The organism is Marinagarivorans cellulosilyticus (assembly GCF_021655555.1).
GTDB classification, from domain to species: Bacteria; Pseudomonadota; Gammaproteobacteria; order Pseudomonadales; family Cellvibrionaceae; genus Marinagarivorans; species Marinagarivorans cellulosilyticus.
This window is the reverse complement of record NZ_AP023086.1, coordinates 2990586-3048256: the sequence shown is the minus strand read 5'-3', so window position 1 is coordinate 3048256 and position 57671 is coordinate 2990586. Positions and strand designations below refer to the sequence as shown.

Below are 57671 nucleotides of genomic sequence, written 5' to 3'. Positions count from 1 at the left end.
TGAAGTGCTAAAAAAAGAAATGGGTTTAATCAGTAACACCTATAAGCGCAATGCACTTTTTTTTGATAAAGAGCATGGCCATGGTAAACAGCAAAAGCTCTATGCCGGCTCAACTGAAGGCTTAACTATTTTTAACCCAAGTTCTTTAAAAATCCCCAATAGAACGCCAAAAGTCACCTTGACGGACCTGCAGATATTTAACAAATCAGTCACAACAAACACTCCAAAATCACCATTGAAAAAAAATATCAGTGAAGCAAAAACACTGGAATTCACCTATGATCAATCGCTAATTACCTTTGCCTTTTCCGCTTTCAATTACAGCTCAAATCAACATACCCAATACCATGTCATGCTCGAGGGTTATGATAAAAGCTGGCGACTAACTGATACCAGCAACAACGTGTCTTATACCCACTTGCCGCCTGGACGGTATCAGTTTAAAACGCGTGTATTAGACACCAACGGCAATACGAATACCGAAATCACCAGTATTGATATTGTAGTTAAATCGCACCCATTGCTAACAGCTTGGGCATATGCCGCTTACGCTCTTGTGCTACTGGGCATTGCACAATTAGCTTGGCGCTACAAAGTGAAACGCTTAGAGCTGAATAAACAGCGCACACTTAACGACCAGCTTATAAAGCTCGACAAAATGAAAGATGCATTTCTAGCCAATACATCGCACGAGCTACGCACCCCATTAAATGGCATTATCGGTCTCAGCGAAAACTTACAAGCTAGCCTGCTTCCGCACTTAAGCTCCAAACAAAGCACCACCTTCGACATGATTATTCAAAGTGGCAAGCGGCTTTCACATTTAATTAACGACATATTGGATATGTCAAAATTGGGCAACCAAGAAATTAAACTGAACCGCAGCCCCACCGATATTTTTCAACAAACCGAAACCGTTATTGCCTTACTCACGCCCCTACTCGACAAAAAACCAATCAGTATCAATAATCACATTCCCCCGTCGCTGCCCAAAGCCTACGCTGATAAAAATCGGCTACAGCAAATATTACTGAACTTAATTGGAAATGCTATCAAGTACAGCAACGAAGGTTACATTGACATCAACGCCCACGTTCATCGACGTACCTTAACGATTAGTATTACCGATATGGGTTTAGGTATTAGTGAAGAAGACTTGAAAACGATTTTTCAATCATTCACTCAAGTTCATCACACCGACTCACGTGAATACGAAGGTTCGGGATTGGGCCTTGCCATTACCAAACAACTCGTGGAATTACATGGTGGAAAGATTTACGCAAGCTCAACCTTTAATCAAGGCAGTAAATTTAGCTTCACATTACCGATAGCAGACAGCAAAAATATCAATGTACGCGCGGCGCCAAGGCACAAAGAAACAACCACAACAACGCGACTACCAGTTAGCGCTTCGGCCTTAAATTCTAAGGAGAATAGTGGATCGTCACCAACAATGGTAACAACACTCGCGCCAGCATATGCTAATAGCACAACCATTTTATGCGTAGACGATAACGCGGTTAATCGAATGGTTTTAGTCGGTATATTAAAATTGCATGGTTATCAAACTATAGAAGCCGAAAATGGCTATGACGCAATTGCGCGCGTGCAAAGTGGGGAGAAAATTGACCTTATTATTTTAGATGTCATGATGCCAAAAATCAGTGGCTACGAGGTTTGCCAAACACTGCGAAAAACCCACCCCATGTACAAATTACCGATAATCTTCTTAACGGCAAAAGAACTGGATAGCGAAAAAACACAGAGCTTTTTGGCTGGAGGCAACGATTTTGTCGCTAAACCTGTTGATAAAAATGAGTTATTAGCACGAGTTAAAGCCCTGTTGAATATGGTTTTTCAACAAAACAATTAACCTAGAAACCGCAGTTAATAACCAAAAAGATGCATATTCCCTTGGTGCGCATGGCGCACTGGAAAAATATGCAGCCACCTTAATTGGTGATAAATCATTTTTACCGCGCGCGAGATGCGCCAAAGGGATGCCTAGACTTTGATGGTTCATAACTATTCATCCATAAAAAATAGTGCTCACTCGGAGCGGTGATGGATTATTTTCTAGGCAAGATTAGACGCACAAAGTCGAGAAGCACAAAGCCGTAGATGGCTAAATAGCTACGATGGCTCTACTGCGGCTTTTAGGTTTAACGCTGCACTAGGCAGGCACAGCGATGTCTTGCGGACCTAGCGCTAGGCGCTGCGGCAACTCGCGCAAACGCTGATGAATATCCCAGCTCAATGGCGGTAACGCCGCGACAGCCACGTTGTGATGGAGTTGTTCATAAGAGCTTACACCCACAACGGCAGAACTTACTTCGCGGTGGTCCAACACCCAACGCAAAGCCAGTTGATACAACGCCAAGTGAGGAGCAAGATCCAATGCTTTTAACTGCTCAACAGCCTTTAAACCTTCAGGCAAGCTAAAACCGCCATACGGCAAGCCCAAAACAGCTCTGCTTTCGGCATTCGATGGGTTGCGATAATCGCGGGCATCAAACTGAGATAAAGCGGTTAACTTATCGGCCAACAAACCGCTGGCCAAGGGCTGGCACGCAATAATACCCACCCCAACCTTTGCGGCCGCAGGCAATAACGTTTCAGCCGCCTCTTGCCGAAACAAATTAAAAACAATTTCAATGGAAGTTAAGCCCGGTTTATCTAGGCAGAGCAAGCCTTGCTCTGGCGTTTGGACACTTACGCCATAATGGCGCAACAGACCTTCTGCGCGAAAATCTTCTAGCCAACGCCAAACTTGATCCCCTTGCAGCATTTTCGCATCCAGTTGATGTAAATGTACCAACTCAAGGCAATCCACATTCATCCGCTGTAAAGATCCCTCAAGACTGCGCCGCATACGGTCGTATTGGTGGCGCGCAGGGTATAGCTCATTATTGCGCCCAACCTTAGTCGCAATAACACGGTTAGCCGGATTAAATGCATTCCATGCCCCTGTTCGCGTTTCGCTAAGACCATCACCATAGACATCCGCCGTATTCCAAAAACTGACCCCCGAACGATCCGCTTCTGCCAAAACGGTAAAAGCCATCACATTGTCTAATGGCCCATACTCTCCACTCAACGACCGGCCATCAAGCCCAATTACCGAGGTGGCAATACCACTTTTGCCGAGTAACCGTTGTTCCATAATTGCTAACCTAAATCTACAGCTGATTAAATAAAAATGACAAAGCATTCAAAACTAGTGAACCAGCCTATGATCCTCGCTAACAACCATTAACAAAAGACGGACTCGGCGAGCCGCACAAGAAATGGGATAAATGACATAAGAAAATAAAAACCTATACGAATATGTAATACGCGTAAGTATTTAACAGGTAGCAATAGAAGACTACGGCTCGCTACATACAAAGCTGTGGCTACGGTAAATGAAGGAAACAAGCATACAAAATATATTATTTGGTTTTATTTTCACCATATAAATACACAACTTTAAAGATTCTGACGATAAAGATAAAAATACAAAAATAACAAACGAGTACTATACTTACGAAAAGAATGGTTTAAGCGTCAAAATTCGCCCTGAAGCGGCAAGATTCCAATTCAATTTAACGCGGAAAATTGGCTCGAGGGCACAACAATCGACGCCTCTGAAAGCCAAAAATCATCAGTTTATTTGGTGTATAGCCCACCTAAAAGCGAAAGCATTCACGCGCCAAAACAAGCAACCAATAGAAATTTTAACGTTAAATAGCGCAAACTTTTAAAAAAACTAGATCTTGTCATTTTAAGCTTTATAAAGGCTGATTTTATGCCCACTCACTTATACCTCACTCGATATGGCACTGGATCACGCTGCCCGCAACAAGAAGGCAGTACACTGCGCCTTCAGCGTGCGGTCAATTACTACTCGATGGCTATCTGCGTATTTCTGCAGATAAAAGCACGCGCCATACAGAACACGAGCCCCTTTTTAAAACCTGCAGCACTACACTGCAACCTGATACCAGTGAAGCCTAAATTGTGCAAAACCATTTAGACGCCCCAAACAAGCAAGCCGACACCTTACCCACACGGCGCGAAAGTGACGCTTTCATATGGCCGCTCAAACGCAATGCCACACGTATATTGCACGCCATCATTCGCTTAAACCTCAATCATTATTGGCTAGTACAGACTTCCGCCTGGCTTTGGTATTTTGCCTTTATACTTATCACCATTACGTTAACCTCTGGCCGCGCTGTAACTAATGGCACTATCCATGCAATACTGGAAACGCTAGCGGGCTTTGCGATAAGCCATTTTCTGGCCCTCACGTTTCAAAGTCTGCGCATCTACCCTGCCTACATTCAAGGGGTTGCTGTTATCGCATTTACCCTAGCCGGCTCAGCTTTATGGAATTTATTTAAGTGGGTAACTTTTAATGCGCTATTCAACAGTGGCTTTTCACTCCCGTCATTATCGCAGTTTGGTGATTGGTATTCGTTTTCACTCGCGATATTCATAGCATGGTGTTCTGCCTACTTTGCAATATTCCATTATTCGCTACTCACACGTGAACGTGAAAAAAGCTTACGCCTAGAGGCCGCCACCAAAGATGCGCAATTAAAAATGCTACGCTATCAGCTTAACCCTCACTTCATTAAGAACACGCTCAACGCCATTTCCACGTTAATACTTAAACAAGAGAACGATCAAGCTTACGCGACGTTAGAAAAATTAAGTAATTTCCTTAGCCATACCATTTATAACGACCCGCAAGAGCTAGTTACACTCGAACATGAAATCGAGGCCCTAAACGAATACATTGCCATTGAAAAAGTGCGTTTTTCCGACCAGCTATTTATATCCATTAATTTCGATGACGACGCTCGCTTTTGCTTGCTTCCCAACTTAATACTGCAACCACTGATAGAAAACGCAGTGAAATATGGTTCTCGCGGTGCTCAAAAAGTCACCCGCATTCACTTAAGTGCAGAAGTTATCGCTAAAGAATTAATTGTAGTAATTAGCGATAACGGCCCAGGGCTAGACCTACCACCAACGACCCACAAGCAGCGAAAAAGCTTAGGAATCACCCTAACTCTCGACCGCCTACAGGCACATTTTGGTGATAAAAGCAGCATTGAATTTGACAATTTACAGCCCGCCGGGCTAGCCGTTACATTAATTATGCCCGCACGTTTTGATTCGTACTAATGGTAAAGACTATGACACATTCCTCCCCCCTCCCCATTAGCGCCATTATTGTTGATGACGAACCGCTCGCGCGCGAAGGTCTAAAGTTACGCTTACAACAGCACCCTCAGGTGATTATTGTGGCCGAATGCCAGAACATGCTCGAAGCCGAAGCTGCAACCAAAGCGCATGCGCCGGATGTGATTTTTTTAGATATTGAAATGTCGCAAACAAACTCTTTGGATTACCTGCAAAGCAACAGCGCGCAAGACGGCACCTTTACACAAGAACGCCCATGGATTATTTTCGTTACCGGCTACCATAACTATGCCGTTGATGCTTTTAACGTAAATGCACTGGATTATTTAGTAAAACCCGTGGAACAGTCACGCCTAAAAAAAGCACTCATTAAAATCGAGGAGCGTTTAATTAGCTTACAAAGAAGCGGCGACTCAGAAGGCGCACCCTCGCCCTACGTTGATAAATTAATTATCAAGGAGCAAGGCAGCAGCGTAATTTTAGCTTGCAGTAAAATCGATTGGATTGAAGCGGCTGGCGACTATATGGGGGTACACGCAGAAGGTGCTGTTCACATTCTCCGCACCACAATGAAAGAGCTCGAACAAGACCTTGACCCCAAAATATTTAAGCGCATTCACAGGTCTATTATTGTAAACATTCGACAGATTTATAAAATTTCTCCACATACGAGTGGCGAAAGCTTTTTACACCTCAAATGCGGCGACAAACTAAAAGTCAGCCGTTCTTACAAAAACAAAATTAGAGACCTACTATAGGGCACCTTTAAAAATAATATCTTTTCGTAAACGCAAAGATATTCCTCTGGAAGGGAGAGTGAATTCAGGCGGTAGGGTAAACTCACCACGTAAGTTAGCGCGAATATCAGGTCACGCTCTTAGTCAGCATTACGCCTAAATGCGCGAAGGTTTATCAAGCAGTTTTGAAGGCCCTAAAAAACGCTTATTTCTTACGCCAAGTGTTACGCCCTGCAGCCTTGGCGTTATAAAGTGCAGCATCGGCACGGGCGAATGTTTGGTTAAGCGTTTCGCCTTTTCGAGCCGCTGTAGCGCCCATACTCATAGTAACATTTAGAACATCGCCTGCCGTCAAGTTAACGTCCGTCGCTTCGACAGCAATATTTAGGCGGTGCATTAACTGCACAAGAGCAACGCCTGTAGCCATGGTTAGCAATAAAAATTCTTCTCCACCCCAACGGCCAAAAATATCACCCGAGCGCAACTGTTGACTAATCGTTTTGCTAACGACTTGCAGCGCCTGGTCTCCTGCTGCATGGCCATAATTATCGTTAACTTTTTTAAAGTGATCTAAATCAATCACCACTAAAGTAAATTCTGCGTGTCCTTTCGCGGGAAATAATTTATTAAATAATGTTTCCAAGCCTGCACGGTTGTATATGCGAGTTAAAGCATCTGTTCTGGCGGTAAGACGCAAATGGCTGTTTTCATCTTTAAGCTCCAACAACGAATGTCGAAAACGCCTATTCGCTACATACAGTAAAAATATGCGGTAGCCGCCTTCAAACGCGAGCGAGGCCAACCATAAAGCGATAATAAATATATACAACGATGCATCGCTAACCCACTCGCCTACCGCCTCGATTCGCTTGACAGAAATAGTGTGTTTACCTAGTGGCGGCTGACCCGAAAAATCGATACCCAATTCAAAAACGCTATCGACAGCCACGCTGGCATCTTTGCGCTCGATACGGTACTGATCAACCCACCAATCAGCTACCTTCAAGTCGCTCAAGGGAATAGTAATTGGATTTGACAATTCTCGCTTAGCGAGATTTTGATATATGAATTTCTGCGCGTTGTGCTCGTTGGTATTGGACGGCTGCGAAAATGCATTGCGAATAAATAAACGCAAGCCACTTGCCTGCCCTTGGTAATCCAACTCAAGTACTAAAGCATCATAAGTCGACAAATCCACCGTATGCATCCATTGGTAATCGTAGTTTTCACTACGGGAAACCACGGTTTCGGCAGGCTCAAAGTCAAAGAACTTAATTGAGGCGCCACAATAGCGAAAATCAGCACCGGCCATAAAGTCGCACTGAAAAGTATGAGTGCTTTTATCCAACCACCTAGCCACACTATTGCCGCCGCTAAGGTTGTCGGCGTAGGCATCAATAGTAATGCGCTTAGAGGGGAACAATTGAATGCTTCGCTGCGGCATAAAATTAGCTAATAGCAAACAGCCAACCGTCAAAATGCCTACACCTAAACGAATTGCATAAAAACTGCGTATGGAGAATCGTCTTTTCACAAAGCACTCAAATTATAAAAAACGTAACTATTCAGGTGGGTGCGAAATAATGGTCACCCTACAAGGCGAATTGATTGTTTTCTGGGCATTCAAGCGCCTGGAGCGCTTGCATAGCGACCAGCCCCAGCAAGGATGCGTGAGGGTAGACTTTGCAGAACAAAGTCGTAGATGGCTTGAGCGGCCCAGAAAGTGATCAGTTTGCCGACCTATTTGAGCATGGCTGAATAGTTACTAAAAAACAGCATAAATAGGCTTAATCTCAAACAAGCGCCAGGAAATACCAACCACTTATTGATAGTAGTGAGCCATCGAAGTGTCGTCCAATTTCACATCGACTTATACGCCAAAACGCACCACCGTTACGATAAAATACCTCGTGCCCAGCGCCACTTAATCCGAATTTACGACAAAGAAGGATAACCAGTATGCGCGATAAATCACACTTACCCTGACTGTAACTGGCCGCGCCAAATGAAAGACTACACAATGCTGGCTATAAAATATTATTATGCGTTATTTATTTCCCAGAGGTATTTCGTGCGAAAACACTCCACTTTTGTTACCGCAGGCTACGCGCTGCTAGCCTTGAGCTTATCCGGTTGCGGCAGCCGCAGCATTGAAAACGACACCCCCACCACTACCGGCAACATTAATGATACCGGCATATTGTTATGCAGCCCCGCCGATACCACACAACCTGCCGGCCAATGTCCGCAGCAAGGAGCCCCCAACCAAGATGCCGAAAACGGCCGCGATGCGCTCTTTGCCGCAGGGCAGCTCAAAAAAATAGGCGCCGGTGCAGCCGGTTTTGATTTTACAAAACTTGACGCAACAGGCACAGCACTTAATATCCAAGATGTCGATTGGTCGGATCAAGACGGTACAGAAACAGCGGGTTCGCGCTGGTCTTGCGTACAAGACCACGTCACAGGGCTTATGTGGGAGGTAAAAGAAAGTCGCGATGATCATCCACGCTACGGCGGCCATACTTATACATGGTATGAAGAATCCCCTTTGTTAAACGGGGGTAATGCTGGCACTGAAAATAACGGCACTTGTACAACACAACAGTGCGATACTCAGGGCTACCGCACTTGGTTAAACCAACAGACGCTCTGCGGATTTAACGACTGGCGTATACCAACAGCGTCGGAACTGGTGTCAATTGCTCATACCACCCAAACAAGCACTGCGATCGATTCCCACTTTTTTCCCAATACGCTCAAGCCACGCTTTTACACCCGTAATTCGCATGCCAAAGATCCTAGCTTGGCTTGGTATGTTTACTTCAGTGACGCCAGCATGAGCTTCACCAATAAATTCGATCCATCACACCTGCGACTCGTTAGAGGGGGAAATTAAATGAAGCCGTTAATTTTTACACTAACCGCAGCTGCTTTATTAACAAGCCATAACTTGGTGAACGCCGAATGCAATGTCATGCTACAAATGCATGCCCCTGTGGCCAATCAAACCGTTGACGCCAAAACTAACACCGTAATTGATAACGGCGCCGCCTTAATGTGGATGCGTTGCCCACTAGGTTATTCACTGGAGAATAATAGTTGCTCAAATAACGCTGAGATGCCAAGTGCCTTTACTTGGGAGCAAGCGCTGGCGGCTGCCGATACCGCATCCCACGCTGGCTTTAACGATTGGCGCCTTCCCAACAGAAAAGAATTAGACACCATCGTTAATCGAAACTGCTTTGAACCGGCCAACAACGAATTGTTCTTCCCCGCTACAGCCACACAAAACTTTTGGACTAACTCACCCTACCCTTTCAACAGTCAATCGGCTTGGGGGGTAGAGTTTGAATTTGGTAGTCATAAGTCACTACCGAAATCGGGGGAATACGCCGCTAGGCTCGTTCGCGGACTTTAAATCTCAATTAATATCTTCTGCATTACACACATAAAAAAACCGCCAAAAGGCGGTTTTTTTATGTGTGTAATGCTCCCAAGTAATTACGTAAGCGCGCCGGGACCGTAATTATGGACCATCGTGCCATCGGGCTGAATGTCCAATAGCGTAAACACATCACTAAAGATTGCGTAGTGATCCATACCAATATTACGCGTTCCAGCCCCCCTAAAATTCGGCATTCCGGAAGCCAAAGTAATGGGACCGTTACCCGGGGTGTGGTTTTGACCATCGCCCATTTCACTAATGACACAAACCACGGTCCTGTCGTAAATCCCCTCTGCTTTCAGTCGAGTAATCAGGTGAGAAACGCCTTTATTCATATAGCCAATAATTTGTGGCAAGAATGCGTTATCGTTACTGTGGTTGCCACCGTGGTGGTCAGCACCACTGATGGGGACTGAATCCGCAGTACCATCATTAGGGCTCCACGACGCCTGCGTTTCGTTAAATTGAATCGAAGCGACGTTAGTCAAACCACAACTCAAAGCCTTTGCAGCAATTTCTGCTTGCGCCTTATATTCCTGCAATGGCGAGCCTAAAGACTGCACGCTCGGCGCAGAACATGAACCACCACCACTTGAACCACCGGAATCGCCACCAGACATCATCTGATCAAGGTAATCTTGCTGACTATTCATATCGATGCGTTGACGGTTCTCCACAGCCTCCCGGTGAGAAGCCAACTTGGCACGCTCATCACCATCCAATTTCGCCTCCAAAGCATCCAAAGCCCGTAGGTTAGCTTCGGCAATTTTGATGCGCTTGGCATATATGGATGGTCCGGTATCGCCACCCGTTCCAGGCATTGGCGCTGGTGGCGCACTGCTGAAAATGGACTGCAGTGCTATTCGCGAATTCCACTCACGCCCTACAGCTTGGCCGTTTAAGCGGTCAATACCTGCCGCCTGGTTGTTATCGGCGGAAGGCTCGGCACTGCCGCCAGGCCCCGAGTAAACACCCAACTGGATAGACCGGAAAGGCGTTAGGTTGCCCATCACCTTAGCCGCCTGCATGTTCACACTACTGCCGTTTGCCACGTTACCTTGGTACGACTCAGCACCGGCCGCTTGCTGCAAATTACCATGGTTACCCGGCTTAGAGATGGTCATCTCCAGTGCCGCAATACTAGAGGCGTGAGGCGCAAGAGGCGATAACGCCGGTGAACTAAAGCCACCGGTTAAGTAGCGTCCATCGGGCGAGCCGTTAGGCTGATATATCAAGACGAACTTGCGGTCGTCTTGCGCTTGCGCAAAACGCGAATACATCATGCCGGCTACCATGGGGGAGGCGCGTAACAATGAACCAGAGATGCCCCACTTGCCAAGTTTTTCGATGAACTGGCGACGATCTCTATTGATGTTTTTCATTCTTCTTTCAGTAATTTTATTCATAGCAATAATCCTGAGAGACCTTAGTTTTGTAGCTGTGAGTTGTCGATAGAGCGACGAAGACGAATGAGATCGAGGGTACCGATTTTGCGATACAACGCTTTCGGATCATCATTGGCTTCCAACTCAGACACTAACTGTTCTTTCACACACGAGTACGCGGACTCTTGCTCAGAGCTTAAAAGCACTGGCTCGCGAATTCGACCACTCTCATCTTTAGAATAAGCCGCTTTATCAAGAGGCAATCCCGTTGTCCAGCGGAAGCTGTTTACCGCCAAACAACTGCGAACGGCGGGAAGATCGGCCACTTGTTTTGCCAAATCTTTTGTGCCGTCGAAGGTAATTAAGTCTGAGTCACTGATAGAGCTTAACCCATACAAAGTACCGGTAGTATCGATAGGCAACCCTAGTTTACCTGCGTCACTAACGCCTTTTTGTGTCGTACGCGGCTTACCGTATGCATCAAAGTCTTCCATACCAAACAGTGGGTTAATCACCTTCTCGTGACAGCTATCGCAAAGCGGGCTATCGGTTTGACGCTCAAAGAACTCACGACTGGTCAGCTCACCCTGTAAGGATAACTCGGTTATCTCATTTAGGGCCGCAGTACGCGCATCTGCCAAAGCTTGCTGCTCTGCAGGGTCACCAGCAATGTTTACTGGCGGCGGTACGACGTGACACAACATCAATTCACGCAGCTTTACGGCCCGTAAAATTGGGCGCGTATAGGCATCAGAACCCGTGTTCACCATAAATGCACCGCTGGTTAAAATACCACCGCGCTCCACAGTGTTCGTAACACGCCAATCATTGTCACCGCTACTACCACTATTGACACCGTAGTACTGGGCTAGGCGTCGGTTCAGCACGGTAAAGTCACCGCCGTACAAATCGCCGAATGGAACATCTTCGTTGTAAAACACTTCACTAAAGAGCTCACGCACTTCACGGGCCATATCGGCTCTGATGTTATCGGTGAACTCTGCCTTCTGGCGTTTTGCGTCAAAAACACGATCAGCCAAGAACCAGTTGGCGCCAAAATTGGCAGTATGCTCGCGACCACGCGCTGTATCGATCAAGCGATCAATTTGGCTCGCGATTTGGGCTTCGGTGTTCAAACGATTATTAGCAGCTGCATTCATCAATGTTTCATCAGGCGTTGAGCCTGTGTACATATAAGCAAGGGCCGTTGCTGTCTCGTAGCTGTCAAGCACATAAGCATTACGATCGGCCGCGTTTAACTTGTTGCCACCAGACGATAACGAGCCTAAATCCATACCTCGCTGAATCGCTTCAGATACCGGAATACCCATTTCGGAGCGGTACAAGAACTGAGGCGCAGCAATCGCTGCCGCGAGCGCTACCTGCAAGCCGTCATCACCCATTTCGCTGAAGATACCAGAATAGGTAGACTTCTCTTCGTTGCTTAGAGGGCGGCGGAACATACGCTCTGCAATACCCATAAACGTCGCTTCGCAGTTATTGCCGCAGTTGTAGCGCTGCTTAACCTTGTCGGTAGCGATCAACGATAAATTCTCGGCAGCTGAAACAACTTTACGAAGCGTATCCTCTGTTACACGCTGATCGGTATTAACAGGGTAAAAGCTCTTACCGTGGCTACCGCCAACATAACTGTAGCTCTGCTCAAAATCACCCTCGTCAATCAAACCAATATCAACCAATGACTTTGACATCTCGTTGGAGGTCAACAAACGAACTGTACGCAGGCCATAGCTAATTTCGTTGTCAGAAGTACAGCTAGAAGCTTGTGGATCGCCGCCACCGCTGCCATCGGAAAACATCGCAACCATATAAGCCGCAGTGTTTACAGCGCAGTTATCGACTTCCGTACACTTATTTGCGCCGCCTTTAGGCATTGTTGCACTCACTACTTCCACCAACTGAGCGAAGCCCGATGGAGATAGCGCATAAGAGATATCGATTTGCCCACTCGGCGCACCCAGCGCCGTAAACACACCAGAACCTTCGCTCTGGTGGCAAAGGCCGCAGCTATGCTCGGCATACTGCCCAGCCGCGCGATCGTCCGCATCGCCAATAGAAACACCACCTGAAGGCGCTGAACTGCTGGCAACAGGCGCGCTGCTCGGCGGAGGAGCAACACTACTTGAGGATGCAACACTACTTGAGGATGCAACAACCGGCGCACTTGAAACTGGTGGCAAACCGCCACCGGTAGGAATAAGGTCAAAATAATTTAAGTTGGCTTCACCATCAGCAAAAGCTACTCGAACTACAGTATTGCTAGAGCGCAATGCAACATTGGTAATGGTGTTATCAACATAGCTTTCCCAGCCATTGCCAACAGTTTGCACAGTACCCACTAGATTTCCATCAACAGAAACCTGCAGACGACGACCCGCATTGGCCGCTGAGGTGCGCAAAGAAATAGTGTAAGTGCCCGGCACAACACCAGAAACGTCGTACTCTACCCACTCGCCTGAAGCGGTATAGCCCACAGCACAAGTGCCGCCATTATCAGTGATATCGACTAAGTCGACCATGCCCTGACTGCAACGCCCAGCAGTGGCACCTTGACGGCCATCAGACTCATTAAAGCGCGCATAATCTTGCGCTTGAAGTCGAATAGTCTGCGCTTGCGCAACTGACGAGCTGCTTACAACAGGCGCTTGGCTGGACGACTGAACAACAGGAGCAGAAGAACTAGAAATAACAGCAAGACTTGATGATTCTTGTCCAACACCTTGGTCTGGAACTGGGTCTGCAACGCAGGCCCCCAAAGTCGTGGCAGTAATCACCAAGCCCGCCAGTTTCGTTGCGCGAACGTAAACGGATAAAGATTGCTTGGGTAGCATATAAAAAGTACCTTTCATGGTGTAATTTTGAAGATTTAAGCACTAGTGATTTCGGCGCCTAATGCAGCGTTAAACAAGCCGCAACGCTAATTTTCTATGGTAAATCAACCTAAACCCGCCACGACTAACAAGCCAAGACGTAATTGGTTCAGGTGTTATTTATAGGCAGGATACACACGAACGTACTTGTTAGACTAGGCGCCAAATTGTGTTTTTGAGATGCACCGCTAAATTACAAAACAATAGGTTAAAAAAAGCATAAATATAGGATACCTTTAATCACCACAGAAGCGCAAGGCAAGCCGCCAACGTTAGTGCCACCTGCGATAGTGCTCAATTTTTAATCAACACCTAAGCATCAAATACTGAAAACTGTACCGCGATAATACTTAAGCTCTGCAATTGAGTCTTTAATATCATCTAGCGCCAAATGGCTGCCCTGCTTTTTCACGCCGTCCAACAGCTCGGGTTGCCAGCGGCGAGTAAGCTCCTTAATGGTCGAAACATCGATACTGCGATAGTGAAAATACGCCTCCAACTCTGGCATGTAACGCACCAAAAAACGACGATCCTGACCAATAGAGTTGCCACAAATCGGGCTCTTACCTTTGGGTACCCACTGCTCCAAAAAGGCAAGTGTCGCCTTTTCTGCATCGCGCATCGTGGTATTGCTTTCCAATACTCGATCAACCAAACCCGAGCCGCCATGCTGCGTCGTATTCCATTCGTCCATTGCATCCAAAACCGCTTTGGAGTGTTGAATAGCCATAACAGGCCCTTGCGCCAAAATATTCAACTGACTGTCGGTCACAATGGTGGCGATCTCAATAATGGTATCTTGCTCGGGCAGTAAGCCCGTCATTTCGAGGTCGATCCAAACTAGGTTGGTGTCATTTGCAGTGTTATTTTTTGTCATTCGAAAACTCAATTGGCCAGTTAAAGGGTTGGTGTGCAGTAATAGCGTCGTTTTGTCGTACAATGCAGCGATTATAGACCAGCAGATACCGATTATTGTGGCCAAACGTAGACTCAGCAAACAACAAAAAACGCGCATTGATGATAAACACGCCCAAATTAATCGCAATGCAAAAGCACCCGGCAAACCGATAGCACAACCGGATGATAACAACTTTGGCGAAGAACAAAATGGCTTAGTGATTAGCCATTACCGCGCACAAGCCGATGTTGAATGCGCTTTAAGTGGGGACGTTATCCGTTGCCACCTGCGCGCAAACCTTCCCCATATTGTCACTGGCGACCACGTAGTATGGCGCCGCGGCTTAGGCGAACAAGCCAATACAGGCATAGTTGAAGCCATTAACCAGCGCACTAGCGAGCTATGTCGACCAGATAGCTACGGCAAAATGAAGCTGGTCGGCGCCAACATCACCCGCGCCATTATTGTGATAGCCCCTGAACCAGAAGCGCACAGCAACCTTATCGACCGCTACATTGTGGTCGCCGAACACTTAGGTCTAGAGGTACTACTACTGGTCAATAAGTGTGACCTACTTGGCGATAACAACCCGACTCTCGACCTACTCAAAAAATACCAAGCATTAGGCTATCGCAGTTTAGCCATTTCCAGTAAAAACAACATTGGCATGGACACACTTAAACAACTGCTTAGCGACGGTTGCAGCATTTTTGTGGGGCAGTCTGGCGTGGGCAAATCTTCGATTATTCAAACACTATTGCCTGCCGAAGAAATCAAAATAGGCGAGCTATCGGATGTCGCGCGCAAAGGCCGTCACACAACCACCCACGCGCGTTTATATCACTTTCCAGACGGCGGTAATTGTATTGATTCACCCGGTATACGCGAATTTGGCCTTTGGCATTTAAGCCCCGATGATGTCTTGCACGGCTTTAGTGAATTCCGCCCCTTTATCGGCTTATGTAAATATCGCAATTGCACTCACATTAACGACGCCCACTGCGCCATCTCAAAAGCCGCAGCCGCCGGTGATATCACACCAGAGCGCTATAAAAGTTATACCTATATTGTGCAAAGTTTAGACGAGGTCACTATTCAGGGCGAGCGTCCACAGAAACAATAAATCGACTTACACCTTTAACATCACACACTACAGAGTTCAGCATTCGTATGAGCGATCAACTATTTATTGCCCTACAACGCCTTGCCCCGCAGCATCTTATTTCTCGCGGCGCAGGCCTATTGGCGAGCAGCACCAACCCTTTTATCAAAAATACCTTCATTAACTGGTTTGCCAACAAATACGACATCGACATGCGCGATGCCATCGAGCAAAACCCCGAAGCCTATGCCTGCTTCAACGACTTTTTTACCCGCGCCCTCAAGCCCGACGCCCGCCCCATCGATACAGGCCAATCTCTTGTCAGCCCCGCAGACGGAGCCATTAGCCAACTAGGAACCATCGAAGACGGGCGTATATTCCAAGCCAAAGGGCAAAGCTTTACATTGCTCGAGCTTGTTGGTGGCAAAAGCGAAGACGCCGAGCTCTACCAAGACGGCAACTTCGCCACCATTTACCTATCGCCTCGCGACTACCACCGCGTGCATATGCCACTGGCCGGCAAACTTACCCATATGACGCATATCCCCGGTGATTTATTTTCCGTGAATACGGTAACAGCGCAACACGTCCCCCGTTTATTTGCACGCAACGAACGCGTTGTCTGCCACTTTGAAACCGAGCGCGGGCCAATGGCTGTCGTTTTGGTGGGCGCAATGATTGTGGCCAGTATTTACACCCCTTGGGCCGGCATTGTTGCCCCCCAGAAAAAACAAGTTCGCCACTTTAATTACCAAGAATCGAAAACATTAACACTCGAAAAAGGCGATGAAATGGGGCGCTTTTTACTGGGGTCAACGGCCGTAGTACTCACCCCCAAGAACACCCTTCAATGGCATGAGCACCTCGGTGAAAATAGCCCCGTACGTATGGGCCAACCTATTGCCAGCCTCATTTAGCTAGCACAGTTCGTATTGCCTTTAAGGGCAATACGAACCCTCTCCTACCCTGTTATCCATAACGCAATAACCATTAGGCATATCAAAAAGTATAAGAACAGCCATAAGCTATAAAAGCACAGATTTAACGACACTCAGCTGTACTACAGTTAAAGGATAATAAACTGATACGGTTAATACACTGTGGCAAAGCGCAAAACGATTGGCGTGTATACACCCTACCTTCAAGGTTTTTACTTTGGAGAACTGGTTAGCCAACTACAACAATATGCTTTTTTAAAAGGCTACAACTTTACGGTTATCAAGACCGGAGGTTTCAATAGCTTTAAATCCACAATGCACAGCGCGCACATTGATTACGCCGTGATCTTGCGCAATGCCATACACAACGACCTTGCACAGCATTTACTTAGCCAAGGTACGCCCGTCGCCTCCATTGCCTATGACTACTTCCCACTGGCAATCCCAATGATAACCAGCGATAACGATCACGGCACAGAATTAGCTTTTAATCACCTGATTCAAAAAGGCCACCGGGAACTTGCCTTTGTTGGTGATCTGTCTCAATACGACATTCGCAAACGTTACGAAGCATTTTGCGATCAATGCGAAATCAACCAATTTGAGCTCGACGAAAAAAATATTTTTGTCGTCAACGACACGCTTTTCTCTGGTGGCTACCAAGCCGCTAGCGACTACGTGAAAAACGGCTGTACCGCTAAAGGCATTATTTGTGGCGCCAGCCTCACAAGCATTGGCTTTAGCCAGCAGCTTAGGCACTTATTAAGCGACACCGACTCACTCGACATTGTCGGCTTCGATGCAATTTCGCTGATCCCCATCACCGAACCCAACATGACAATGGTCGACCAAAATTTACATTTAATGGCCTATAAAACCATTAATATTCTCGAAAGCCTGCGCAATGAGGAGAGTTTAGAAAGACACCATCTTGTCGACCCAAAACTGATCACCGCCAGTAGCGATTTTATGCAGGCCGAAGATGCCTTCCTAGCTACAAGTACCGAAATTGCCGAGTTGCACAATGCAAACTACATGAAAAGCGTTATTAATAACCTTGAAGAATGGCCCAAAACCATTGTCGAAAGCAACCTCGACACCTTAATGACACTATCACCGTTATTTGAAAAATATATGCAGCGCGCGTGCTATGGACGCACCGCAATCAGTAAAAATGGGCGGGAATATATCAAGGTAACCAAACTGTTCTTACAAACCGATGTTAAACGCTTTGCCAAAAGCGATATGGGCACCCTTTCTGAATCATCCGCCTACCCTGCCGCCGCGGTCGACATTCAAAGCGACGCATTCGATACCAGTATTCACATGCCGATTTTTCAAAATAACCGTTTATGGTCGGTATTAAGCGTTTACGGCTCCAGCAAACAAGCCAGCAAACCCAGCAGCTTCTCAGCTTTTAGTGCGTATTTAGATAACATTGCCAACCATCTAAAAATAAAAGCTCAAGAAGGCCAGCAACCCGTGCAGGGCGAAAGCACGACCAAAGAGGAAGATAATGCTCCGGTTGCCGCCGGAACAGTAAAATGGTCACCGGCGGCGAATGACACCGAATGGGATAACGAATCTTTAAGCGCAATAGGCTTAGTGTCCGATCTAGAGCATAACATCTATCGACATATGGACCTTACCGACCGCATTCACCCCGACGACGACACCACCTTACGGAGCTGTTTACTCAGCGCTAAAGACCAGGAATTTAATATAAATGTTCGGCTAAAGCATAAAAATAAAAGCTACATGCCTTTTCAAATAGAACGTGGAAATATTGAAGATGATGGCACCGTGATTTTGCTGCTTACACTTGTAAATTCCGCAGGCTAACACTCATGTTCTTAAGCGAACACGCAGAACAACTTGTATATGGCCTGCTCTTGCTGCTTATTTTCAGCATCTTGACTAACCTGTATTTCATTAACTCTGGTTTGCAAAAGAAAATTAGCAAGCGCGCATTCGACAAAGAATTCCCTCAGCATCTCAAGAAGTTCTTACTAAGCCAAGCACAAAAAACCGAAGATGCTCGGCGCCATAACGAGCGAAAGCACCTGAGCAAAGGCGTTATTTCGTTGCGCAATGCCTACTTAAAAATTGAAGCTAAAGCCATTAATCAAACAATAGATTCCAAAGCCTACTGGAATTTAGTTAACAGTAATGTGCAAAAATTACTCGACATCCTTGTCGAACAAAAAAAATCAAGACCACTCTTAGCCATAGAAGAAAAAATCGCTAAAATACGCGAAAAAATAGCGCTGTCGCCACCCAGTAAAAGCACAAAAAATGTACTAGAAAGCTTAGAAAAATTCCACTCCGCATGCGTATCCAACAGCGACAACCCAGCTAAAATAGCGCATTACAGCGAAAAACTAGAGCAATTACTGAGCAAACTCGATAGTGCCGCCTATCGGAAACTTACCGAAAAAGCCCATATTCACGATACCTACAGCCAATCTAGCAACAAAACCATTGAAGACTTCAAAGGGCATATTGAGCAATCCAATACAAGTTTAAAGAACCTCAGTGATATCAACCCAGACGACTATGACTTTTCCTTGCAAGCGTTCAACAAAAACAATACCGATATTATCGAAAGCGTCGATAAATTTGAGCGCAATATAGAGCGTATTAACAACTCTAATCGCAATACGAAAACAGCGATAATCACCTCCTCGAATAACGACATCAAACACGCCAACTCAGAGCTTGATGAGCTTTCGGAGCAAATACAACAGGAAAACGAAGAAGAAATTGAACGCCTACGCCAAATTATCAAAGGCCAAAAGAACATTATCGTTGAACTCGAAGACAACATTTCAACCATTGAAGAAGCACAGCCAACAACGACCCCCTCCAATATTACCGAGGGACGTACCACGCCCCAGCAGGATAAAAACACCGATATTAGACAACTCAAACTCAGCCTTAGAGATGCCGAGTTTTGTATTGATACGCTAGAAAAAGAACTGGAAACGCTAAAAACAAACCATCAATACCACAAGGAGAACCCTAAAGACGAGCCCGTTACCGAGCCGCTATCCAATACACACTTGGCAAGTTTGGAAAACACGATCAGTCAACTCAAAGGGGAAATATCTGAAGCAAAAGACATCCATGACCTTAACACCTCCATTATGAATTTTATTTCAGAGTGCCTAGATGCTAGCTCTATTGAGGATATTTCTTTATCTATTTACCAAACGCTGGGCGACCTCGGTTGGTCCTCAGGGTTGTTTATTAAAGGGGGCACCAGAACCCTAGAAATTGACCCATCGGGGCTGTTAAAAGACCGAGAAAAAACGCTGATTAAAAACATGCAAATTGATGAAGTAGACTCACAAAATGCAGGCAAGACCATCCGCTTCCATTACATGCACATCTCGGGAAAGCTAGTCACTGTCGACCCCCAATCAAGTACAAATGAAAAACATAGCGCCATACTCAATCTATTAAAAACGACTGATAAAATCATAGGCAGGATGAAGTCAGATCAAAATTACAAAAAACAGCGAAAAGTCATCCAGGAAAGCTCTAACAATATTAAAAAAATAGCTCACGAAGTCGACCAAACCATCGATACAATCAACAAGCGTACGAAAGATAGCGTAAGTAATGGTTTTGGCCAAATACAGGATATCGCACGCTCCAAGGGGCTTAAAGCCAGTCAGATCGCAAGCTTTAAAAACCTAGAACAACAAACACTGAACGAAATAGCAGCAGATAACAGCCTGCGCCTTAAAGTGAAAAAACAATTCCTGCTTATCCTCAAAAATTTAGAAGACGGCGAATAGCCTTTCTATAGCTCACCACGTACAATTTCAATACGCTTCCCCCTTATCGAGCACAACCATTAGTCGGTACAGTGGCGCCACCATAGTTTGCAGCAGATGGAATTTTTATGAAACAAGGCTTATCGCACGCAGCCGTCGCCCGAATATCCCAGGGTTTGGCATCCATTATTAAAGATTTTGACCAAAAAAGTTTTACTATGGAGGCATTAAAGGGGCTAGAAGACCTAGAGCTGAAAGCTCGAGTGCATCATATTATCGCCGCCATGGGATTGTCCTTGCCCGCATTTAGCAAAGTAGCGCCAGCACTGTGTCGCTTGCCAGCGCATTGGGACAAAGGCGACCCTAAAGATCCACTAAGGGGCTTTGCCGCTTGGCCAATAATCGATTATGTTGCACGTTACGGCATAGACCAGCCCGCACTAGCCTTTAAAGCGCTCGAAAAACTAACGCCACTATTTAGCGCTGAATTTGCGATACGCCCCTTTATAGAAAGGTATCCACACGAAGCCTTTCAACAATTGAACCTTTGGGCGCAACACCCAAATGATCATGTCCGCCGCTTAGCCAGCGAAGGCTGCCGACCAAAACTCCCTTGGGGCATGCAGCTTAAAACCTTAGTCGCAGCACCAGCGCCCATTTTGCCTATACTCGAAACACTCAAAAACGACCCCAGTTTATATGTCCGAAAATCGGTAGCCAATAACCTTAACGACATCAGCAAAGACCACCCCAATACGGTTTTAAACACGCTAGAGACATGGCGAACAACTACTGCAAGCAAAGAAACCTTGTGGATTATCCAGCACGCCAGCAGAACCTTAATTAAACAGGGCAATGCTCGAGCACTAGCGCTTATGGGGGCTAAAAAAGCACACATTAAGAGCAGCCAGCTGGTATGCCCAAGCTCGGTATTAAGCGGCGGCCTATTAAATTTTTCACTCAGTTTCACAAGTAAGCAACAACAAAAGCTGGTGATTGACTACGCCATTGATTTTTTGCGCAACAATCAACAGCACAATAGCAAGGTGTTTAAATTGAAAACACTAGAAGCCCAAAAAGGCGAAGAGATTTGTATCGATAAAAGTTATTCATTTAAAGCCATTAGCACTCGCCGGTATTATCCCGGCGAGCACCAGCTGCATATACAAATTAACGGTGAAGTTATTGCGAGCGCCAACTTCGAGCTTAAAAAGGCTAAAAACGACTAGAAAGGCCTGACCACAACCAAAATAACAATCGCGACCAAAAAGAAAACAGGCACTTCATTAAACCAACGAAAGAAGACATGGCTAGGAGGTTGAAAATCGTCGCGGGCAAACTTCTTAATATAAGCACCGCACATATGATGATAACCCGTAAGCAAGAAAACCAGCGTTAGCTTAGCGTGAAACCAGCCTTGTGTTTTTAAATAATCCCACTGAAAACTCACAAGCCAGCCGCCCAATAACCACACAGCAAGAATCGATGGCGTGCCTATACCCCGGTAAAGCTTACGCTCCATAATTTTAAAGCGCTCTTTGCCTGCAGCATCTTCACAAGCGGCGTGGTAAACAAACAAACGCGGCAAATAAAATAATACGGCAAACCACGTAACTACCGACATAATGTGAAAGGCTTTAACCCACAACATACATACTCCTAAGACTTAAAAAGCGCAGGTTTTCCGCGCTATGAATGATAATAATTATCGAGGTGTTCTGCCGTCACAATTCCCTGCATTACATTGAGCACCGACTGCTGCTGCGTTGCCACATAAACCGCGTCGCTGTGACCTTGGGTAATGGCCTGTTCTGCCTCCCACAACGTAGCATCCTCGTGAATCGCCGCCAGTATAAGCCTCTGAGCAGGAATCGCAAAAAGGTCAATTTCCTTCTCTAAGGCAAGCACCTCTACCGGCGCGCTTTCGAGCCATGCCGCCAAATTGGCGGCTTTTAAAGCGGTGTATTTTGGCGCTTCATCAACCACCAACCAATTAGGCCGCTTAGCCAAAATTTGCTTAGCCTGCTCATAGTCCATTTCTCGATGCACGATGGTCAATGCAGTATCCATCACACTGCGAACCCCCGCGCGGCGAAGCGCCTGCTGCGCAGGCTTTAAATTTAATGGCCGGCCACTGTGCTTTAGCTGCTCATTAAAAATGCCACCAAAATTAAAAAAGTAACGGGTGGTCACACAAGCCACCACAATCACTAGCATCGCCGGGAAGATAATATGTGGGTTATAACTTAATTCCAAAACTGCAACCAAAGCTGCTAAAGGAGCATTCACCACAGCGGCCATCATGCCAGCCATGCCAATCAACACATAAAAAGCAGGCTCGACAACAATATCGGGGTAAATTGCATGCACCAATAAACCTAACGCGCCGCCAAGGCACGCACCGCTCACCAAGGCAGGGCCAATTACCCCCCCAGGCAAACCTAAACCCACCGTTAATGCACTCACCACAATTTTGGCAAAACAAATCACCATCAAAGCCGTAAAAACAAGCTCCCCGCCCATCGCTTGCCCTAGGGTGTCATAACCTAGCCCCATAATGGCGGGCTGCCACCAAGCTACTGCCGCTGTAATTACCGCCGCTAACGTCAGCCTTTGCCATAGCGCCCAATGCCGAAAGCGCATCGCCGTAATATTCAACCAAATAAAAAGCGCCGAGCTTAACGCAATCACCAAACCACAGCCCACCATAAACGGCAGCTCGATTAAACTTTCCATATCGTTGCGCACAAGCACCAGTTCGCTAGCACCCGCAAAAACAGCCTGGCTTAGCGCCGCGCCCATCACCGATGCCATAATGACAGGGACAAAACCAATAATCGTATATTCCATTACGATGACTTCCATGGCGAAAATAACACCTGCCATGGGCGTATCAAAAGACGCCGATATTGCCGCCGCAACACCACAACCGACCAATGTATGGCGGCTATTATTGGGCAGTTTTAACCAGTTACCCACTTGGCTGGCACAACCGGCCCCCAAATGCACCGCAGGGCCTTCGCGCCCAACGGAAAAACCACTTAACAAACAAATAACCCCACCCACAAATTGGGTAAACCAACTACGCTTTGGTAAACGGCCTTGGAAATTGTGCAACCGGTGCAACACATGCCCCACCCCCACCTGTGAAGCCTCTGGCCCCATAGTCCGTAAAAACACCCACAAAATAAACGCACCGCCAAAGATCATTGCCGTGCGGGTATTGGCCGATAACTGCTCAAAACTCTCGGCGCCATTGGGCATAAACTGCCCTAATGGCCACTCAATACACAACCGGAAGCACACGATAATCAAGCCGGTAAACAAACCAATTACCAAGCCCAATAGCGTTAACTGGGGCAGCGCATCGATGTAAGAAAGGGAGTGACGAAAATGAACAACTGCGCTATTTGCGCGCTTTAGCCATTTAGCAATGGTATCGGGCATGGTGATATAGCTTTAGTTTTAAGTGAAAGGTCATTACCATACGCAGCGGCGCGCGTATCAACGCGAGAGTTTACGCGCAATGCTACAAACAAACAGGCTTAGCGCATAGATTGCAATGTACAAAGCCCAGCCTTGCACAATTATATGTAGGCTAGTTTAGCGGAATACGACGCACAATGATGCGAAATTCGCGCTCAATCAACACACGAGGTGAACCGTGATTAAAGTAGGTATTGTCGGTGGTACAGGCTACACCGGCGTAGAATTGCTCCGATTGTTAACCAACCACCCCAAAGCACAAGTGAGCGTAATCACTTCGCGCGCTGAAAGTGGTCGCGCAGTACCCGAGCTATTCCCCAACCTTCGCGGTCATTACGACAACCTGTATTTCAGTGCGCCCGATAACAACGCCCTACTTGCGTGTGATGTCATCTTTTTTGCCACGCCGCACGGGGTTGCCCAGGCCTCCGCCGGAGAACTATTAGAAGGTGGCGCCAAGATTATTGACTTATCTGCCGACTTTCGAATTCGCGATGTTGCACTGTGGGAAAAATGGTACAACCAAGAGCACGGCGCCAAAAAGTGGGTTAGCGAAGCCGTATACGGCCTACCAGAGTATAATCGCGAAGCCATTAAAAACGCCCGTTTAATTGCGTGCCCCGGCTGCTACCCCACCGCTATTTTGCTAGGTTTTAAACCATTAATTGAACAAAAACTGGTCGATACGCAACACCTTATTGCCAGTGCCGCCAGCGGTGCTAGCGGCGCCGGCCGTGGCGCAAAAGTGGCCATGTTGCACACCGAGCTGTGCGAAAGCTTTAAAGCTTACGGAGTGGATGGCCATCGCCACCTTCCCGAAATTGAGCAATTGCTAACCGACTTTAGTGGTAGCAAAGATGCGATGACACTCACATTTGTACCGCACCTGATTCCCATGAGCCGCGGTATCCATGCCACACTCTTTGCTACATTGAAGGACAAAAGCACTAATTTGCAGCAAGTTTTTGAGCAAGCTTATGAAAATGAGCCCTTTGTTGATGTTCTACCAGCAGGCAGCACGGCAGAAACCCGCACAGTAAAAGGCACCAACCTTTGCCGCATTGCCGTGCATCAGCCCCAAGGCCGGGATACTGCCGTGATCACTGTGGTAGAGGATAACCTCACCAAAGGCTCTTCTGGCCAAGCCATTCAAAATATGAATATCATGTTTGGGCTTGATGAGAGCTGCGGCTTACATTTTGCTTCACTACTGCCATAAAGCGAACAGTTTATGGCCAGTGTAAAAGAAAGTCGGCAACATCGAATGGTGGTCGTGCGCCACCGCCCAATATTGAAGTGGTCTATCCGGGCGCTTACCGTTTTAGCATTAGGCACTACGGCGGCTGGCGCCTACCACTATGGGTACCAACAAGGCGCTGGTCAGCTCGCGCTACTCGAAAAAATGTTGGCTGATAATATTGCCAAGGTAACAACATTAGAAGCCAGTAATAGCGAATATGCACAACAGCTTATTAATACCAAAACAGGCGCAGAAGTTGATAGAAAATCCAGCGAAGCTGTACGCCAAGAAGTACTAGAATTGAAAACAGCCCTGCAAAAAATTCAAGAAGAAAACAATTTTTATCGCAACATCATGAGCCCCGAAAAAGGCGGTAAAGGCCCAGCAATTGGCGAATGGGAGCTTACAAAAGCCGATGAGGCTGGCCACTACCATTTTAAACTGGTTGTAAAGCAGCTCGCCAAACACACCAATTGGGTTAAAGGCCATGTCAGCATCACAATTGAAGGCCAACAAAATAACAACAGCAAAAGTTACAACTATAGTGAAATAGCAATCATTGATAACACCGATAACGACAAGGCAAAAAACGATGCTACTAAGCTCAAAGTGAAGTTTCGGTATTTTCAAACGCTGGCGGGAAAACTTGCCCTACCAAAAAACTTTGCACCGGAGAAGGTCATTGTCGAGCTCAACATGACCGACCCAAAGAACACAACTATCACACAAAATTACGACTGGTTAGCACATTAGGGGGAATTATGTTCGGATCAAAAAAAGAAGTAGACCACGGCAGCAACCACACACTGATATCGCGCGGCACTAAAGTTGTAGGCGACATTCACTTTGTCGGCGAGCTGCAAATAGAAGGTCAAGTTGTTGGTAATGTTATTGCCGAAGGTGGCAAAGATGCGCGCTTAGTGATTCACGATAAAGGCAGCGTTGAAGGCGAAGTCCGCGTTTCGGCCGCCGTTATTAATGGCAAAGTCTGTGGCGACGTTCGCTCAACAGCCCACATCGAGCTTGCATCTAAGGCCATTATTCAAGGCAATGTTTATTACAACATTATCGAAATGGTGAAAGGCTCACAGGTCAACGGTAGCTTGGTACACTTCGACGAAAAAGCCGATAACGCCAAAAAGGTCGAGAATATCGCCGCCGCCAAAGCAAAACCGGCACAGTAAACCTATCTACACCACTTAGAGCTGGCCAGCATGGCCAGCTCTATGCTTTACCCGCAAAGCCTTGCCATAAGAATACTTGACTAAAACACTCAACTTAACAATAATCGGCAACCATCTAATGTTGAGGCCAATATGAGTTCAGCGCAAAGCTACACCCCGACTCCCATTCAAGTCACCCAAAATGCCATCGCCAAAGTTCGCAGCTTGGTAGAGGAAGAAGAAAATCCCAACCTAGTATTGCGCGTATATGTCACAGGCGGCGGATGCTCGGGCTTTCAATACGGCTTCAGTTTTGATGAAGAGCTGGACGAAGAAGATACCTTAATAGAAAAAGAAGGCGTGCGCGTCGTAGTAGACCCAATGAGCTACCCCTACCTTGTAGGTGCGCGGGTCGATTACCAAGAAAGCCTTCAGGGCTCGCGCTTCACTGTAGAAAACCCCAACGCCAGCTCCACCTGTGGCTGCGGCGCATCTTTCTCAGTATAAAACTTACCAACTCTACCTACACCCAACTAGCGGCAGGCGTATTAACGCACTTCAAAGTTAGCCGCCGCTAGCATTTCGCCAGCCGCCGTTTTTGCCACCACGCGCCACTGCCCTAGCATATTGCCATCAATATACTTGCTCGAAAAATTACCTGTTGTATCAAACCGTGGGCGGATTTTTACTCGCGCCACGCGCTTATCGTTGCGAAACCAATCGTAATGCACAGTCTGCTTACGAAGCCCCTTGAGTTCCGTAAAAAAGTACACGGTTAGCAACTCACCCTCGGGCACATGCAATATAGCTGCGGCATTATTGGCAGGCTCGCGCGCCTTCATTTGGGTTGCCAATGCGGCCCGCAGCAAATGCTCAGAGCTTGAGCTCACATCTGCAGGCTTAAAGGTCTTAGTGACAGGCACTGTTACAGCAGCATCAACTGGGGCAACCGCAACAGGCTCAACCACTGTTTCTGCCGCCTGCTCCTTGCTAGCCGCATTCGGTTGCGCCGGCGCTACGGCAACATTCACAGGAGCATCAACTTGGCTCAAGGGCGCTTTCGCTTCAGTTAAAGGCTCGACTACAGCCTGAGGCATCACCTTGGCAGCGCTTGCTACAGGACTTGGCGCCTCCACTGTGGCGGCTTCTAGCGGCGCAGCAGGCACAACATCAACAACAGTTTGTGCAGCCGGCGTAGTTTCTCTACCCGCCATGTTTAACAACAAAGCTACTAGTAAGGCCACAACCAGCAAAAGCGAGCCAGCCGCCGCCCAAATACGCCCCCAAAGTATCACCACCTCTTCTTTAACTACGTACTCTTTTTCTTCTGGAATATTGACCCGAATTGATAAGTTCGTCAGTGGTTTTGCCATGGAGGGTGACCTGTTTAATATTCAATTAAATCTAAAAACACCACCAAGAGAACAAGCCATACAGGCTTTTAACGCTTTGCTGTGCTTCAGATTGAAAGGCTGCGTATTGATTAGCAGACGGATATTACACCGAAAGCACCCAACCATCACCCCTCGCGTTAAACATGCCAACAAAGCATCTTCAATAATCGCTAGGCAAACGCGCTTGAAAAGTCTCGCTGCTAGTCTTCAAAGGCAATAAAAACTAAAACCACAAAGCGAGAAGAACGAGAACAAAAGCGCTACAGCATTTCGGTATAGTGCTTAACATCCCTAAGATCTTGCAGCAACGCTTTTTTCATAGACTTGCTTATCACCCCCGACAAGCAAAAAGACATTACTTTGGACAGCCATGTTTGCGCTTCACCACTAAACGACATCGAAAGACAAGTCCCCTTGCCCGTATCTGTTAGCGCTAGCGTTGTGGTATAGACGCAACCGTGACTTTGCGCCCGCGTGGAATAGAACTCCAACTCTTTTGCCTGCGTTATCCACATAACTTCCGTGGCCGACTTACCATACATAACCCGTGTTTCTTGCCACTTTAGCCCCTCCAAACCAGAGCTAGGCTTTTCCAACACTTTTATGTTTTCTATATTAGAAATAACACCCGCGCAATTTTCAATATCAGTAATAACAGACCACACCGTGGTCTTGGGCTTCATTATTGTAATATCAACAGAAATATTCATAATTCCCCTTAACATAAAAAGCGTTAACGCAGCATTCACGCAAACGCACCTGCGGCATATCTTCGCGATTATAATTGCGTATAAAACACCTAGCAATCCAGCAATAACCAAGCTACACATGCGGGCTAGTATTTCTACGGTTTTATGTAAGACTGCAGCTAATTAGATCAATCAAAGGGAATAAAGAAGCGGTATTAAAACGTAGGGGTGAGCACAGAAGAAGTGCCCTTACGGCCCTCCTACTATTGAAGAAGGCTTAAGGATTTCACCTCAAAACCCAAGTCACCAACAGAAAAGCCAAATGGGCTATCAAGGTAATAAGCATTAAGGTGGCCATCAGGGTGATAACTCACGGTAAATTTAGAATCTAAGGTATCTGCCGCTGCAATAGCCTTATCGTACAAATCGACCATACTAACAGGGAAGTAATCGAGCGAGATATTTACAGGAGGCGTTTCGTAATAACCTTTTGAAACACATTCACTATCAACCACCTCCGAATAAAATTGGCTCGTAGCTTCGCAAAAATCACGACAATGTAAAGCCAACACCATAGAGTAGTTGGCACTTCCCTTTTCGATCCACTCTCTTTTTTTGCGTCCCAGCTTAGCAACAACGGCTTGCGGGTAATAAAAATCCTCGACATGAATGCTTACTAGCCCCCCTTCGCTATCGAAGTACTGAAAATCTTGCGGATAACCCAGCTCGTGAAAATTAACCTGCCCTACTATTCGCTCGCTAATAAATGCATCCTCAACCATCATAAAAAGCTCTTCAACTGTCATCGCTGTGCTAGCGTTTGGCATTTGCGGCTCGTACTCAAAAAAAGACGCACCCGATAGTTGGTAGCTTTCAACAATTTTCTGATTATTCACTAACACCAATGAGTTTTCAGAATAAACATTCCCTACCGTATTATCATAAGCACCTGAAGCTTCTACGGTATCACGAAAAACATGCATCCTATAACGAGAGATATTACTATCGAGCCAAGCCGCTTTTGCTAAATCTATATTACTTATAGCCTCGCCGTTAGGCTTCAGCTTACCTTGCTCGGCATAATCCGCGCCATCGCAAGACCACAACATCAGGCAAGATAGTATCAGTAAATAATATTTCACAGTTCCTCCCAAAAAATTATGGCGCACAAATGCAATACAGCTTATGCCGACTTTTTATAATTTCGTGAATCAAAAATATGTTGTGACGACTTTGGAAGCGGCATCTCGGGTGCCGCAGCAACATCTAACTCACCCAACATGCGATCAACTTGAGCATCATTGAGCAGCAATTCACGATCCAACGCTTCAGAAATAATTAGTGCATCATTTAAAGCACGGTGCGTTTTAATATTGGCCTCTCTGGCGTAATTTTTCTTCCTTTGCGACCATCTTTGCATTTGCAGCTCAGAAAGTAAGTGCTCAATAGGGCTTAAACGAAAACTGCAATGCACGCCAGCAGCCGTATAAAGCTTGCTTAACCAATGGTAATCGTGTGCCCAACAGTCGGTATACAGTATTTGGCCATCACACAACGTGTTTAAATCTTGGCAAATATCAGCAATGGCTTTACCGTTGTCTTTTAGCTCGTTCAAGCTAATGCCATGAACTTTTTCAGCGCCCCTATCCCAATGCCCCCAACTAGCATGCGGCTTAACTAATGCACAATAAGTAGCCCATTCGCCAAAACCAACCCTATTTCTATTGGGTAACTAGACAAACCAAAACCAGAAGCTTCTATATCAACTACTGGTGTTGAAAGCGGCATATTCATTTTAAAACGATAACCTCAAATCAATTTTTACTTTTATATTATCAATCGAATTTAAAAAGGCTTATTGTAATAATTAACAATAAGCCTTTTTTGATACAACATTTAAGGTGAACGCCCACCAACGGCCCTAGCAATGGCCATAACAACCAACAATACTAGAAATACAACAAAAAAAATTTGCGCAATACCTGAAGCTGCACCGGCAATACCGCCAAAGCCTAGAACACCCGCGGCTATTGCAATAAGAAAAAAAACAATTGCCCAACCTAACATAATCATTCTCCTGACCATTATGAGTCGAATCAGATATTCATCGCTAAAACCCTGAACATCTGCCCTACACACTAACTATTACAGAATGCGTGCCAACATTTTCACAGACCACAAACAATGCCATAAAATTATACCGCCAAAACCTGTAGCCCTTGCAGCACAAGGGCTACAACACCACTGCAGCCTTAGCTCGGGGGTAATAAAAAACATACATAAATAGAAAAGGTAAAAGATATAACGCGTTTTTCAGCCTTTTTAACGGCCGTACAGTTATAACAATGACAGCACCCAAAGTAAGAATTACAATCATGCCCTAGTTATTCAAATAACAGCACGCGGATATAAGAAGGTAAGCAATATGATGACATTCAACTACAGCAACCCAACCAACATCATTTTTGGTCAGGGGCAAATAACCGCCATCCAACACAAAATACCTGCGAGCGCAAAAGTACTTTTGCTTTACGGCGGCGGCTCGATTAAAGATAACGGCATTTACCAACAGGTAACCCAAGCGCTGAGCGAAAACAGCGTGTTGGAGTTTTCAGGCATTACACCCAACCCCACCGTTGAGCATCTCGATAAGGCTGTCGCCCTAGCTAAGGCACAGAGCATTACATTTATTTTAGCTGTAGGCGGCGGATCTGTGATTGATGGCGCCAAATACGTGGCCGCCGCCGCATGCTACAACGGCACCGGCTGGGATATTTTAGAAGGCAAACATACCGTCGATAAAGCACTGCCCATTGGTTGTATTTTAACCCTACCGGCAACAGGCTCAGAATCAAATACAGCCTCAGTTGTCAGCAAAGCAGCAACCCAAGATAAACTGGCTTTTTTATCGCCAACGGTACAACCACAATTTGCCGTACTAGATCCAGATGCCATGAAAACCCTGCCAGCTAGGCAGCTCGCTAACGGCATTGCCGATGCATGGGTGCACACATGCGAGCAATACCTTACCGTTCAAGAAGGCGCTTGGGTCCAAGATGGGTACGCAGAAGCTCTACTCAAAACCTTATTGCGCTTAGCGAATACCTTTGAACAACAAGATGATCAATGGCGCGCTAACCTAATGTGGTCGGCCAACCAAGCCTTAAATGGATTAATCGGCGCAGGCGTAACACAAGATTGGGCCACCCACATGATTGGCCACGAGCTTACCGCGCTTTACGGCGTAGACCACGCACGCTCGCTGGCCATTATTCAACCCTCACTGCTGCGCAACCAGCTACACCTCAAACAAGGCAAGCTGGAGCAAATGGGGGAAGCCGTATTTGGTCTAGACGCAGGCAAAGACTTGGCCGAGCGCACAATTGACGCCATCGAAGCCTTTTACCACAAACTGGATATTGCCACGCGACTGACAGATTATGGCAACAACAAGCAAGCAGCCGTTGAAGCCGTACTTGCTAAAATGGAAGCCCACGGTTTACTGGCGATTGGCGAACACCAAAGTATTACTTTGGAAGAAAGCCGCACAATTTTACAAACCGCTATTGCCTAGAACTTATCGTTTAGAATGTACCCTGTAGCACGCGCCCTGCATAAGAATCGACCTTACGCAGGGTGCACTAAGCCCCTAAAAAGCAGCGCTAAAAAACAGTTGTCTGTCAAGCAAGCACGTCAGCTTAGAGTTTAGTCGCCATTTAATGCAACGACATATTCGTGATAATTTTCGTGCATGCCTTTTGCAAACAAATAGCTTTGCTCAATACTGCCATAGCCCATTGCGCAAATTAGCTCAAAAATAGAATGCCGAGGATGTAATTCTCCATCAACCCCTTTTATTAATTCCACATCATCTTCTGTTAACAAATTGCAACGGCTCAATATATGCCGCCTATCGTCACCAACATATTGCAATAAATGCATGTGCGTATTGGCATGAATATGGGGTTTAATAAACGCCATAATATCGGTAATAGTTTCGCTACTGTAACGGGCCAATACATCCCACCCCAAAATCACATCAAACTTCCAATGCTGGCTTAACAATAAGCCTTCCAACACTGGGGCAGCCTCCAACAAAGTGCTATACCTAGCAGACCTTGCCGCCATAAGAGCGGGCAAATTAGCAAAATGGATGTGCGGCGTATAATGCCGGTAAGTGCTTTCGTTCGCTTTATTGTAGCTTCCCAAATCCAGCACTCTTGCATTTTTATGCAAGCGTAAAGACAGCAACCCTTCTAACGCTGGGCTTTTATGGTAGCCATAAAGCTCATCTTTCCCTACAGTTGCAGGCTGTAGACTACGCGCCCTAGCATGGCTTTTATTTCTGGCAACAGCGCTCTTTTTATAGCCGGCATAATCAATCGAAGAGACCGCAACATTCGCTTTAGTTGGCGCACTACTATCACACGGTTTTGACTTTGATGAATCTCGCAGGCACACAAAAACAGCATCCATAATGGCCGAATGCATATTCGCTTCGTTAACATGAAACTCAGACAAACTAAAATCGGCCATTAACGTTTGCAAAGTTTTGATTGCAGGCAATTTTTGCAGGTGGCGTTTTTCACTGCTCTCAAAGGTATTCACAACATAACAATCATCGACCATATAGTAATCACAAGGTGCGCAAGGATAAACATTGCCCCAATAGCGCACCATATGTAACTTTGCCCCAGCGCTTGCATGGCGAGCCAAGCGCCGGCTTAAATAATCAATACTCGCAGGGTCCAGATAACAAAAAATGTCCCATGCCAAAATCACATCAAATTGGTCATCGCCATTTAACAACAATAAATACCTATCGAGGGCATGCATAAAATCTGCACTGTTCCAGGTTAATTTATCGGCGATGGCCTTAGTTAAAAACTCGTTTAAGTTTTCAAAACGAATATGGCAATTTTGATCTTTAAAATACTGAAAACTCGCCGCAGATGGCGCGCCCAAGTCAAGCACTCTCGCTCTGGGAATCGCTTGAATAGCGGCGCTAACACTTGCCAACCCCGGGTGATAAAACCCTTGATTAACAGTACGCGGTAAACCTTGTTCACGATAAATTTGCACGGCACATATCTCTGTAGGATGTTAAACCTGTGGAGCCACGCTTTTGTATTTTTATACTGGACTCTTAAAAGTATTGCTATAGCCTTTTATTCACCATCTTTGCTGTCAATTTTGGCCGCTAGAGGCTTTAAGGGCTCCTTCGGGCCAGCATCGGTATCCATATCGATCGAGCCGCGGAATTTAGCGCCATCTTCCAGGGTAACTCGCTCGGCTATAATATTCCCCTTAACAATACTCGACGCATTAATGGCTATGTGCTCATCGGCCAGAATATCGCCCTCGACCGTACCATCTATAATGATATTTTTAGCCTGCAGATTTGCCTTCACATAGCCCAACTTGCCAACTGTCAATTTATGCCCTTTCAGGGTGACTGTTCCTTCAACTTTCCCTTGAATTAATAAATCCTCATCACCACTGAGTTCACCTTTAAAATTAATCTTAGAGCCAATAACGGCACTGGGGCTAAGTTCGTCAGAAAGAGAGACATCATGTGGAGGCTCGCCATCGACATTCGAAGGCGCTGCAGAAGAGGTTGTTCGTGATTTCATCTCTGGTGTCCTATTAATTACTGCACTCGATTGATCACCCTGAAAAGTTTCTTCAGAGGCATTGGAAGGCGGTTTGCCTTTTATTGTTGTAGCCGGGGCAGCGTTGGCTTTCTTGTCGCCGAACAGTCCCATGCTAGTCAGTATTCCGTCCATACGCAGTTGTTACCTTTATTAAATGGTGTAGCCGTGCAATGCATAAAATGGCTTTGAATAGCCGCATTATTAAATCCAATAGCCGGCCCGTGGTCCCCCCGCCCCAAACAGTGACGAAAGCTACCACACTAGCGAGCAGCTACTCCATTTAAAGCTGCCCACATCACTAATGCCACATAGGCAATTTGAGTGCCATTAAGTGTAACTGTTAATTATTACGATTTTGGGTCGTTTTTTATGCTTATGAATCAGCCACCTAGACAAAGTAAGGGTCGCCCCTAAGGGATAAGGGCACATAAACCATAAATTTTACGCTGCACTTAAGCGGTTAGAACGCCGCCGTAATGCACCAAGGGCGAACAAGTTAGTGCCACCGCCCCCTAAATTGACTAAGACACCAAAATAGGCACTAAAAATCGATGCCATCACAGCCATGCCAGATAGACTAAACTCATAAAGACAGCAACATTTGCAGCATAACTTTGCATAAGGGGTTAAAAATGAACGATCTACAAGGCTGCGATAAGCCTAACTTTCGCAGTGTAAAATCGTCACAAGTTGTTTTAAAAGAGCTGATGATTCCCTCTTACGCCAACTTTGGCGGCAAAGTGCATGGCGGTATCATTTTGTCGCTAATGGATAAAATCGCATACACCTGCGCCGCCACCCACTCGCGCAGCTATTGTGTTACGGCATCCGTTGACTCTGTCGATTTTTTAAGCCCCGTTGAAGTCGGCGAGCTGGTCACACTTTTTGGTTCTGTGAATTATGTTGGACGCTCATCAATGGAGGTAGGCATCAAGGTATTATCCGAAGATTTCAAGCTGGGCGTTGCCAAGCATACCAATACATCTTATTTCACAATGGTTGCCGTTGATGAAGCAACCCGTAAATCTAGCCCAGTACCAGGCCTAATTTTGGAAGACGACATAGAAGTAAAGCGCTTTATTTGGGGCAAGTTTCGAAAGCAATATAAGCGCGACTACCAAGCGCGCTTTAACTCCTTAAGTAAAACAATCGACTTTGATCAGGAAATTAAAAACTTACAAAACGAAAACTGTGCCGTAAACATAGCTGCTGCTCGCGAATAGCTAAGATTCGCTATGCATTGGCAGGCGTTGCGCATCCCCCCCTCTTTCGGTAACACAAGCACACTACTGCCGCTAAAGACAAAGGCGGCTCTAGGCTTGCGCGCGAGTATGCCATAGCGGTACGCTAAAGGGCTACGTTAAACGCTCGGCGTGGGTATGAATGGGGGTTTCTTTAAGCGGTATTCGGCGGGAGCTGTTTATCAAACGACTCGGTTGGATGGGCAGAGGAGTGTTGTGGCTGACTTTAGCCTAGGCGTAAGGTTTTAGGGGATCGAGCTTTGTGGGCCGCCCCCACCCCAACCTTCTGGGCACACATGAATATATCCCTATAGCTCTGCACCGACTTCCTGTCGGTGACGGCCCTGAAGGTTGAGATGGGAGCTGGCTTAAAGTATTTGACTAGGCAAAAGCCGAATTTTTGTGAAGGTGATTTAAGGCGTCACATCATACAAGCTGAAGCAAACTGGGAAAACTGTAATTAACAAGCCGGAACACTGCCATTATTCTAGGGGTTAAACCGCATTATTGAAGGCGGTGTTGATAAATACCTAAATGTGGATACCCACTTAGGGCTAGAGAATGGCTATATTTAGCCATTTAGGTATAGTTATGCCCATATCGGTCTATATGCAGGCATATTACTATATGTGACCATGACGCTGAATAAAATGTTATATGTCTACGGAGAAATCTGGATGGAAGAATTTTTGACAAGTAATGCTAGCGCAATTTTCGCTATATTTGGAGCTATTTTAGGCTCGCTAGTTACTGGTTTTCTTAGCTATTTGTCGAAAACAAAGGAAGCAAAGCTACGTATTACTGAGAAAGTTTTGGACAGGAAGCTAGATGCGCACGAGTCATTGATAAATTTGGTAGGCTTGATACGGTCGATGGTTTTACTTGGTGGTGAAGATGATAAAAATGAGCTTAAACGATGCCCGTTAATCATGAACTCCAAGGAAAATATGAATGATTTTTTGGATCAATTTATGAGCGTTCAAAATAACCATGATAGATGGTTATCTTCAGAAATAAAACGTGAAATCAGTTTTTTCCTAGATTATTTTATTAACTTAAATGAATGCTCTCGTGATGCTACAGATGAGGGTTTGCAAGCTGCTGGTGTGCTTATTAGAAAAGACTTTATAGATATATCCCTAAGGATCGAAAATTCAGCTCATGTTTTTTTCAATAAGGACTTGCTTAAACTTAAGTACAAAACTGACAGAGATTGGCACAAGCACTCCAAAGAGAAAACATTAGAAGGGCTAAACAAAACAGAATTTTTCAAAAATAAACAAAAAATTATGAGTATGCTTAATGGACGCATATAAATCGGGTAAGAGCTGGTTTCTAGCCAGCTCTCCCCACACCACCCAGCATGCAGGTCCGCAAATCGATATATGGATATACCTGATTAGGGCAATGCACGCAGGACGCGCGAATGCAGTAAAGCACAGGGATATGCGAGAGCTGTCACCTCATTAGTTCACGCCCATGCTGGGCGTACCAATCATATCAAGGCTCGCCGCTTCGAGATTGGACCTTCACTGCGTTATTTTTTTGTTGTTTCACTCTACGCTACAACAAAAAAAACAACTACGTTGCGACCCCTTATGTGGGGCGTTATGAGAGCTTCGGATTCAGGATAAATAGTGAATAGAAAACAATTTATAGAGGCAAACGGAGCGACATGTAGGAATTGGACATGGAGCTGGTCTTTTATAAACAATGAAAAGAAAATAATCATTTTTGGTGCTTGGGATATACGTACAGAAGGAAAGACAACGCTTATATTCAGTGAAGATTGGCAATTTCGTCGGGGTCGAAGTCAATCTGCTTACCATCAATCTAGGGAGCATATCCGCTTAATAGAGGAAGAAGGTTATGACTTAATGACTTTCCCAATGGAGCATTCAGACCAAAATAAAGACAGATCGGGCATAGGCCCAGCAAAAATTGGTGGCTTTACGCCTGAACTAACCAATAAAAAACTCATGAAACTGGGTGTCAGCTGGTATGCATACGACCATAACCTTGGTGTGGACATTCCAGAGGAGGTAAGCGATCCTCAGCAATATTTTGAGGGTTCAACTAAAAAGATATCCGTAAATCTTTACGAAAGAAATAAAAAAGCCAGAGGTGTATGCATAATGCACTACGGCTACAAATGTAGTGTATGTTCATTCAATTTTGAAAGTGTATACGGTTCAATTGGTAAAGAGTTTATACATGTGCATCATGTTGTCCCACTATCCGAAATTAAGAATGAGTACGAGTTAGATCCGCTTAGAGACTTGGTTCCTGTATGTCCAAATTGTCATGCAATGATACACAGAACTAATCCGCCGCGAACAGTATCAGAGCTGAAAGCTCAAATTACAAAAAACACATATAAAGGCGCCCCTTCTTGAGGCGTTATGAGTAAGTCATGGATCACGATAAGGCCAATTATATATGGAAAAATTATCGCTATCTTATAAATCGTGAAAATAGCTATTCGCAGTATATGAGGGCAGCTCTATTCTCTATTAATGAATCATGGCCGGATGCAGCTGAGATCAAATCGCTTCAGTTACAGTTTTCTAGAGAGGAGCTTACAGAAAAGTTTCAAGAAATAGATCGCAACCGTGAATTTCATGTTAGCGTGGCTTGCGCCAAGTACGGCGATGAAATCTATTTTAACTATTGTGCAAGTTGTGGCGCACTAGCAGTAGCGCCAGGTTCTGAGCGCTGCGTACAGTGTGGGCATACTTGGTATGGAACAAATCAGTACCGTAAAAATTCATAAACCGGGTAAGAGCTGGTTTCTAGCCAGCTCGCCCCACACCACCCAGCATGCGGGCCCGCAAATCGATATATGGATATACCTGATTAGGGCGACGCAGAAGCAGTTGCCGAGCGCGATATAAATACCTTGCCTAAAACTGCTTAGATGGACCCACCCTGTTAAGCAATAATGCGCCCTCCCCGCAGGCCCTCACGGCACTGCAGTCGGAAAATTGTTCCTGCATTGCCTAATAACCGCCATCCTTGGCAGCCTTGCCATTCGCTAGTAGTTAGCGTTTAATAAACAGCATTAAACGGTGATCTTCCTACGGAGAACTTTGATGCGCAAGACGCACGAATGCAGTGAAGCATACGGATATGCGAGAGCTGTCACCTCATTAGTTCACGCCCATGCTGGGCGTACCAAAGCGCTGCTGTCGGATAAATTTTCCGCTGCGCTCCAAATTTACCGCAGAGCGCGGCGTTAGGCAATAAAGGAAGATCGCGTGAATGATCAAGCAAAATGCTGTTGTGGATTTACAATTGTAGAGATCAAAGGAAAGCCAGAAATATCTGCAGTGTGTCATTGTGATAATTGCAAAAAGAGAACCGGAAGCGCATTTGGCTGGTCGATCTATGTTCTAAAAGAAAACTTCAAGCATATAGCCGGTAATGTATCGGCATATGTAATAGAAGAATCGCAGCAATACGGAAAGCAAGAAAGGTATTTCTGTGAAATATGTGGCACAACACTATTCTGGAAAGCTTCCGGTGTTCCACATTTGGTTGGCATAGCTGGCGGCTGTTTCGAGATGAAAGAAAAACTATTACCTCAAGGGCAGGCCAATTCTGACTCAATGCTTTGTTGGGTAAATTTGGAGGTTGGTGCACGTGCCTAACAAACAAATCTTGCGGAGCGCCTTACGCTGCGCTTCAGTCGCCCTTAAATTTGGGCGTTAGAGCAAAAACGGAGAAATCATGCTCATCCAAGAAATAAAGAAACTTCAGCTTCAAAGAGAATTGGTTTCCATTCGTCGCAGTTGTGCAGATGAGGACCAAACGGGTGTTTTCGAATTTGCTAATGATGAAGTCGGAATATTCTCTCTGTATAGTGATGAGGGAGCGTTCGAGGGATATACATTTTTTCATATAGAGCAGATATACGAGTTAATGTGGGGGAATAGAGAGCACAAATCTATAGCATCACTGATAGAGAGCGGTAGTGACAAACCCAAGCTGTTACTAGAATCGGAAAACTTTGAAGATTTGTTTAAAGAGGCCGCTGCAAAATACAATAGTTTATGTATTTACCATTCAGACGAGGAAGATAGTTTCGATATTGCCAAGGTGGAGGGTATTTCCGATGGATGGATTAAAATCTTAACGTACGGCCCGAAAAAGACCTTGTCCAGGCTCAATAAGCTAATAGAAGCAGAAAATATAATGCGTATTACCGTAGATTCTCCATATCAAAACAATATTGTAAATTTACATAATGCACAGCTATAAATCGGGTAAGAGCTGGTTTCTAGCCAGCTCTCCCCACACCACCTTTCTATCACCCATAAATATCTCGATAAAGATTTGCGCCTTCTATAATCCAAAAAACCTTGGTCTTAGCCGCCCTTACCGCCAGCGCATCGTACATTGCGGCACCAGCGGCGATCTGCAGCGCCATTAAAGATGCCGATATTGGTCTGGCCATTTTTGCATCACTAGGGGTAACCTTCCCTTTAATGTGTTACTGGGAATACCGCTATATTGGCAAATAATTCAATACTTTTAATTAACGCTTTAGTATTGCCCTAGCATTGCAAAACATAAGCGTATTACCAAGGCAAGCGCTCGCCATTCCAGCTAATAAAATCCCCAGTGTGATGTGGCTGTAAAAGCAATAATTGTTTAGCCAGTAAGCGCGCTGTTTTATAGGCAGTAAAATAGCGCGCAGGTGGAACCTTGGCGCTAAAAGGTGCCGATAATGGCGAGCGGGTAGTACCAGGGTGCAATGCTACAACACAGCGCTTTGGGTACCGCCGCTGCCATTCAATACTGAGCGTTTTTAGGGCCATATTCAATGCAGCCTTGCTGCTTCGGTAGCTGTACCAGCCACCTAAACGGTTATCCTCGATGCTGCCCACTTTTGCCGAAAGAGCCGCAAATATACTGTTGTCGCCTTTAGCAAAAAAATCTGAAAGATGCTGAGCAAGCAACAACGTAGGCACAACGTTTACTTGGCAGTTGTGCAAAAAAAACGTTGGCGAAAAATCTTGTATACGCTTTTCTGGCCCCTGCTCGCCGCTAAGCATGCCCACACAATTAATCAACCAATGCACATCTGGCCACAGCTGCCTAATGCGCTGGGCCAACAAAGCAACACTGCTTGGATCTGTGGGGTCGAGTTGCAGCCAGCGCAGCTGGTTATTCTGCGCTACCGGCTCGGTCGTACGCCAAGTGGCAATAACCTCGGTTCGGCTTACGCCCTCTTGCGCCACAGCTGCTGCGAATTCTTCACCGCTAAGGTATTGCGCCAGCGCCTGCCCTATAGCGCCGCCGCCAATAACTAAACAGCGCCTAACTTTGGGCTCTACAACGTGGCTAAGATTGTGTGTTGGTAAACCAGGTTTATTTTCCAAGGCAATCACCTTTGTCATTCCCCGCTAACGCGCACCGGTTGCAAGTACCCCCACCGTAAAGCGCCTTATAACGCAGCCACGCCCAAGTGTTATAGGCCAAGCGCGCAATCGGTCGAATTAGCGCAAAGCCCAGCATGCTGGCCAATGGGTGCCCGCCCGCTAAACGCCATAGCGCCAAATTAGCATCCAGCCCTCGCAATACTTGGCCGCTTGGCAACCACAAGTGCAAGCTTTTTAATAAGCGGGCTTTTTCCTCGCGGGGCACATCCAACGTATGTACATTAATAAATTGGATACTGCCTTTAGCCTTTTGTGCCGCACGGCTAATTTCACCTGCGCAAAGGCGGCAAGCACCGTCATAAAAAAGTGCCGGCTTTGCCTGCCTACCACCAAGCCCAGCTAACATCGTCTGCTGCATATCTCCCCCATTAGCTATTTATCACAACGCGCAACCTAATTACTGGTTATTTACCGCTCTAGGACTAATACGCAAGCTAACGTCAATACGACCAATTAGTACAACAAACAGCCAAGACAGCAACCTTGGTAATGTCGTGTAATACCGCACTTGCAAGGACTGTTGTAGCCTTCTTAAACCATGTAAATGTCGCAGGTGTAATTGATGACACAACAGGCTAATACCCCAGCAGTTTGCTATGACGTAACCATTGACCCCATGGCATTAGAAATTGCCGTAGAAATGACCATAACTGGAGCCATTGCGAACGGGGACGTAATTATAGAAATCCCCACATGGGTGCCTGGCGATTACTCCTTTGAAGCCTACGGACGCGATATTTTTTGCTTAAGCGCCAATAACGAAGGGGAAAGTAAACCGCTGGTTGTCGAGCGCAAAGGTTTTAACCAATACCTGATTAAATCCTACAGCCAACACCTGATCGTCCGCTATAACGCATCTTGCTACGAGCCTGAATTAGGTGATGCCATGGGTTTGGTTGATAGTGAATACACTATTTTATTGGGCACTCGCTATTTACACACGCCGGCACACTTAGGCCAATGCAAAGTGACCTACCATAACCTACCAAAAGATTGGGGCTTTCATCATCCTTCTGGTGCCCAACAAATCGGACAACAGCCCAGCTGGATTTACCCCAGCTACGAATTACTGCTAGATACGCCCGTTGTTTTCGGCAACTTCACATTGATAAAACGCGCTATACACAACACCCCGTTTTATTTCGTTTTTGTGGACCAAGGTATTGGCTTTGAGCAAACCGTACACAAGTTTGTCGACCAATTGTGCATTGCGGTTGATAAAACCTACGACATTTTTCACCAGTTTCCCTTTGACGATTACACCTTCTTTTTATCGCTCAACCCTCAAGCCGATTGGGGGCTAGAACACTTAACCAGCAATATGAGTGGTTTAGGGCCAAATGTTTTTATCGACCCAGACCAATTTGCTAATGGCATTCGCGTGTGTGCCCATGAATTATTCCACGCTTGGAATGTTCGGCGCTTGCGTCCAGCGCCTTTGGGGCAACTATCGTCAACGCTGGATTGCGGATGTTTTACCGAAGGTTTATGGATGGCCGAAGGCTTTACCCGCTACTACGAATTTCTTATTAGTACCCGCGCTAAAGCTTATAGCCCCACACAATTTTTTAGCGCCGTAGCCAATTACTACCAACACCTAAGTCAGCAGCCAGCCTACAAACGCGTTAGCGCGACCGACTCGTCGCTAGCGACCTACATGAACCACGCTAAATACCCAGGCCGCGTCAATAACAGTATCGACTATTACGACAAAGGAATGTTAATTGCCTTTGGTTTAGATACCGATTTGCGCATGACATTTAACGATACCCTCGATAATGCCTTTAGCGATTTCTACCAAACTTTTTTTGGCCCGAACCAAACAGTACCGGCAAACTACATTGGCTATAGTACACAAGATGTTATTGATTTTTTTAATCAAAGGCACGCGGGTTTAGGTAGCGGTATCGAGCAGCAAATTACACAACCTGCTCACCTTGATACACCAGCTAAGTTCCGCCAACTGGGGTTAATTCCCGAATGGCAAGCAGGTTTTTATCTAGGCCTGTTTTTTATGAGTAATACCGACGCAACAATTTATGGCGTATGCGACACCAGTGCCGCAAGCAAAGTGGGTATTGCGCCTGGCGATATTATTCTCTCTATTAATCATTACGCCTTTTCACCACAAGCGCTTAAGTGGGCTGCAAACCAAGTAACCCCGGTTGTACTTACCGTGCGCCGAGGGCACCGCGAATTAATGATGACTCTTAACCCACAGCCCATTCAACGATTAGCCAAACTACGCTGGCAAGGCAGTGAAGACCAGCGCCAGCATATTGCTAAATGGCTGGATAACGATGCCTTTTTCCCCGCACAGGAAAGCGCCTTTGATCTGGATTTTTACGAAAACTTTCATGGCATAGAAATTCTGATTTAACGCTCAGCAAGAGGTACCCATGAAACATTACGACTTAATTATTGTTGGTGGCGGGCCTATCGGTTTGGCGACGGCTTACCAAGCCAGCCTACGAGGCCTAAAAACCTTAGTACTGGAGCAATACAGTTATCTAAACAACCAAGGCAGTTCAGCCGGTGCTTCTCGTCAGTTCAGGCTTCAGTACGCCCAAACTAGCATGGCCGAGCTAGCCTTAGCCGCACAAGATTATTGGGCAAGTTTACAGCGATTTAGCCAAAAAAGTTTAATCACGCGCAGTGGCAGCTTATGGTTTGGCGACCCTGAACTCAACTCGCAAGAAGGCGGGATTCAAGCGGCCGAAAACGTAATGAATGCGCTCAACATTCCTTATGCGCCCCTTAACGCTGCGCAAATTGAAGCTCAGTACTCATTCAAGAACTTGCCTGCCGATTACCGTGGTTTTTTTCAACCCGACGGCGGCATTATTAACTTAAAAGCTACCGAGAATACACTTTACAACCAAGCACTAGCCTCAGGTTTAGTTGATTTAATGGAGTGGCAAGTAGTAAGGGCTATTGACGCATCAACCCCCGACAACATCCATATTACAACCCCTAATGCCGAATTTTGTTGTTCCCAATTAGCGATTACAACGGGGCCTTACATCAATCAAACACTCGAATTATTAAATTTAAGAATGCCAATAAAACTTTGGCAGATGTCTTCAGCTTACTTTAAAAAAACTGCTGAACAACTCTACTTACCCACCTGGTTTGTTTTTCAAAAACCGCAACAAAGCGCTCTGTTTTACGGTTTTCCAGAAGTCGACTGGTCACACCCCGGTTACCTTCGTGTTGCCACCGACTTCCCAGACCACGGTTCTATCGAAAAACCCTCCCAGCGCAATATCGCGCCTAGCGCCAAAAGCTTAGCTTTAGATTCAAATTGGGTTTTAAAACATATGAAGGGCTTGCAAGCAACGCCACGCTTCACATCGACTTGCTTAATTGCGCTAGCGCAAGATTCAACAAAAGAATTATTACTGGATTATTTACCCGAAGACCATCCTAACCACCACAACATTGTGGTGTATAGCGCGGGTTGGGCCGGAAAATTTATCCCCATTTTAGGCGATATGATTTGCCAAATGCTCAATAAGCCCACTAATGATTTTCACTACCGTAACTACTGCATTGCCCGCAGTAATTTTTCCATTAACTGGCAGCCAAGCTGCCAAGCATAACCCCTATAACAAAAACAGGCTTTAACATGGCAACATACAGTATTTTTGGCGGCGGCCCCGGAGGCTTATACAGTGCTTGGCGACTACTCACCGGAGGAACATTAACCCAGGATGACAAAGTCTACATTTATGAATGGGGGAATTACGATTACGAAGCCAACGGCCAAGGCGACAGAACACCAGCAGGCCGCATATGCAGCTACCACTATAAAAAAGACCCCAACCAAGCCTATATTGAAGTTGGCGGCATGCGTTTTATTCAGTGGAACCCGACAGATGCTAGCGGCCATCAATTAGTGAGTTTAACAATTGATAAGCTCAGCCTTAATGGCGAGCCACTTAATACAAAAATCATCAATTTTAAAACAACAGATAATCCACTTTTTTACCTTCGCGGTCAGCATTTTTATTCACAAGATTTAGGCACCACTGTTAACGGGCAAGAAGTACTCGCGCCCTATAACACACCCGGTAACAATGCTAAATCGGCTGATTATTTAATGGCGAATATTTCCAACTTAATTACAGAAGGTAATCCTGTTAAAACCCGTGTAGAGCAGTGCAAGTTTTACCAAAATGGCACTCTCAGTGCACGCTTCGATAATGGCTCCTACGTTTATAGTAGTGGTGATAATACCGGCGATATCGGCTATTGGAACATTTTTTACGATCAAGCCGGCAACGAAGGCTTCCAATATGCTGCCGATGCTGGCGGCTATAGCTCTAATGTTATTAACTGGAATGCCGCCAATGCGGCAGTGTACAACGGGGAGTTTGCTCCAGGCGGCGCCTTTAAAACATTGTCAACGGGCTATTCCAGCTTATTTGTAGCGCTATATCAGGCTTGTAAACAAGCGGCACTGGATAATAAAATTAGCTTTAAAGTGAATAAAAATACCCGTTTACACTCTATTTGGCACGATAATGCGTACCCACAAAAAACACGCTTTATGCTTAGCACAAGTGCATCTCCAGACAAGGCTATTCCAGCGCAATACGGTACCGATTACGCCTTTTTAGCCATGTCGCCTAACGCCATAGAATTAGTGGCCCGCGCCACACGTTATCAAACATTAACCGATAACCAAGCTGACTTTTTAAATGCAACCAACGTACAAAATTATTTGCAATCGGTTATAGAGCAACCCTCCTATAAAATTGCAATGTTTTTCAAAACGCCTTGGTGGCAAGATAGTGAAGTGACCTACAATCCAAAACTCATCAACGGTAATAGCAGTGACAATGTCTATGGCCCAACCATTACCGACTTGCCACTACGCCAAGTGTATTATTTTGGCAACAATGCCACCGGTAAAGTAAAAGAAAAAGACAAGGTTTACGGCCTGCTCACTTCCTACGACGATATGCGCTTCACTAAATTTTGGGAGGAGCTTGAGGTAGCCGCCAATACACGCAGAACCACTCCCCTTAGCCAAAATTACCAACCGCTACACGGGGCCGCCGAAGCACCATTTGAAATGATGCGCATGCTGAAACTGCAGCTGGCTAAAGTTCACTACAACGATCCAAACAAGGCCAGCGCCATCCCTGACCCGGTTGAAACGGTATTTATGAACTGGGGCTTAAACCCATTTGGTGCTGGCTACCATGCGTGGGCAGCACACTATGATATTTGCGACGTTATGCAAAAAATTCGTACGCCAGGCCGGATGGCGGGCGTAGAAAATTCAAATGTATTCATCATTGGCTCGGCCTTTTCTAACGATCAAGCTTGGGTAGAAGGTGCTTTTTGTACCGCAGAATCGGTGTTAACTGAATTTTTCAACATCCTCACCATCGCAGAAAACACCACCCAATATCCATTTATTTGCGGCTGTCACTAGGAGCGTAAACCCTAACATTGCATTAGGTTTTAAGGCCAGGCGCTTATTAGAGTGGTATTTATAGCGTTGAACGGAGATTTTTTTGGATTGATAAGAGTCATTCTAGGTGAAATCCAGAAAAATTGAGTAGGACGCTAGAAATGCTGCTATGGAAGCAGCGAAGCGATTCTGGGCCAAAAGTTAATGCAACGTTAGGGTAAAGCCAGCAGCTTAATACCTGCTGGCTTTAAAATTATCATAACTTAACCACCACCGCTCAGCAAAAACACACGAACGATAACCCTTCTGTCATCGATCCTTTCGCCATACTCAATATCTTTGCATTCCAATTACCGGCCTATAACCGCAATTGTTATGAAGCAAAGCACTCAACGCGCCCTTACATTTCAATTTTCCGGCAGCAAGCTGTTAATTGCCCCTCCGGTTTGTGGAAACGCTAAGGCCTAGCCCACGCCAAAACGTGCGGCATGCCTGAAGTATTCCGGTCAACTAAACAGGCCGCATATAAAATGCTACCCTGTACCCGTAAGCATCCTAGATAATAGAGATTCGTGCCTCAAACCTTTACAGTACAATCATCAATCTAAACAGCCCTCTTAGCGATCAAGCAGAACATTAAGTTATGAATAAAATTCTATTTTTGCTGAATAATTTCATGCGCAAGCTATGGGTAAGGTGCTGCGCTTTTTGCTTACTGGCTGTCTTTGCGATTGTCATTGGGCCAGAATTAGGGCCTTATATCCCTGAAAAATTAAAGCAAATGGTGACACAAAATACCGTAGAAGATATTTTAAAAATACTTGCCTCCAGCATGCTTGCCGTTACAACATTTTCCTTGTCGATTATGGTGCAGGCTTTTAGTACCGCCGCCACGACAGCTAGCCCAAGAACAAACAGCCTTTTAATGCAGAACTCTACCGCTCAAAATGCACTGGGAGCGTTTATTGGCGCATTCCTATTCAGTATTGTCGGGATTATTTCTATTGGCGCCAACATTTATCACGAAGATGTCATTATTGTATTATTTCTATTCACCATTATTGTCATTGCAATTGTAATTATTTTTTTGCTTAAGTGGATAGATCAACTTTCTCGCTTAGGTCGCGTCTCAGAAACCATTAAAACAGTAGAGTCAGCACTGCACAGTTCGATACGCCATAGAGCCAAAGCTCCCTTTTTACATTGCACACCAATGAAGCATGCAAACACCCAAAAGCGTTACCCCCTAGCTTGCGATCGCATTGGTTACGTACAATATATTGACATAGAAGCGTTAAATAATATTGCCAATAAAAAAGATATCGAGATATACATTCATGTCAACCCGGGTAAGTTTATGGACTCTATTACACCGCTGATAGAAACTAACGCCCAACTTGACAAGACGACTGAAAATAACATTCTGGATACAATTGTTATCGGCGACAATAGGACCTTTGAGCAAGATCCACGTTACGGGTTTGTTGTGTTAAGCGAAATTGCGCTTAAAGCGCTTTCTCCTGCCATTAATGATCCAGGCACAGCAATTGATGTTATAGGCACGTTTATACGGGCCATGCGACTATGGGTAGATAACTTCCCAATAAGTAATGAAAGCGAAAGGGAGGACCACGAAAATATTAAATACAAGCGGATCTACATAAAACCGATACGTGAAAAAGATGTGCTCGAAGACATATACAGCGCACTAATTCCTCAAGTATCTCAAAGTTTGCATGTATCACGACACCTCAAAAAGTCGCTTGTCACAATTGAAAAAATAGGAGGCGAAACGCTGAGCGAAGCAAGCCGAGAATGGCAAGACCTGTTTTACCATCATTGCCAAACTTGCCTATCCGATAAAGAATACAAACAGCTAGTAGAGGAATAGTGGTTAACGCAATAACGGGTTGCTAACCAAAAAACCAATAACACACAGCAATGGCAGCGAAAATACCGGCAAAATCAGCAATTAAGCCACAACCCACAGCATGGCGACCATAACGAATACCTACCGAGCCAAAATAAACAGCCAGCACGTAAAATGTTGTTTCGGTAGAGCCTTGTATTATCGAAGAAAGGCGTCCAGCAAACGAATCTGCGCCGCTAGTATTCATCGCTTCAATCATCATAGCTCGCGCGCCCGAACCACTAAGAGGCTTCATTAAGGCTGTGGGTAAGCCTTCGACAAAACGCGTATCAAAGCCCGCGACAGCCACGCCCCATCGGATGCCGTCAATTAGCAGCTCTAATGCACCACTCGCACGAAAAACCCCTATTGCGCATAACATAGCCAATAAATAAGGGATTAATTTAATGCTTGTTTCAAAGCCTTCCTTTGCTCCTTCGATGAAGCTATCGTAAACATTTACTTTCCGGAAAGACGCGACACCAATAAACAGCAGTAAAGTGCTAAAAATTAGGCAATTACCCAAGAAAGAAGATTGCTGAGCTAGAGCACTTGCCGTCAACGTCGAAAAGTAGGCCGCCAAAGCCGCCACTAAGGCTATTGCAGCCCCCAAATACAGTAATACTGTACGCTGTAATAAGTTGATTTTTTGAACAAACGAAACAGCCAGTAGCCCAGCTATGGTAGAGCAAAATGTTGCTAACAATATAGGGATGAATACATCCGTAGGGTTAGCCGCACCTTGTTGTGCGCGGTAAACAAAAACCGTTACCGGGAACAAGGTAATTGACGAGGTATTTAAAACTAGAAATAGAATTTGCGCATTACTGGCAACTTCTTTATTGGGGTTTAAGCTTTGCAAGTCTTGCATTGCCTTGAGCCCCAACGGGGTCGCTGCATTATCTAAGCCTAAGAAATTTGCCGATAGGTTCATCGTCATGGAACCTAAAGCTGGGTGCCCCTTTGGGACATCAGGCATCAAACGCGTAAACAGTGGGGAAATTGCCCGTGCAATTTTATCAATCAAGCCAGCGTGCTCTGCAATTTTCATCATGCCGAGCCAAAAGCTTAAAATACCGATTAGCCCAATAGCTATTTCTACCGTCACCTTGGACATAGCAAAGAGCGAATCCACAATCTCTTTGAAGATGTCTGTATTGCCCAGTACGCCAAATTGATATATCGCAGCTATAAATGCGATAGCAAAAAAACTGATCCAAATGCGATTAAGCACGATTAGGTCACCATTATTTTAAAGTGTGAATCATGGCATAATTGCGCCAGCTAAAGAACGATTCCTGCGAACTCACTTCCACATCGAAAAATACGCACATATGATTTATCTCACGCTTTTTGGCTCGGCATTTCTCGCTGCAACACTGCTACCTTTTTACTCTGAGGCAATATTAGTTGCATATTTACAGCAAGGTTACGCCGCTTTAGCACTTTGGCTAGCGGCCACATTGGGCAACACTCTTGGCGCTTGCCTCAACTGGGTTTTGGGGCGCTACTTTTTACACTACCAAGACCGTAAATGGTTTCCCATTAAAGCGGCCAAGCTCAAAAAAGCGCAACAAAGCTTTCAAAAATACGGACAATGGTCTTTGTTATTTAGCTGGCTACCTGTTGTTGGCGATGCGCTGACCTTATTAGCAGGCGTTTTACGCGTTAACTTTCTGCTGTTTTTCGTGCTTACATTTGTCGGCAAAGGTGCGCGCTACCTTGTAGTTTTAGGGATAACACTACAATTTATTTAACCCGCCAGAGCAACAAAGTTATTAGTGCTTTTTGCTTGCTGTGTACCACAAGTAAAATCCGCTACCACTCATAAACAAAAATAACAGTACAAAAAAATCTAGAATCCAAGGTCCCGCAGCGCCAAAAAAGCGCGCCGCATGAATATCCAATACGACCCTTTCCCAAGTTAAATCCTCACCCGCATAAAACTGCTGATAAAAAGCTTGCTGATCTTTTGGCAACACGGAAAGAGAAAAAGGTGTGAAACTTGATAACGCGTCCATAGGCAGCCACTCCAGCGCATTCAGGTCTACACTATAGGTTGTTAACGCAGCGGCATTTTTGCCGCCACCGCGAGAAATGCTTTGAATGCAAAGCTCGGCATCACACATGCCGGCAGCACGAATGGGCGTTGGCAGCCCCAAGTGGACATCGATGATTTCAATAAGTTGGTTATCTGGGGTAAGCAAGATTAGCTCTTGCTCGCATACTGCTAACCAATAGCTATTTACGGCAGAATGCAATACACCCAGCAAACTACCATGGCATTGAGTCAGCACTTGGCCGTTCAAGTAGAGATCATTCGCGATAACCGTGGCCCAATGCTCCCCTACTTTCACACCTCTAAATTCAGGCATACGAATACCATACGCCTGTAAGACTATGGGCGAATGGACTTTATAACGATCAATATTAAGATGAGCACTGTGGTTTAACGCCACCCCTGTAAGACACAAAACAACCAATACAATAAGACTAAACAAACCGGTGCGCCGATGCCAATGCCAAAATTGCCTGCGTAATTTCACCGGCTTTTTCATAGCCCCTAAACCTTTAAAATAACAGCATTAAAGAAAATAGCCCGCCACCTTATCAGCAACTCAGGCACGGTGCTATTCGCTTAAGATTGACGGGCAAGGTTACCTAGCTTAGCTTCCATCACTTTGCTGTGAAGGTATAGCGCGACCTTGGCGACTTTAGTCATAGCCCGAACAGAAAGCGTAGCCCCTGTAATGCCATCGATGTTGCGATCTAATTTGAGCTTATTATTGCTCTGCTCTAGCACTGCGTGATCAAACTGCTGGGTAAAAAAGGGATATTGAATTTCACCACCTCGGCTTTCACGATATTCGAGCACCTGAATGCTTTTTACACCACTAGCACCAATAGCTAAAGCCATAGTAATCGGCTGCTCTTTGCCTATTTCGTCCAAGACCCAAGCGGTGGTATCGCCCTGCATCCAATAGCGCACCCAGGGCCCCCTAGCAATAATTAACCGCATTGTCTAAGATTTGCTCGCTTTTATAACCTTTAGCGAGAATTGAGTGACCTTAGACGAATGTACGGCTCATATTACTGATCCGAGACGAGATAAAAACAAGAAATACGCGTTATCTAGCCTCCTGCTGATCATATTTTCCTCAACCATCAGTGGATATGACACCCCAGAAGCTATGGTTGAATTTGCCAAGCTAAAGCATGAATGGCTCCAGCGTTTTGTCACTTTAGACTCAATACCTTGTGTTGAAACGCTACGTTTTTTCATTTGCTCAATAAATACAGAGGAGTTAATAAAAGGCTTCGAAGCATTCATTCAAGAGGCAGGTGAAGGGGATATTATTTCGATTGACGGCAAGACTATGAGAGGTACAAGGCATAGCGCTCTAGACACCATTCACATGGTAAGTGCTTGGTCAAAAAAACATGGGGTAACGTTGACGGCGCTAAAAACTAAAGACAAATCAAATGAAATAAAGACGATTCCTTTGGTGCTTGATCTAATCGATATTAACGGTGCCATTGTTACAACGGATGCAATGGGCTGCCAAGTAAAAGTAGCCGATAAAATTCGCAGTGGGGGAGGCGATTATGTGCTCCAACTAAAAGACAACCAAAAGGCGTTACGTGCTGAAATAGAAGCGTATTACCACAAATTAATACGCGAAGACTTTGCCAACATAACCCATGACACCTATGAAGAAGTCGATAAAGGTCATGGTCGAATTGAGCAAAGAAAAACGCATCATGTAGAAATTAGCGACTGGGTTAATTCAGCGAGAAAATGGTGTGATGCTAATTCACTGATTCGTGTTGAACGCAATACAATAAAAGGCGAAAAAGAATCATCAGAAGTTTCTTGGTATTTAAGCTCTTTGGCCGTTGACGCGCAACGCGGGGCCGATGCAGTTCGAAGTCACTGGGGAGTTGAAAATAATTTACACTGGCAACTCGATGTTACCTTTAAAGAGGATGAATGTAGGCTCGCATCTGGAGCGGCTGCAATGGCTGTTATAAAAAGGTTTTGCATGAATCTGCTAAAGGTTAACGATACGAGTAAGCGCAGATTAAAACACCGAGTCATGGCCTCCGCTATTGATGATGACTATAGGGCAAAAATTCTACTGTCTGTCTAATTATTGCTAGGAGGCCCTGATAGCGCACCCTTAAAACACCAATTTCATAGTCAAACAAACCTTTTAGCTCCTGCTTGACGCCCTTTGTTAGCCAGAGCGTTTGCGGCTTGCTGACAGGTTCGTTATTAAATACTTGGTTTAAAAATGCCGCTTGCTTAGAAACCGTATCGGCAACTGCTGCCTGCGGCAAAATAACCAATGCAAGGGTACTTACAACCGCTAAAACAACCCAGATACTTTTGATAAACGTCATAACACCCATACGCCACACCTAACAAACAACGAAGCCTTCTTCGCGGTCCCAAGAAGACCAATCAATACATATGCTAAGGCTGTCACTTAGATTATCACTCTGACCAATTTGATAATCGGCCTTTATCACAACACCATCAACCAGTCGGTAGTCCATGCCCGCATTATTTTCAGACTCCGCCGCTACGAACACTGTTATTAGCACAGGTATTTAAACCACACTGAATAGCAACGCCATAACCAAAACTTGGCGCAATTTAACCACTCATTATGGCGCTAGCTTAGCGCCGCAAGGCCTTTTTCTCCGCCATTACGCCCTCTAAGCAGTATAAGTATCTGGCTCGATTCAATTAGCGTCGTCAGCCAAGCTGCATTCTAACTTGGTGAAAAGGCGCTAGCTATTGGAAACTTTTGACTAACCAACAATACGAAATGGTAAGCATCAACCTCATCGCCATCTCCATATGCGCTATTGAAATGATGCTTGCTATAACCACCAAGAAGTATTCTGTTAAGCCATTGAAAGGTTAAACGTTAAAAAAGCCGAAATGCTATCAAATGTATTTAAAAAGAATTGGTAGCCGTAATGGAGTTATATCTAGTAAAGCCACCCACTGCAACCCATACATTTTCCTGTCGAAGTTGCTCGATGCTAGAAGAAAACTGCGTGAGAAATGATGCAGTAACGCTCTGCCAAGAAAATAGGTAACACAAACATCCGAAGCGCCACCAAGCAATCAAACAATCCGAGCGTTAATCAGCAATACAATAACGCTCTCACTTTTTCTTAGCACGACCAGATTTAGGTTTTGCGCCTGCCTTTCCTTTTTTAGCTATTGTCATTACCCTGCGTTTTTTGTCGGCGGGGGTTTTCGCCATTTTATTTTTACGGCCCTCAAACGGATTTTCACTCGACTTATACTGAATTCGCAAAGGCGTGCCGTGTAAGTCTAGCGCTTTGCGGAAAGCTTTTTCGAGGTAGCGAGTATAGTGCGCGGGCACCGCGTCCGTCTGATTGCCGTGAATAACAATAATAGGCGGGTTGTTGCCCCCTGGGTGGGCGTAGCGCAGTTTAATACGACGGCCATTGACCATTTGCGGTGGATGCGTTGCCACAGCGCCTTGCAATATACGCGTTAGGAAATTGGTAGATAACTTGTCAGTCGCGGCCTGATAAGCCTTTTCGATGGACTCATATAAATGCCCCACCCCTGTACCGTGCAACGCTGATATGAAATGGAAGTCGGCAAAATCAATAAACCTCAGCTTGCGCTCTAGCTCACTTTTAACGTAGGTTTTATGCTCTTGTTCTAGGCCGTCCCATTTGTTCAATGCCACTACAAGTGCGCGACCCGCATCAATAACCTGCCCCATCAAGTGCAGGTCTTGATCTACTATGCCTTCTTCGGCGTCGATCATTAAAATAACCACATTAGCATCAGCAATGGCTTGTAGGGTTTTAACAATCGAGAATTTCTCGACCGCCAACGTAATGTTTTTACGCCGCCGAATACCTGCGGTATCAATAATGGTATACATCTGACCAAAACGTTCGTAATCGATATATACACTATCACGCGTAGTGCCCGGCATATCAAATACCACCACCCTGTCTTCACCTAGCATTCGGTTTACTAGTGTCGATTTACCAACGTTTGGCCGACCAACAATCGCGATTTTAATGCCTTTAGCAATAGGAGCATCTTCTGACGGAGCTAACTCGTGCTCTACTAGCTCTGTTTGTAAACCCTCTCCTTCGGTAGTATCGAGAGCCATCTCATCTGCCGGAGAATTCGACGCCAAAGCCAAGGTTGGCAAAGTGTCGAAAACATCGCTCAGCAATTGAGTCACGCCACGGCCGTGTGCAGCCGCAATACCATGCACCTCACCTAAACCCAACTCGTAAAAGGCCGCCGTCGCTACATCGTGATTTAAACCATCAATTTTATTGGCCACCAACATAACGGGCTTACTGCGTTGGCGTAAAAAGCTCGCAATTTGCTCATCAGAGGCAGTTAAACCCGCACGGCAATCCACCAAAAACAAAACCAAATCGGCTTCTTCGATAGCGAGACGCGATTGATCTGCCATTGCCGCATCAATGCCCTCTTCATCACCACTAAGACCGCCAGTGTCGATTACGATGAAGCGCTGCTCTTGATAGCTTGCTTCTCCGTATTTGCGGTCTCGCGTTAAACCAGAAAAGTTAGCAACGAGCGCGTCGCGCGTTTTCGTCAGGCGATTAAACAACGTCGATTTACCGACATTGGGGCGACCAACAAGAGCTATTACAGGAATCATAAGGACAACCAATTAGGTCTGTTCAGCTGCACAATTGCAGATATTTCGAACAGTATAAAACAACAAAACCCCCGCAATGTGCAGGGGTCTTTTAGGCAATCGCCTAGTTAAGTACTAGTTTACACAGGGGTAAAAGCTATTACTCTTTAGGGCTAATGCGGTACGCACTCAAGGCGCCATTATCCGCCAGAATATAAACCGTGTCATCGTCGACAAGCATTGGGGAACCATAACCGTTACCCGGCAACGAGCGTCGAGCAACAAACTTACCCGTTTTCGCATCAAAAGCGTGTAGGTAATTTGAGCTATCGACCGCTAAAACAAAGTTATTCAAAACCGCAGGCGAGCCAACATTGCGGCGATGTAGGTCTTTACTATGCCAAAGCTCTTGCCCAGAGGTTAGCCGGCGGGCAATAACATGGCTTGTTTCATCGACGTAAAAAACAGCAGCATCATTCACCGCTATTTCATTAAAAACGCTAGCATCTTCGGCCCAGCTAATTTTTCCAGTACCTCGGCTAACAGCAACAATGCGACCATTAGCACCAGCAGACAGAATAAATGGGCCGCTTGAAACCGGCGTAACATCGAGATCAACAGCGCGCTCAAGCTCTGTAATACCCTGAGGTTGGCTTACACGTACAGACCAGCGAAGGTCGCCCTCTTTGGTGCCAAAGCTCAACAGCTGGCCGTTATCGAATGCGACAAAAGCTTGGGTTCCGAGCAACAAAGGCGAGGCTTGGGCACGAAAGGTAAGTAGCGGTTGTGGATGATCGTAATTCCATAACTGCACGCCATCTGCCGCACTTAACGCAAATAAACGACCATCAATAGCGCTAACAAGAACTTCTTGTCCATTGCTTTGGGGCGGCGCTAACACTTCAGTACTGACAGTTGCCGACCACATAATGCTGCCGTCCTCCGCTGATAAGGCAAATACGTCACCATTGGTTGTTGCGGTGTAAAGCACATCGCCATGTAAGCTGATGCCAGCACTAACATCTTTACTAACGGACGAGCGCCATAAGGTTTTACCGTTCTTTTTATTGACCGCAAAAACCGTTCCCTTGCCTGTTACCGCAAATAATGTGTCTTCGCGTTGCGCAAGGTAAAAACGTTGGTAGTTACTGCCGCCAAACATTGGACGGCTGTATACGCGGCCAGATTTAAACGGGCCTATCCCCATCGTCCGCGCGTTACCATCTAGAGAAGCATGCCAGCGACTGGAAATACTGGCGGTTGATTCAAAAACGGCTAACTCAGCAGGAACCAAGGAAGCATCTTTTGCAGTACAACCCACAAACAAACTTAGCGCCAAAGCCACTAAGCCAAAGCGAACCAATGGCTTCATTCAGCAGCCTCAGCAGGTGTTGCGGCATGAGGGTTTACAGCATGTGGATTAACCGCATGGGGATTAGTGCCAATGGCAAGCGGCGAAGCTGTGGCAATACGCGCGTTATCCATTTTAAACTTTAATATGTTTGCTCGCATTCCGCCGTTAGACTCTTGCCCTTCCAATGCAGCAACCGCAGATTCAAACGCTGTATAAGCTTCGTCTAAACGACCTAAGCTAGCCAATACATCACCACGTGCTTCAGCGTAACCTGCGGTGAACGCATCAGATGGCGATGATGCTAGCAATGCAAGCGCTTCGTCGGTATTGCCCATAGCCGCTTTTACTCGCGCTAAGCGCAGTGTAGCCAATTCAACTGAAGATTGAGTTTGGCTATTAGCAATTACAGCATCTAGATAGCTGGCTGCTTTTTCGTATTCTGCAGCATCTACCGCCATTTTAGCCAAGTGAAAACGGGATAAATCAGCATATAAACCCGTATTATCTTCAGCTAATACAGCTTCAGCGGCACCAACAACACCCGCCTTTTGCTTGGGGCTTAGCGCAGCATCACCTTGGGCTGTTGCCGCAGCAATGACTTTGTCGTATAAGCCAGAATTGGCTTGGTCAGTTTTTTCCTGCGCAGATTGATATGCACCAAACCCGAAATAGCCCGCACTGGCCAATACAACCGCCGATACGGTTAATTTACCGTTCTCTTTCCACCAGCGTTTAAAGGCTTCAATTTGCTCTTCTTCTGTTAAATGCTCGGACACGAGACTCTCCTAATTTTATTGTTTCTTATTCCGCCACCTTCGGCCATATAGGACGATGCTGGCTTTTTGTTGTTGTCACCGTGATTTAGACATCCATCAAGGCTTGGATTTCACCGATAATATCGCTATCTGGCACATTCTTTTGGGGCTCATCGCGGCGTAAATACTTAATCGTTACGGAGCCTTCAGCCGCTTCGCTTTCACCAACAATCAAAGCCAACATTGCCCCGCTTTTGTCCGCACGCTTAAGTTGATTTTTAAAACTGCCACCACCGCAATGACCGACGACGCGTAAAAACGGCATAGCATCGCGCACTTGCTCGGCAAGTGCAATTGCTTTGGCTTGAACATTACCAACCGCAGCCACATAGATATCAACAAGACCATCAAGACCCTCTGGCATGGCATTGAGTTCCGCCAAAAGTAAAACTAAACGCTCTACCCCCATAGCGCAACCAAAGGCCGGCGTAGGCCGCCCGCCTAATTGCTCAACCAAGGTATCGTAACGGCCTCCGGCACAAACTGTTCCTTGTGCACCTAATGAGGTTGTTACCCACTCAAAGACCGTATTGCTGTAATAATCTAAGCCCCGGACTAGGCGCGGGTTGACTTCATAAGCAACTCCGGCTGCATCCAGCAAGGTTTTTAGTGTTTCAAAGTGCTCTATAGATTCTGGTGACAAATAATCACGCAGCACTGGCGCACCATTTAAAACATCCTGCGTGCTAGTAACCTTGCTGTCTAATATACGTAACGGGTTCGTGGTCAAACGGCGCTGGCTATCTTCATCGAGTTCATTCTTACGGGCTTCAAGGTACTTAACTAAATCGTCGCGGTATTTT

General features: G+C 45.7%; 54 protein-coding genes (2 of these 54 cut by a window edge). 28 read left to right on the top strand and 26 right to left on the bottom strand.

Annotated elements, in window-relative coordinates; genetic code table 11:
* A protein-coding gene (locus MARGE09_RS12225; protein WP_236982295.1) for a hybrid sensor histidine kinase/response regulator crosses the window boundary here: on the top strand, nucleotides 1-1873 show its 3' portion. It extends 1385 nt beyond the left edge of the window; the window shows 1873 of its 3258 coding nt (coding positions 1386-3258); its start codon lies off the left edge, out of view; the stop codon is at nucleotides 1871-1873.
* A 300-nt stretch (nucleotides 1874-2173) separates the two neighbouring features.
* Here the strand turns inward: MARGE09_RS12225 and MARGE09_RS12220 are convergent, their stop codons facing one another.
* Nucleotides 2174-3163, bottom strand: coding sequence for an aldo/keto reductase (locus MARGE09_RS12220; RefSeq protein ID WP_236982293.1), 990 nt, complete (start codon nucleotides 3161-3163; stop codon nucleotides 2174-2176).
* An 836-nt stretch (nucleotides 3164-3999) separates the two neighbouring features.
* Between MARGE09_RS12220 and MARGE09_RS12215 the strand changes: the two genes are divergently transcribed.
* Nucleotides 4000-5175: a sensor histidine kinase gene (locus MARGE09_RS12215; RefSeq protein ID WP_236982291.1), complete on the top strand. Its 1176-nt coding sequence runs from the start codon at nucleotides 4000-4002 to the stop codon at nucleotides 5173-5175.
* Between the two features lie 11 nt (nucleotides 5176-5186).
* The gene (locus MARGE09_RS12210; RefSeq protein ID WP_236982290.1) at nucleotides 5187-5951 is read left to right on the top strand and encodes a LytR/AlgR family response regulator transcription factor; all 765 of its coding nucleotides are present in this window, start codon (nucleotides 5187-5189) and stop codon (nucleotides 5949-5951) included.
* Between the two features lie 184 nt (nucleotides 5952-6135).
* Here MARGE09_RS12210 and MARGE09_RS12205 read toward each other — a convergent pair whose 3' ends face one another.
* A complete protein-coding gene (locus MARGE09_RS12205) occupies nucleotides 6136-7464 on the bottom strand; it encodes a GGDEF domain-containing protein (RefSeq protein ID WP_236982289.1) in 1329 nt (442 codons plus the stop codon).
* A 537-nt stretch (nucleotides 7465-8001) separates the two neighbouring features.
* Here MARGE09_RS12205 and MARGE09_RS12200 point away from each other — a divergent pair.
* Both MARGE09_RS12200 and MARGE09_RS12195 read left to right on the top strand, forming a co-directional pair.
* Nucleotides 8002-8826, top strand: coding sequence for an Lcl C-terminal domain-containing protein (locus tag MARGE09_RS12200; RefSeq protein WP_236982288.1), 825 nt, complete (start codon nucleotides 8002-8004; stop codon nucleotides 8824-8826).
* Nucleotides 8827-9348, top strand: coding sequence for an Lcl C-terminal domain-containing protein (locus MARGE09_RS12195; protein WP_236982287.1), 522 nt, complete (start codon nucleotides 8827-8829; stop codon nucleotides 9346-9348). It abuts the gene before it with no gap.
* Between the two features lie 83 nt (nucleotides 9349-9431).
* Here MARGE09_RS12195 and MARGE09_RS12190 read toward each other — a convergent pair whose 3' ends face one another.
* The 3 genes from MARGE09_RS12190 to orn form a co-directional block, all read right to left on the bottom strand.
* On the bottom strand, nucleotides 9432-10781 hold the full coding sequence (locus MARGE09_RS12190; protein WP_236982286.1) for a DUF1552 domain-containing protein: 1350 nt from the start codon (nucleotides 10779-10781) through the stop codon (nucleotides 9432-9434).
* A gap of 20 nt (nucleotides 10782-10801) precedes the next feature.
* Nucleotides 10802-13612 carry a DUF1592 domain-containing protein gene (locus tag MARGE09_RS12185; RefSeq protein ID WP_236982285.1) on the bottom strand — a complete coding sequence of 937 codons (2811 nt, stop codon included), beginning with the start codon at nucleotides 13610-13612 and terminating at the stop codon, nucleotides 10802-10804.
* A 358-nt stretch (nucleotides 13613-13970) separates the two neighbouring features.
* Entirely contained in the window at nucleotides 13971-14528 is a 558-nt protein-coding gene (orn, locus tag MARGE09_RS12180; protein WP_236982283.1) for an oligoribonuclease, read from the bottom strand.
* On the opposite strand from orn, the gene rsgA reads away from it, so the two are divergent.
* The 5 genes from rsgA (at nucleotide 14512) to MARGE09_RS12155 (ending at nucleotide 21600) form a co-directional block, all read left to right on the top strand.
* Nucleotides 14512-15672, top strand: a complete 1161-nt coding sequence (gene rsgA, locus MARGE09_RS12175) for a small ribosomal subunit biogenesis GTPase RsgA (RefSeq protein WP_236982281.1) — start codon at nucleotides 14512-14514, stop codon at nucleotides 15670-15672. The genes orn and rsgA overlap by 17 nt on opposite strands.
* A gap of 47 nt (nucleotides 15673-15719) precedes the next feature.
* Nucleotides 15720-16568: an archaetidylserine decarboxylase gene (gene asd / locus MARGE09_RS12170; protein WP_236982279.1), complete on the top strand. Its 849-nt coding sequence runs from the start codon at nucleotides 15720-15722 to the stop codon at nucleotides 16566-16568.
* Between the two features lie 183 nt (nucleotides 16569-16751).
* A complete protein-coding gene (locus MARGE09_RS12165; protein WP_236982277.1) occupies nucleotides 16752-18431 on the top strand; it encodes a substrate-binding domain-containing protein in 1680 nt (559 codons plus the stop codon).
* A 5-nt stretch (nucleotides 18432-18436) separates the two neighbouring features.
* A complete protein-coding gene (locus MARGE09_RS12160; protein ID WP_236982275.1) occupies nucleotides 18437-20392 on the top strand; it encodes a hypothetical protein in 1956 nt (651 codons plus the stop codon).
* Nucleotides 20393-20499: 107 nt separating this feature from the next.
* Nucleotides 20500-21600, top strand: a complete 1101-nt coding sequence (locus MARGE09_RS12155) for a DNA alkylation repair protein (RefSeq protein ID WP_236982272.1) — start codon at nucleotides 20500-20502, stop codon at nucleotides 21598-21600.
* Here MARGE09_RS12155 and MARGE09_RS12150 read toward each other — a convergent pair.
* On the bottom strand, nucleotides 21597-22022 hold the full coding sequence (locus tag MARGE09_RS12150) for a CopD family protein (RefSeq protein WP_236982270.1): 426 nt from the start codon (nucleotides 22020-22022) through the stop codon (nucleotides 21597-21599). The genes MARGE09_RS12155 and MARGE09_RS12150 overlap by 4 nt on opposite strands.
* 38 nt (nucleotides 22023-22060) lie before the next feature.
* Nucleotides 22061-23818, bottom strand: a complete 1758-nt coding sequence (locus MARGE09_RS12145; protein WP_236982268.1) for a chloride channel protein — start codon at nucleotides 23816-23818, stop codon at nucleotides 22061-22063.
* Between the two features lie 217 nt (nucleotides 23819-24035).
* Between MARGE09_RS12145 and argC the strand changes: the two genes are divergently transcribed.
* The 4 genes from argC (at nucleotide 24036) to erpA (ending at nucleotide 26767) form a co-directional block, all read left to right on the top strand.
* The gene (gene argC, locus MARGE09_RS12140; protein ID WP_236982266.1) at nucleotides 24036-25076 is read left to right on the top strand and encodes an N-acetyl-gamma-glutamyl-phosphate reductase; all 1041 of its coding nucleotides are present in this window, start codon (nucleotides 24036-24038) and stop codon (nucleotides 25074-25076) included.
* Nucleotides 25077-25088: 12 nt separating this feature from the next.
* On the top strand, nucleotides 25089-25850 hold the full coding sequence (locus MARGE09_RS12135; protein WP_236982264.1) for a DUF6776 family protein: 762 nt from the start codon (nucleotides 25089-25091) through the stop codon (nucleotides 25848-25850).
* 8 nt (nucleotides 25851-25858) lie between these two features.
* Nucleotides 25859-26281: a bactofilin family protein gene (locus MARGE09_RS12130; RefSeq protein ID WP_236982262.1), complete on the top strand. Its 423-nt coding sequence runs from the start codon at nucleotides 25859-25861 to the stop codon at nucleotides 26279-26281.
* A gap of 132 nt (nucleotides 26282-26413) precedes the next feature.
* Complete coding sequence (gene erpA, locus MARGE09_RS12125; protein ID WP_236982260.1) at nucleotides 26414-26767, top strand: iron-sulfur cluster insertion protein ErpA; 354 nt, start codon at nucleotides 26414-26416, stop codon at nucleotides 26765-26767.
* Nucleotides 26768-26808: 41 nt separating this feature from the next.
* Here the strand turns inward: erpA and MARGE09_RS12120 are convergent, their stop codons facing one another.
* From MARGE09_RS12120 to MARGE09_RS12100, 5 genes are all read right to left on the bottom strand, one after another.
* Nucleotides 26809-27633, bottom strand: a complete 825-nt coding sequence (locus tag MARGE09_RS12120; RefSeq protein ID WP_236982258.1) for a DUF2914 domain-containing protein — start codon at nucleotides 27631-27633, stop codon at nucleotides 26809-26811.
* A 281-nt stretch (nucleotides 27634-27914) separates the two neighbouring features.
* The gene (locus MARGE09_RS12115; protein WP_236982256.1) at nucleotides 27915-28364 is read right to left on the bottom strand and encodes an SRPBCC family protein; all 450 of its coding nucleotides are present in this window, start codon (nucleotides 28362-28364) and stop codon (nucleotides 27915-27917) included.
* 242 nt (nucleotides 28365-28606) lie between these two features.
* Nucleotides 28607-29485, bottom strand: coding sequence for a hypothetical protein (locus MARGE09_RS12110; RefSeq protein WP_236982254.1), 879 nt, complete (start codon nucleotides 29483-29485; stop codon nucleotides 28607-28609).
* A gap of 41 nt (nucleotides 29486-29526) precedes the next feature.
* Nucleotides 29527-29958 (bottom strand): hypothetical protein, encoded by a 432-nt coding sequence (locus tag MARGE09_RS12105; RefSeq protein WP_236982252.1) that lies wholly within the window; start codon nucleotides 29956-29958, stop codon nucleotides 29527-29529.
* 281 nt (nucleotides 29959-30239) lie between these two features.
* Nucleotides 30240-30410: a DUF1328 domain-containing protein gene (locus MARGE09_RS12100; protein WP_236982250.1), complete on the bottom strand. Its 171-nt coding sequence runs from the start codon at nucleotides 30408-30410 to the stop codon at nucleotides 30240-30242.
* Between the two features lie 358 nt (nucleotides 30411-30768).
* Between MARGE09_RS12100 and MARGE09_RS12095 the strand changes: the two genes are divergently transcribed.
* Nucleotides 30769-31917 (top strand): iron-containing alcohol dehydrogenase, encoded by a 1149-nt coding sequence (locus MARGE09_RS12095; RefSeq protein ID WP_236982248.1) that lies wholly within the window; start codon nucleotides 30769-30771, stop codon nucleotides 31915-31917.
* A 131-nt stretch (nucleotides 31918-32048) separates the two neighbouring features.
* On the opposite strand, the gene MARGE09_RS12090 is transcribed toward MARGE09_RS12095, so the two are convergent.
* Together MARGE09_RS12090 and MARGE09_RS12085 are read right to left on the bottom strand one after the other, a co-directional pair.
* Nucleotides 32049-33425, bottom strand: coding sequence for a class I SAM-dependent methyltransferase (locus MARGE09_RS12090; protein WP_236982246.1), 1377 nt, complete (start codon nucleotides 33423-33425; stop codon nucleotides 32049-32051).
* 86 nt (nucleotides 33426-33511) lie between these two features.
* Nucleotides 33512-34129 carry a bactofilin family protein gene (locus tag MARGE09_RS12085; protein ID WP_236982244.1) on the bottom strand — a complete coding sequence of 206 codons (618 nt, stop codon included), beginning with the start codon at nucleotides 34127-34129 and terminating at the stop codon, nucleotides 33512-33514.
* 500 nt (nucleotides 34130-34629) lie between these two features.
* Here MARGE09_RS12085 and MARGE09_RS12080 point away from each other — a divergent pair, with 500 nt between their 5' ends.
* From MARGE09_RS12080 to MARGE09_RS12055, 6 genes are all read left to right on the top strand, one after another.
* Nucleotides 34630-35220 carry an acyl-CoA thioesterase gene (locus tag MARGE09_RS12080; protein ID WP_236982242.1) on the top strand — a complete coding sequence of 197 codons (591 nt, stop codon included), beginning with the start codon at nucleotides 34630-34632 and terminating at the stop codon, nucleotides 35218-35220.
* Nucleotides 35221-35915: 695 nt separating this feature from the next.
* Nucleotides 35916-36554 carry a hypothetical protein gene (locus MARGE09_RS12075; RefSeq protein ID WP_236982240.1) on the top strand — a complete coding sequence of 213 codons (639 nt, stop codon included), beginning with the start codon at nucleotides 35916-35918 and terminating at the stop codon, nucleotides 36552-36554.
* Nucleotides 36555-36875: 321 nt separating this feature from the next.
* Nucleotides 36876-37634 (top strand): HNH endonuclease, encoded by a 759-nt coding sequence (locus tag MARGE09_RS12070; RefSeq protein ID WP_236982238.1) that lies wholly within the window; start codon nucleotides 36876-36878, stop codon nucleotides 37632-37634.
* Nucleotides 37635-37651: 17 nt separating this feature from the next.
* Entirely contained in the window at nucleotides 37652-38011 is a 360-nt protein-coding gene (locus MARGE09_RS12065) for a hypothetical protein (protein ID WP_236982236.1), read from the top strand.
* A gap of 484 nt (nucleotides 38012-38495) precedes the next feature.
* Nucleotides 38496-38888, top strand: a complete 393-nt coding sequence (locus MARGE09_RS12060; protein WP_236982234.1) for a GFA family protein — start codon at nucleotides 38496-38498, stop codon at nucleotides 38886-38888.
* Nucleotides 38889-38967: 79 nt separating this feature from the next.
* Entirely contained in the window at nucleotides 38968-39498 is a 531-nt protein-coding gene (locus MARGE09_RS12055; RefSeq protein ID WP_236982232.1) for a hypothetical protein, read from the top strand.
* A gap of 49 nt (nucleotides 39499-39547) precedes the next feature.
* Here MARGE09_RS12055 and MARGE09_RS12050 read toward each other — a convergent pair whose 3' ends face one another.
* The gene (locus tag MARGE09_RS12050; RefSeq protein ID WP_236987455.1) at nucleotides 39548-39694 is read right to left on the bottom strand and encodes a hypothetical protein; all 147 of its coding nucleotides are present in this window, start codon (nucleotides 39692-39694) and stop codon (nucleotides 39548-39550) included.
* On the opposite strand from MARGE09_RS12050, the gene MARGE09_RS12045 reads away from it, so the two are divergent.
* Nucleotides 39636-39761 carry a sodium-dependent bicarbonate transport family permease gene (locus MARGE09_RS12045; RefSeq protein ID WP_236987362.1) on the top strand — a complete coding sequence of 42 codons (126 nt, stop codon included), beginning with the start codon at nucleotides 39636-39638 and terminating at the stop codon, nucleotides 39759-39761. The two genes, MARGE09_RS12050 and MARGE09_RS12045, sit on opposite strands and share 59 nt — an antisense overlap.
* A gap of 57 nt (nucleotides 39762-39818) precedes the next feature.
* On the opposite strand, the gene MARGE09_RS12040 is transcribed toward MARGE09_RS12045, so the two are convergent.
* Both MARGE09_RS12040 and MARGE09_RS12035 read right to left on the bottom strand, forming a co-directional pair.
* Complete coding sequence (locus MARGE09_RS12040) at nucleotides 39819-40622, bottom strand: SDR family NAD(P)-dependent oxidoreductase (protein ID WP_236982230.1); 804 nt, start codon at nucleotides 40620-40622, stop codon at nucleotides 39819-39821.
* A complete protein-coding gene (locus MARGE09_RS12035) occupies nucleotides 40612-41040 on the bottom strand; it encodes a thiol-disulfide oxidoreductase DCC family protein (RefSeq protein ID WP_236982228.1) in 429 nt (142 codons plus the stop codon). Before MARGE09_RS12035 ends, MARGE09_RS12040 begins: the two co-directional genes overlap by 11 nt.
* Nucleotides 41041-41244: 204 nt before the next feature.
* Between MARGE09_RS12035 and MARGE09_RS12030 the strand changes: the two genes are divergently transcribed.
* From MARGE09_RS12030 to MARGE09_RS12015, 4 genes are all read left to right on the top strand, one after another.
* Nucleotides 41245-43062 (top strand): M61 family metallopeptidase, encoded by a 1818-nt coding sequence (locus tag MARGE09_RS12030; protein WP_236982226.1) that lies wholly within the window; start codon nucleotides 41245-41247, stop codon nucleotides 43060-43062.
* A 19-nt stretch (nucleotides 43063-43081) separates the two neighbouring features.
* A complete protein-coding gene (locus tag MARGE09_RS12025) occupies nucleotides 43082-44284 on the top strand; it encodes an FAD-dependent oxidoreductase (protein WP_236982224.1) in 1203 nt (400 codons plus the stop codon).
* A gap of 26 nt (nucleotides 44285-44310) precedes the next feature.
* Nucleotides 44311-46128: a flavin monoamine oxidase family protein gene (locus MARGE09_RS12020; protein WP_236982222.1), complete on the top strand. Its 1818-nt coding sequence runs from the start codon at nucleotides 44311-44313 to the stop codon at nucleotides 46126-46128.
* 622 nt (nucleotides 46129-46750) lie between these two features.
* Complete coding sequence (locus MARGE09_RS12015) at nucleotides 46751-47998, top strand: DUF2254 domain-containing protein (RefSeq protein WP_236982220.1); 1248 nt, start codon at nucleotides 46751-46753, stop codon at nucleotides 47996-47998.
* Between the two features lie 22 nt (nucleotides 47999-48020).
* On the opposite strand, the gene MARGE09_RS12010 is transcribed toward MARGE09_RS12015, so the two are convergent.
* Nucleotides 48021-49250, bottom strand: a complete 1230-nt coding sequence (locus MARGE09_RS12010) for a nucleoside recognition domain-containing protein (RefSeq protein ID WP_236982218.1) — start codon at nucleotides 49248-49250, stop codon at nucleotides 48021-48023.
* A 100-nt stretch (nucleotides 49251-49350) separates the two neighbouring features.
* Here MARGE09_RS12010 and MARGE09_RS12005 point away from each other — a divergent pair, with 100 nt between their 5' ends.
* Nucleotides 49351-49773, top strand: coding sequence for a YqaA family protein (locus MARGE09_RS12005; RefSeq protein WP_236982215.1), 423 nt, complete (start codon nucleotides 49351-49353; stop codon nucleotides 49771-49773).
* 21 nt (nucleotides 49774-49794) lie between these two features.
* Here MARGE09_RS12005 and MARGE09_RS12000 read toward each other — a convergent pair whose 3' ends face one another.
* Together MARGE09_RS12000 and MARGE09_RS11995 are read right to left on the bottom strand one after the other, a co-directional pair.
* Nucleotides 49795-50574 (bottom strand): PepSY domain-containing protein, encoded by a 780-nt coding sequence (locus MARGE09_RS12000; protein WP_236982213.1) that lies wholly within the window; start codon nucleotides 50572-50574, stop codon nucleotides 49795-49797.
* An 80-nt stretch (nucleotides 50575-50654) separates the two neighbouring features.
* Nucleotides 50655-51005: an FMN-binding protein gene (locus MARGE09_RS11995; protein WP_236982211.1), complete on the bottom strand. Its 351-nt coding sequence runs from the start codon at nucleotides 51003-51005 to the stop codon at nucleotides 50655-50657.
* 73 nt (nucleotides 51006-51078) lie between these two features.
* Here MARGE09_RS11995 and MARGE09_RS11990 point away from each other — a divergent pair, with 73 nt between their 5' ends.
* Nucleotides 51079-52167 carry an ISAs1 family transposase gene (locus MARGE09_RS11990; RefSeq protein ID WP_236982209.1) on the top strand — a complete coding sequence of 363 codons (1089 nt, stop codon included), beginning with the start codon at nucleotides 51079-51081 and terminating at the stop codon, nucleotides 52165-52167.
* Here MARGE09_RS11990 and MARGE09_RS11985 read toward each other — a convergent pair.
* The 6 genes from MARGE09_RS11985 to hisS all read right to left on the bottom strand — a co-directional run.
* Nucleotides 52124-52429 (bottom strand): hypothetical protein, encoded by a 306-nt coding sequence (locus tag MARGE09_RS11985; protein WP_236982207.1) that lies wholly within the window; start codon nucleotides 52427-52429, stop codon nucleotides 52124-52126. The two genes, MARGE09_RS11990 and MARGE09_RS11985, sit on opposite strands and share 44 nt — an antisense overlap.
* A 9-nt stretch (nucleotides 52430-52438) precedes the next feature.
* A complete protein-coding gene (locus MARGE09_RS11980) occupies nucleotides 52439-52624 on the bottom strand; it encodes a hypothetical protein (RefSeq protein WP_236982205.1) in 186 nt (61 codons plus the stop codon).
* Nucleotides 52625-53196: 572 nt separating this feature from the next.
* On the bottom strand, nucleotides 53197-54720 hold the full coding sequence (gene der, locus MARGE09_RS11975) for a ribosome biogenesis GTPase Der (protein WP_236982203.1): 1524 nt from the start codon (nucleotides 54718-54720) through the stop codon (nucleotides 53197-53199).
* A 139-nt stretch (nucleotides 54721-54859) separates the two neighbouring features.
* Nucleotides 54860-56071 (bottom strand): outer membrane protein assembly factor BamB, encoded by a 1212-nt coding sequence (gene bamB / locus MARGE09_RS11970; protein ID WP_236982201.1) that lies wholly within the window; start codon nucleotides 56069-56071, stop codon nucleotides 54860-54862.
* Nucleotides 56068-56829: a YfgM family protein gene (locus tag MARGE09_RS11965; protein WP_236982199.1), complete on the bottom strand. Its 762-nt coding sequence runs from the start codon at nucleotides 56827-56829 to the stop codon at nucleotides 56068-56070. Before MARGE09_RS11965 ends, bamB begins: the two co-directional genes overlap by 4 nt.
* A gap of 85 nt (nucleotides 56830-56914) precedes the next feature.
* On the bottom strand, nucleotides 56915-57671 hold the 3' portion of the coding sequence (hisS, locus tag MARGE09_RS11960; RefSeq protein ID WP_236982197.1) for a histidine--tRNA ligase. 521 nt of this gene lie beyond the right edge of the window; the window shows 757 of its 1278 coding nt (coding positions 522-1278); its start codon lies beyond the right edge, outside the window; its stop codon occupies nucleotides 56915-56917.

Bases quoted from the DNA above. Each gene is read 5' to 3' on its own strand.
- MARGE09_RS12095 (WP_236982248.1), top strand. From the start codon at position 30,769: ATGATGACATTCAACTACAGCAACCCAACCAACATCATTTTTGGTCAG.
- MARGE09_RS12000 (WP_236982213.1), bottom strand. From the start codon at position 50,574: ATGAAAAAGCCGGTGAAATTACGCAGGCAATTTTGGCATTGGCATCGG.
- MARGE09_RS12055 (WP_236982232.1), top strand. From the start codon at position 38,968: ATGCTCATCCAAGAAATAAAGAAACTTCAGCTTCAAAGAGAATTGGTT.
- MARGE09_RS12015 (WP_236982220.1), top strand. From the start codon at position 46,751: ATGAATAAAATTCTATTTTTGCTGAATAATTTCATGCGCAAGCTATGG.
- erpA (WP_236982260.1), top strand. From the start codon at position 26,414: ATGAGTTCAGCGCAAAGCTACACCCCGACTCCCATTCAAGTCACCCAA.
- MARGE09_RS12115 (WP_236982256.1), bottom strand. From the start codon at position 28,364: ATGAATATTTCTGTTGATATTACAATAATGAAGCCCAAGACCACGGTG.
- MARGE09_RS12135 (WP_236982264.1), top strand. From the start codon at position 25,089: ATGGCCAGTGTAAAAGAAAGTCGGCAACATCGAATGGTGGTCGTGCGC.
- MARGE09_RS11985 (WP_236982207.1), bottom strand. From the start codon at position 52,429: ATGGGTGTTATGACGTTTATCAAAAGTATCTGGGTTGTTTTAGCGGTT.
- MARGE09_RS12075 (WP_236982240.1), top strand. From the start codon at position 35,916: ATGGAAGAATTTTTGACAAGTAATGCTAGCGCAATTTTCGCTATATTT.
- orn (WP_236982283.1), bottom strand. From the start codon at position 14,528: ATGACAAAAAATAACACTGCAAATGACACCAACCTAGTTTGGATCGAC.
- MARGE09_RS12210 (WP_236982290.1), top strand. From the start codon at position 5,187: ATGACACATTCCTCCCCCCTCCCCATTAGCGCCATTATTGTTGATGAC.
- MARGE09_RS12190 (WP_236982286.1), bottom strand. From the start codon at position 10,781: ATGAATAAAATTACTGAAAGAAGAATGAAAAACATCAATAGAGATCGT.
- MARGE09_RS12100 (WP_236982250.1), bottom strand. From the start codon at position 30,410: ATGTTAGGTTGGGCAATTGTTTTTTTTCTTATTGCAATAGCCGCGGGT.
- MARGE09_RS12025 (WP_236982224.1), top strand. From the start codon at position 43,082: ATGAAACATTACGACTTAATTATTGTTGGTGGCGGGCCTATCGGTTTG.
- MARGE09_RS12185 (WP_236982285.1), bottom strand. From the start codon at position 13,612: ATGCTACCCAAGCAATCTTTATCCGTTTACGTTCGCGCAACGAAACTG.
- MARGE09_RS12150 (WP_236982270.1), bottom strand. From the start codon at position 22,022: ATGTTGTGGGTTAAAGCCTTTCACATTATGTCGGTAGTTACGTGGTTT.
- MARGE09_RS12145 (WP_236982268.1), bottom strand. From the start codon at position 23,818: ATGCCCGATACCATTGCTAAATGGCTAAAGCGCGCAAATAGCGCAGTT.
- bamB (WP_236982201.1), bottom strand. From the start codon at position 56,071: ATGAAGCCATTGGTTCGCTTTGGCTTAGTGGCTTTGGCGCTAAGTTTG.
- MARGE09_RS12030 (WP_236982226.1), top strand. From the start codon at position 41,245: ATGACACAACAGGCTAATACCCCAGCAGTTTGCTATGACGTAACCATT.
- MARGE09_RS12130 (WP_236982262.1), top strand. From the start codon at position 25,859: ATGTTCGGATCAAAAAAAGAAGTAGACCACGGCAGCAACCACACACTG.
- MARGE09_RS12050 (WP_236987455.1), bottom strand. From the start codon at position 39,694: ATGGCCAGACCAATATCGGCATCTTTAATGGCGCTGCAGATCGCCGCT.
- der (WP_236982203.1), bottom strand. From the start codon at position 54,720: ATGATTCCTGTAATAGCTCTTGTTGGTCGCCCCAATGTCGGTAAATCG.
- MARGE09_RS12020 (WP_236982222.1), top strand. From the start codon at position 44,311: ATGGCAACATACAGTATTTTTGGCGGCGGCCCCGGAGGCTTATACAGT.
- MARGE09_RS12035 (WP_236982228.1), bottom strand. From the start codon at position 41,040: ATGCAGCAGACGATGTTAGCTGGGCTTGGTGGTAGGCAGGCAAAGCCG.
- MARGE09_RS12220 (WP_236982293.1), bottom strand. From the start codon at position 3,163: ATGGAACAACGGTTACTCGGCAAAAGTGGTATTGCCACCTCGGTAATT.
- MARGE09_RS12080 (WP_236982242.1), top strand. From the start codon at position 34,630: ATGAACGATCTACAAGGCTGCGATAAGCCTAACTTTCGCAGTGTAAAA.
- MARGE09_RS12065 (WP_236982236.1), top strand. From the start codon at position 37,652: ATGGATCACGATAAGGCCAATTATATATGGAAAAATTATCGCTATCTT.
- MARGE09_RS12005 (WP_236982215.1), top strand. From the start codon at position 49,351: ATGATTTATCTCACGCTTTTTGGCTCGGCATTTCTCGCTGCAACACTG.
- MARGE09_RS12155 (WP_236982272.1), top strand. From the start codon at position 20,500: ATGAAACAAGGCTTATCGCACGCAGCCGTCGCCCGAATATCCCAGGGT.
- MARGE09_RS12120 (WP_236982258.1), bottom strand. From the start codon at position 27,633: ATGGCAAAACCACTGACGAACTTATCAATTCGGGTCAATATTCCAGAA.
- MARGE09_RS12160 (WP_236982275.1), top strand. From the start codon at position 18,437: ATGTTCTTAAGCGAACACGCAGAACAACTTGTATATGGCCTGCTCTTG.
- MARGE09_RS12195 (WP_236982287.1), top strand. From the start codon at position 8,827: ATGAAGCCGTTAATTTTTACACTAACCGCAGCTGCTTTATTAACAAGC.
- MARGE09_RS12085 (WP_236982244.1), bottom strand. From the start codon at position 34,129: ATGGACGGAATACTGACTAGCATGGGACTGTTCGGCGACAAGAAAGCC.
- asd (WP_236982279.1), top strand. From the start codon at position 15,720: ATGAGCGATCAACTATTTATTGCCCTACAACGCCTTGCCCCGCAGCAT.